This is a genomic window from Kosakonia sp. MH5 (assembly GCF_009935945.1).
GTDB classification, from domain to species: Bacteria; Pseudomonadota; Gammaproteobacteria; order Enterobacterales; family Enterobacteriaceae; genus Kosakonia; species Kosakonia radicincitans.
In genome coordinates this window covers 1-54,726 of the sequence record NZ_QODH01000016.1, presented here as the reverse complement: position 1 = coordinate 54,726, position 54,726 = coordinate 1, and the positions used below count along the sequence as shown (strand labels likewise).

Sequence of the window (54,726 nt, the reverse complement as noted above, 5' to 3'; positions counted from 1 at the left end):
CACATAACTTGATCACCTATAAGTTTGCACTTGATTGCCCAACGGGTGCCATCGTTCTGTCGGATATAATGTACGTAGGCAATGCCTGATTCGACTTTATCCAACTGCATGATCTTATGGTCACGGCCAAACATCGCAGCAGAAGCAGCCTTGCAAACCTGACCTACCGTGACTTCAGAAGCCTGTACCGGCACAGTAAACATCAGTGGAACAAGAAGTAAGAGTTTCTTCATACGGATCAATCCATTTTGTTTATTTTCAGGAATAACGCTAAATGTATATTTCGGCAGCCTAAAGCGTTTCTTGACGCTAATTTAGCTTTGCGATGACAGGACTGCTTAACTTAGTCCCTAGCGTAATCTCAAACTCTGCCTGACTATCAGATTTGCTCTGACCTGCTCCCCGTTGAACAACACAGATTGTTCCACACCTGGACACAGAAGGAGTTCATGCTCGGCAAGGTCTGTAGTGAGCGAGGAGCTGACATCTGCCACCTCAAAAAGACCGCAAATATTCAAAAATTTAATGGTTGATTTTGCTGGGATACTTCTCTCATTAATGAAGGGCACATAGAGATTTATATGGCGAGCCTCTTTCTGGCACTAGACTGGCAAGTTTCTCGCCCTAGTAGTCAATGCTTCAATTTCGTTTATGCTGTTCTGAAGCCTTTCCAGTTCAGTCTTCTCAATGCCGTCCCATAGCTTCAAATGACGCTGATATAAGGACCACTTAAGTGAGTGAAAACCATTCCAGGCTAACCCCATCCAGGACGCGTAATTGGCATTAAGAATATTGCCGGTGATATACATTTTACCTGCATTAACAGCACTGGAAGTTCCGTAACCCAAGGCAAGCATCATCCTGAAGCGTGGATTTAGCCGCATTGGCATGGTATCCATTAAGGTCTCTCCAAAAGCTCCTTTACCCAGCGATACCTGTTTCGCTACATAGAAAACCCGCATCAAAATTTCCATTATGGTCATCGGAATACTCGTCACGATAAACTGACGGAAGTCATACCCGTTGACGTACATGTACTCGATTTGTTTTCCAAAATTAGAACTCCCTACAGGGATGCCTTCAAGCATACGAAGTAGCCCCATAAAGGGGGCCGGTAGACCCATGCCACGGTTTCCGTTTGCGGAGGGGGCATTTACATCCGATGCAAGGTGTCCAAACATTCTGGCAATGAGTCTGAAAATATTGGTTTCGTCCGTTACGCCTTTCTTAGAGGGATAAACCACTATTTGACCATCCTGAACCACCGTACACGTCCCGTTCAGCATATCCTTTATGCCGAAAATAATGCCCAGTATGGGATCATGCGACAAAGCACGTAAGCGATGATTTATTGGCGACAAAACGCTACCGCTTGCGTCCACTAAATCACTGGTAACCGAACTGTCTGGTGCCCCTATTCGGAACATGTCGGATAGTTTTTTACTGACATCCTCCGGTAATATGGCATTAAAGGCTTTCTGCACCTGTTTATTGAAAATACCATCAACTTCTGCTGTATAGCTCACGGTAGGCTTTGGCGGGGCTCTGACGCATAGTAAATCCAGCATGGATGCTATGATCCCGCAACTGCAGGCAATAGCATAATCCCAGGCGTCAAGCGCGTAGCGGTCATTAAACTCTTTAATGTGATTCTGGATCCGGGCATCTACAACAGCCAGATCATCTGTGGCAAGTATGTTGGCCAGACCGATGTCACCTGAGACACGCTGAGAAGCTTCGCTATGGATAGTCTGCAAGGTAGTAGAATGTATGGCGGCATCAGAGGGGGTCATTTCTCGCAAATGAAGCTCTTTGAGCGCCTTATGCTCAGATTCATCAAGTTCAGAACCGCTAATGAGCCCAGACAGTTGCACCTTAAGGCTCTCTATATCACTGTTTATTGTTTCGTGAACGCTCGAGATGTCCTGGCCACGAAGCTGAATATAGCGGATGGCCCTGAGTTCATCATCATATTGAGACTGACTCATGCATTTACCTCACCGCGACTAGGCTACCTTTGGGGGCTTTTTTAGAAAGCATATCGATCGTCGCCTTGATGCCAGCAATTTCTGCCTTAAAATACTCAGCGTTCGACATTAATCTTTCCTGAACATCGTAGAGCTTTTGAATGGCCTGACTCAGTGCGGCTGTTAGTTTCGCATTTTTTCTGTGTTTGAATACCGCGTACCCGCCAATTCCTAAGATTGCTACAGGCGCGGCCAGAACCCCGATTCCTGCCACCATGCCACCGCCGACGATAGAGCCTGCGGTCGCAAGTCCGGAGGTTATACCTGCTGCTGAAACGCCCGTTGTTCCAAGAGTATAAAGAGCACCAAAGGAAGCCGCAGCGCCGACGCCTGAACCCGCTAATGCTGCAACGCCCTCAGTAATCCCCGGGAACTTATTTTCAAGCGCCTGAAGAGCACCCTTTACTTCATTCATTGCCTTCTGGCGAATTTTTTCGAGCTCTTCAGATTCAGTAGCGTCCACAATAGGCCTCACATTTAAAAATTGCTGTGTATTTGGTGAAAAATGCACCATAAAAGTGATGCAGGAATCATGACTTACTATTGGCGTACTTTCCAGTTCACGATTGTGAGTTCTAATGAGTTTTGTTGATAGTGAATGCATACGCCTTCAAGTGTTTACCCGAAAAAAACTACTTCGAAAACAGACAGTGCTAAAAATCAGCAGATGATTGAACAGACAGGGTTGGACATGAATGTTCTTTTTTGCCAAACATTTCACCAATCAGGCTACCGATTACATAATACTCGTCCCCGTCGGATATGATATAGGGTCCACCTGAGCATCCTTGCCTGTTGTTATGTGAAATTACAAAGCGAGATGTGTAATGCTGGCCACGGTGATTTTCACAATCTTCGGTAAAAATACTTTGAATTTTGCCAAAGACTGTTGAAAGTACAGTCTGATCCAGTGGATATCCCACACCGAATGTATGCATATTCTCTTTGGGATTACGCGCTTTAAAATACTGGGATACAGGCTGTTTGATATCAGCTGGTAACTTCATCTCAGCACTATCTACAAACGGATAATTGTCTTTAAAGTTGTTACTGTCATTACAGTTATTAAGAATGAAATCGACAGGAACGGGCACAGTATTCACTGGTCCGAGATGATTATGGAATATGACATAAAGTTTTTGGGTATTGCTACTGGGGTACTCCTTTCCAAGAGCATCAGTAACAACATGGGCTGCGGTGAGGACTTTTAGCTGTCCCTTATCATTGAAACCAAATGCAGTTGCTTCGAGATTTTTACTAAAGCTAGGATCTTTACTCACATAGATTTTGCAGACGTAGTTTTCAAGCATTTTGCTTCCTTATCAAGATTCAGATACCCAACAAGTCATACGGCTGAAGATGTTAATACAACGAAATCCAGTGACAAAAATTTCTGGATTTACCTCACACAGATTGTGGTTTGTCTGTTCTGCTTGGCGCTGTAAGTATCCCTGCAAAACTAATCATCAACCTTTAGAGAGTCTCTGGCAACCCCAACTTCCGCTTTTGGCACACAGCTGTCGGCCCGTTACGGAGATAAGTTGAAGATTAGTCGCGATGCACCCTCAACAGCGAGGGTCGCCTCGGAGATTGTTAGGTTGATTGCGCCAATTGCCGCTGCAAGACCTGCAGGCTAGTTCCCGCCCCTGCCCATGCTGCAGCAGAGCCGATCACATATAGGTTTTGCTTGGCGCGTGAGACGGCTACATTGATTATGTTTGGCGGGCTTGCCGCCCACTGACGCGCCCTTTGTTGGCTAGCTTTCGGTGCACCCAGCAACAGGATGACCGTGTCCGCCTCTCGACCCTGGAACGTGTGGATCGTGCCTATACGATCGCGGCTCCACTCATCTAATTTTACGCCGAACGCCCGCAGCAGATCAGTCTCAATGTCGAGACGCCGACGCATGTTCTGCTCCACGATCTTGAATGGTGTGATGATAAAGACGTCCGGATTTGTAATGCCCGATGCAGCCAAATCTTTGAGCAACTGCACAACCGTGTCGCCCTCGTCAGGGCACCACTTTGTCTCGGCATCGCCATTGACGTCGATCCAGCGAGATCGCCTCAACACCGAGCCGATAGGTCCAGGCCTTTTGGGCCCGACAGCATGGACCATCTGCCCGGCATAGGCGATGGAGTTAGAGACATCGAACATTGGGTTCTGACAGCGCCTGTGAACGAGGAGTGGTAGCCCGACTTCTCGATCACCTACGTCCATGACGAAGGTGGATTTGAAGCGCGATGCCTGATCAGCAAGGGTCTGCGTAGATGCTGCGGGAGCAGACCATTCGATTTGGTCAATGTCGAAGAACTTGCAGATTTCGGCATTCAGCTTTTCAGGAAGTGAAACCACAGGTGGGATTTGCAACGGATCGCCTACCACGATGGAGCGCTTTGCCCGCATGATAGCTCCAACTGCTGCCTGAGGAACGGCCTGGCCCGCTTCATCGACCAGAAGCCAGCCAATACTCTCTGGTGGCAGATCCCCGAACATCGTCCGAACAGAGGCGAACGTCGTGGACACAGTCGGCACAACCATGAAAAGGCTCGACCAAAGATCGGGGAGAAGTTCACGGTGAGCGGGGGATTTGAAGGCACCAGCCACCATGCCCGACATCAATAGCCCAAGATTGTGTTGCAAGCGGCTGGCCGAAGCATCGATGAACGTTTTATGCACAGTCAGGGCAGCGGCGAAAAGATCCTCCCGCAGGCGATGAACCTCATCGGGAAGCCATGGCGCAGTCAGGTGGATAGCCTCGTGCTCGCGCTCGAAGAATCTCTCATCAACGACCCTGTCTCCCATGCGGTTTCGTGCCTGTGCCTCGGTTGCCTTCAATTTCGAGACAGCCTGACATTTGCTGGAAATTTCCTGGTCGAGTTGTTGCAACTGGGACTGAGCATTGCTCCACTCAGTCCTTGCAATCTCCAGGGCATCGTCCGTATCCTTCGCCCGTAAGACTGATTGCTGCAAGGTTGCCGAGAGCTTCTGCAGTGTCGATCTCCACGATTTCCAGCTCGCAGTCCCGAACAAGCGGGAGAAGAACCCAGGACGGCCAGCAAGATGGCTATCGAGCAAGGTCTTGTCCTGCTCGATCTGCGACTTTGCCTTCTCATGCTCCCGATGGCAGGATTCAGCAATCTGGTGTGCCTGTTCGACGGCTTCAGTCAGACTCGGACGACGCTGTTCCACCCTTTGAAGTTCGGTGGTCGCTCCCTTGAGCTCCTGTATATCCCGTCGCATCTCTTCGATGCTGGCGATTTCGGCGTCTACCGTCTCCTTGAGTTTAAGGAATGCGGTTCGCGCTTTCCGCCAGGCCGCAGCAGCGTCCGCTTCGTTGGTGCTGGGCCGCTCATTGACGACCACGCTGGGTATCACGCGATCAATGATTGCGCCAGTTCGTTCGTCCTTGATCTCACGGATAACGTTTATGCCGCGAGCTGCTTTCAGGTAGGTAAGGAAACCGCCGTCCTCATTCCACCAGAAACCTTGCTGGAACGCGCCTCGGTTGCTGCTCTTACCGAGTGCAGCGGCGATCAATCCCCAGGTTTCGATAGGATCGGAGAGGGTGTCTCCCTCGGCTTCGAAATAGCCAGCGCGTTTAGGGTTCGCGATCAGGTCGCTGATGGACCGGAAGTAGGCGATCTGTTCATGGCGACCATTGGCTTCCTTGAGGGGAAGTTCTTTGCTGACGTTTTCGACCGCTTTATTATTGGAGGACGCTACGACGATCTCATGGCCCTTCAAGGATGCATGTAACCTGTAGAAGTGCAGGAAGGCATTGGAGCCGAATGCCAGCTTCTCGCCTGTTGTGGAAAAGGCATCCTGAGGCTTGTCGAAGCCGGACATCGCCGTAGCCCGATCGAGAATGCAACCAACGACGATATCCCGCAGAAGAGTGGTCTTTCCGGTACCCGGTGGCCCATTGACGCCGATGATACCTGGAGCATCATTCAGCTCAGAACGCGCCGCATTCACGGCTGCCTGTTGAAGCAGCACCAATGGATGGCCGCCTTTCGAAGGCCAACGAGCCTGCGGCATGAGCGACGGTGCGACGAACGGCTCAACTGCGGAAATGGGCGATAGCAGGTCGATTTTCTGGTCAGGCCTGCCAATTCCCATGTAGCGGCGCAAACCGGTTCCAGCTTTGCCCGTCTCAAGCAATTTGGTCGCTTCACCGAGATCTTCTAGATAGAAGGAATTCAGTAACGAAGGTTCAGGCGGCGCCTTTGCCTTGAAATGATGAAACACATTAATCGCGAATGTGGGTGGCTCAACCAAATGCTCGGGTACACCGAACTGAGATACAAGCCATTTGTAAGCGTTAAGAACGACATCCAAATCGATCGGTATGGGTTCTCCATCCTCGTTGTGGCGGCGAACCATTCGATCCAGATGCTCGATAATGCGCGGCTCAACATTAGGCCAATTCCCTAAGCTCCCAAGCTTCAGATCGAGAGCCGGCTTGAGTGCCCAGGCAAAACTGGAAACGGCGATGCCTTTGTCCTCAAGCACATAACCTTCCTTGTCGATCAGGATCGAGCCGATGGCCGCTTTCTTGCCGTCCGGGCGTGAACGCTCCTCATCCTCGCCAAAAACCTTGACCAGTTCGTCCGTCGCCTTGTCGAGAGCGATAGCGCCGAGGACAACCTCGAAATAAAGCTTATGGTTGGGCTTGCTACGGGCATTTGGTCCCCACGGAACGCCTCGCTCCAATAGAGCAATCCTGGAGCGGTCGCCGGTTGCCATATCTTCTGGGCGCTTATAGCCTTGAGGCGACAGCGCCTCGAGGGCTGTCCATGCTGCCAGTATCGCGCGCGTATCATTCGCCTTACCTGATGGAGAGAAAGACGGGAGCGGACCCAGGTCGATTTTGTCGTTGCCGAATGGCTGTCGCATGGCAGAGTCTGGGCTAGTCTTCGGTTGCAGTTGCAATACCGCTGCAGGCGCATCGCGGGGCACAACCTGGAAAGATTGCGTGGACGGTGAATCGGGATGACGCGCTGATGGACTGGAACCTGACATGGAGACCACGCTGTGACCGCTAAGTGCGATTAGGGCTTGCTCGATTTTAGTGGTCAACGCTCGTGCCTTGGCCGTATTGCGGAAGGATAGCTCGTTTAACAGCCGTTCAAGTTCACTAGCATTGTTGCGCGACCGCTCGAAGATTACTTCCAGATCGAAGATCGATTTTTGTGCATACAGCCTTGTCGTCATTTATTTTTGCTGCTCCATATCCCATCAGTTGAGTGATTTTATGCTAATTAGCTTGACTCCAAAAACTGTTAACTTCTGCTCTTGGCACTTATGGGGCTGAAATTTAAAGCCTCATTCAGCGCAGTACTAAAGTAGGAACTGTCATTAGTTATCCGTCACACCGCTAAACGCATTCCTTTCATACCTCCCTCAATCATACTTCCGCGATCAGCAGCCATAACGAAGTCAGCCCACCATTGCATCATTGGGCGACGTTGCTCAAGATAATCACTGCGATTGTAAGCGCGACGTACTTCATTTTTGTCCACATGGGCCAGCGCGGCTTCAATAACATCAGGTGGGAAGCCTTGTTCATTAAGGGCTGTACTGGCGATAGATCGCAGACCGTGTGAAACGAGCACTCCACCAAAACCTGCACGTTTTAGTGATGCGTTAACGGTTTGGCTATTCATGGGCTGGTTGGGCTTGATACGGCTAGTGAATATAAATTCTCGATTTCCACTTAACGGTTTCATCATCTCCAGTATCGCAATTGCTTCATCTGACAATGGAACAGTATGGTCGCGGTTCATTTTCATGCGTGCAGCAGGAATCTTCCACTCTCGCGCTTCTATGTCTACCTCTTCCCAGCGAGCTTCAGCCGCTTCGGCAGGGCGGGTAATAGTAAGAAGTTGCCACATGAAAAGGCAGCGTGTGGAAAGGCTAATGCTGGCTGTTCGCATTGTCTGCATCAGTTGAGGTAGCTGATCCGGTCGAATGCTGGGCATGTTCTTTTTCTGAGGCTTCTCGAAGGCTTTACCGATATTAACGCTGGGAACAGCATCAATCAGCCCTGTGTTTTGGGCATAGATCATGACCTCATTAATGCGTTGGCACAGGCGACGAACGGTTTCCAGTGCTCCTCTGGCCTGAACCGGTTGGACGGCCTGAACCAGTGTGTGAGCTTTAATATCTGTAACGCTAACGTCGCCAATTGCAGGAAAGACATCTCTTTCAAGAGAGCGCCAGATATCGGCGGCATAGTCCTCGGTTACGCTGGTTTTCTTCACATTCCACCATCGTTCAGCTACGAGTTGGAAAGTATTGGTTTTAGCTTCCAGCGAACTGCGAAGTTGTTCTTGCTGATGTTCCTGAGGGTCGATTTGTTTCGCCAGAAGAGAACGAGACTCTGCGCGATAGTTTCTGGCATCGGCAAGAGTAACTGACGGGTAGGGGCCTATGCTCTTCTTCGCACGCTTCTTGGTGACAGGGCGAATGTAGCGAAACTGCCAGATTTTACTCCCGCTGGATTTGATCAGTAGCTCAAGGCCATCGCCATCATAGAGAACGTAGTCCGCTTCCTTGGGTTTAGCAGATTCGATTTCTTTAACGGATAGAGGTTTGGTTTGTCTTGCCATTGCCGGGTTTCCATAGTTTTAGGCACCTCAAAAACAATAAAGCTTTATGAGGTGCCTAACAAGGTGCCTAAAAGGTTCGGATTTAATTAGTTGGCATCAGACTTCGCGGGACAAATCGAAGGTACAAAAAAGCCCGCAGGGCTTGCGCCGTGCGGGCTTTCAGGACTTCATCGGATGACTCTGGTAATCACCGATGGAGAATTTTGGTGGAGCTGGCGGGAGTTGAACCCGCGTCCGAAATTCCTACATCCTCGGTACTACATGCTTAGTCCAGTCTTTACATTCGCTTGCCAGCTGCGGACGGACACGCCACTAACAAACTAGCCTGATTAGATTTAACGCTTCAACCCCAGGCAGGGCATCCACGCGATCTCTTTTGGGTTTGACCTCTCTTGATCCCCGTCCTAAGAGCGGAGGCTAGGGAGAGAGGGCTCTCAGCAGGTTATTAAGCTGCTAAAGCGTAGTTTTCGTCGTTTGCGACTATTTTTTGCGGCTTTTTACGAGGCCAACCGCCCCTCGGCATGCACCTTGGGTTTCGCAAATCCCGTCGAATCCAGAATCAGCCCCAAAAGTGTTCGCTGAGTATAACAGATTTATGACGCAGCATACCAGTCCATATCGCGGCAAACGGCCTGATAATGCGAGTTGAGGATATTCTGAGCGGCATTTGTTCTATCGAAGCGTTATTCGAGGAAAAAATTTAGTGGGATAAACAAGAGAAGCCGGAAAGCCGTGTTGCCCTCTCCCGGTGTGAGAGGGCTGTGCGGGTTAGCGCCCGGCGTTTTTCATGATGCGGGCTTTATCCAGCTGCCATTCGCGCTCTTTCAGATCGGAGCGTTTATCGTGCTGTTTTTTACCCTTCGCTACGCCAATTTTCACTTTGCACCAGGCGTTTTTCCAGTACAGCGACAGCGCGACGACGGTGTAGCCTTCACGATTGATGCGGCCGTAGAGGGAATCCAGTTCGCGCTGATTCAGCAGTAACTTACGGGTACGTGTGGGGTCGCACACATAGTGGCTGGAGGCAACGGTTAATGGCGTAAAGTTTGCGCCAAACAGAAACGCCTCGCCGTCTTTCAGAATAACGTAGCTGTCGCCAATGTTAGCTTTACCTGCGCGTAAGGATTTTACTTCCCAGCCTTGCAGTGACAGCCCGGCCTCAAATTCTTCTTCGATAAAGTATTCATGGCGGGCGCGCTTATTCAGCGCAATGGTGGCTGAACCTGGTTTATGTGCTTTTTTCTTCGTCATAATGTCGTGAAGCCATCCGGTAATCTGATATCTGAAACTGACCTCATTGCGTCCTGTGAGGTTTAACGCGTTATCTTAGCATGAGTTCCGGCTTAGCGTTTTCCTTTCATCCGACGGAAATGGTATTATTTGACGATTGTGTGAACGCGGAAAACCTTATGCCTCAGATTAGCCGTACTGCGCTGGTGCCTTACAGCGCGGAACAGATGTATCAGTTAGTGAACGATGTGAAATCTTATCCTAAGTTTTTGCCTGGCTGCACCGGCAGCCGGGTGCTGGAAGCCGGGCCGACGCAGATGACGGCGGCGGTCGATGTTTCCAAAGCCGGGATCAGCAAAACGTTTACCACGCGCAATACGCTGGCTGCTAACCAAAGCATTTTGATGCATCTGGTCGATGGACCTTTTAAATCATTGATGGGCGGCTGGAAATTTACGCCGCTCAGTGCCGATGCCTGTCGCATTGAGTTTCAGCTTGATTTTGAATTTACCAATAAGCTGATTGAGCTGGCCTTTGGTCGCATCTTTAAAGAGCTGGCGGCCAATATGGTGCAGGCGTTTACTCTTCGCGCGAAAGAGGTTTACCGTGTCGGGTAAAATTGCCGTCGAAGTGGCTTATGCACTGCCGGAAAAGCAGTATCTGCAACGGGTGACGCTGGAAGAGGGCGCGACCGTTGAGCAGGCGATTCGCCAGTCAGGCCTGCTGGAGTTGCGCAGCGATATCGATCTGAAGGTCAATAAAGTGGGCATCTACAGCCGTCCGGCAAAACTGCATGATGTGGTACATGAGGGAGACCGCGTGGAGATTTACCGTCCACTGATTGCCGATCCGAAAGAGCTGCGTCGCCAGCGGGCAGAAAAAGCGGCGAACAAGCCGTAATGCGCTATTAGCGGAAACAAAAAAGGTGCTCACTGAGCACCTTTTTGCGTTTCTGCGATCTTAGCTTTTGGTCAGAGCAGGTTTGTTATCCATATTGGTTAACACACCATTGCTGTTGAAGGTCAGCGTCAGGGTCTGCTGTGTGACATCTTCGTGGCCCGGCTGCTGGCGGAACACATAGAACCAGGTGTTGGTGCCAAATGGGTCTTTCATCATTGGCGTACCCAGTGCATAAGCAACCTGCTGTTGCGTCATACCTACGCGGATTTTGGAAACATCGTTTGGTGTCAGGTAGTTCCCCTGATTGATATCAGGGCGGTAAACCACGCGTTCTAAGGTAGAGCAACCAGCGGTCAACATCAGGAGAACCGCTGCGGCAGCAGTCAGCATTTTACAGCGCATAGTGATTTGATTCCTTTTCGGGCCCGAACAATACGTGGCTCATATGTAATATGCCGATGATAATAGACCTTTAGCCAGTTTAAAACCTCTGCGGGCTGGTCTGTTGTCGATTTTATCGAGAACTCAGACCGTCATATTACCGAAAAGTTTACGCAGCCAGCAGCTCTTTGGCGTTTGCCAGCGCATTGCGCGTCACCTCGCTGCCGCCGAGCAGGCGGGCCAGCTCCTGCAGACGGGCGCGTTTATCCAGCGGTTGCATATGTGTTTCGGTCATCGCGCCGTCGGTCTCTTTGCTGACAAAAAAGTGATGATGACCACAACCGGCAACCTGCGGCAGGTGCGTAACGCACATTACCTGAGTCGATTCGCCCAGTTGACGCAGCAGCTTGCCGACCACGGCCGCCGTTGGCCCGCTGATACCGACATCCACTTCATCGAAGATCAGCGCCGGGGTTTCCATCTTCCGCGCGGTTATCACCTGAATCGCCAGTGCAATGCGTGACAGCTCGCCGCCGGAGGCAACTTTAGCGATCGGTTGCAGCGGCTGCCCGGGGTTAGTGGTGACGCGAAATTCAATACGATCTGCGCCTTCTGCCGTCAGCGAGCGATCGTCAAAATCGACATCAATGACAAACACGCCATGCGGCATGGAAAGTGCGTGCATGCTCTCGGTGATCAGTTCGCTCAGTTCCTGAGCATATTTCACACGTTGGGTATGCAGTGCCTGCGCGCTGGACAGCGCCAGTTGGTGGTGCTGCGTTACCGCCAGCGCCAGCGTCTCCTGGGAGTCGGCCTGATCGTCCAGTAACTGCTGTTCATCGAGTAGAGACTGGTGGAACTGCGGCAGTTCTTCCGGGGCGATATGGTGCTTACGCGCCAGCGAGATCTGCCGGGAGATGCGCTGTTCCAGTTCGTACAGACGATTGGGATCGAGATCTAAGCGGTCGCAGTAATGGCGCAGCTCATCGCTGGCTTCACTGATTTGAATAGCCGCTTCTTCCAGTATATCCAGCACGCCGGAAAGGCGCGAATCCATACCTGCCAGCTCCGTTAAAAGCTGGCGGGCGGTATAGAGTTGGCTTTGCAGGTTGACCTCTTCGCCATCGGCCAGCACGTTCAGCGCGTGCTGGCTGGTGGAAAGCAGCTGGCCGCTGTTGGCGAGACGTTTGTATTCTTCGTCGATCTGCTCAAATTCACCCGGTTGCGGGTGGAATTCATTCAGTTCTTTCAGTTGGTAGTGCAGTAGTTCGGCACGGGCGGCGCGTTCCTGGCTTTGCTGCTGATGCTGAGCCAGTTCGCGGCAGCTCTGGTGCCAGGTGCGGTAATGTTCAGCCATTTGCTGAGTGAGCGCATACTCACCGGCATAGCCATCGAGCAGGCTCTTCTGGTGTTCTGATTTGGTTAACAGCTGGTGCGCGTGCTGACCATGGATCTGTATGAGTAGTTGGCCAAGTTCGCGGAGTTGAGAAAGCGGTACCGCCGTTCCGTTGATAAAACCACGGGAGCGCCCGTCGCTGCTGATGACGCGGCGAAGTAAACACTCACGTCCATCTTCCAGTTGATTCTCTTCCAGCCAGCGCTGCGCAGCGGGTGTGTCTTTCAGTGCAAAGCGGGCACACAGGTCGGCGCGCGGAGCACCTGCGCGCACCATGTCGGCTTCAGCACGACCGCCGAGGCACAGCCCAAGCGCGTCAATGGCAATGGATTTACCCGCCCCGGTTTCGCCGGTAATAGCCGTCATCCCGCTGTGAAAATCGATCTCAAGCTCACGAACGATAGCAAAATTACTGATGGTCAGTTGTGCCAACATGGTTGCTTTCCTGTATGAAAAACCATAACTGTGTTTTCATACAGTATAAACTGGTTTTATATACAGTAAAGTCCTGACGGTGAATTTCAGAACAATTTTTTCGACCAGCCAAGTTTTGAGCTTAATGTATTGAAATAACTGTAATCTTTAGGGTGAACCAGATTCAGGTAATAGTCGCTGCGGCGGATCAGCACATCTTCGCCATCCTGGATCGGCAGCGCAATTTGGCTGTCACAACTGATCTCCAGGTCGCTGCGACGGTTGGAAAAGCGCAAGCGAATGGTACTGCTGCTGTTAATCACCAGCGGACGGGCCGACAAGGTATGCGGGAACATGGGCACCAGCGTAATTGCATCCAGCGACGGCGTCAGAATTGGCCCGCCGGCAGAGAGTGAATAAGCGGTCGATCCAGTGGGTGTGGAGATGATCAGCCCATCGGAACGCTGAGAGAACGCGAAGATTTCATCGATATATACTTCGAATTCAATCATATGGGCAACTTTTCCCGGGTGTAGCACCACTTCGTTGATAGCGGTGCTGATCCGTTTTTGGCACTCTGGCAGGGAACTCTGCTGGCAGACCTGTACTTCCAGCAAGAAGCGTTTTTCGGCGATATAATGCCCTTCCAGTACATCGGCCAACTGCTGTTGGGCGTTGTCTGGATCGAGATCGGTAAGAAAACCGAGATTACCGCGGTTGATGCCGATCACCTGAATATCATAGCGCGCCAGCGTACGCGCCGCGCCCAGCATATTGCCGTCACCGCCGACCACCACAGCCAGGTCGGCCTGCTGACCAATGTCCGCCAGTGTGCCGGTCCTCACATTCGTGAGCTGCAATTCCTGGGCAATCTGTTGTTCGACAATGACGTCATAACCTTTTTCGTGAAGCCAGCGGTAGAGCATTTCATGTGTGGTCAGCGCGGTAGGGTGCCGTGGATGCCCGACAATACCAATACACTTGAAATGGAGGGTCATGTTCTGGTGGTCCTTGTGGCGAATGAATGATGACAATCTGTCACGTTCCCTTGAATCCCGGAAACTGATCCCCATAATAAGCCAGGTTAGCGAGATGAATGCAAAAAAACGCGGAGAAATTCATGAGTAGTAAAGAACAGAAAACGCCTGACGGGCAAGCCCCGGAAGAAATTATCATGGAACAGCACGACGAAGTTGAGGCAGTTGTTGAGTCTGACGATTCTGCTGAGCAGGTGGATCCGCGCGATGAGAAAATTGCGAACCTTGAAGCGCAGTTAACCGAAGCGCAAAATCGCGAGCGTGAAACTGTTCTGCGCATGAAAGCGGAAATGGAAAACCTGCGTCGCCGCACCGAACAGGACGTTGAAAAAGCGCATAAGTTCGCGCTGGAAAAATTCATCAACGAACTGCTGCCGGTAGTGGATAGCCTGGATCGCGCGCTCGAAGTCGCAGACAGGAACAACGCCGAAATGGCGCCGATGGTTGAAGGTATCGAACTGACGCTGAAATCGATGCTGGATGTAGTGAAGAAATTCGGCGTTGAAGTGGTTGCTGATACCGATGTTCCGCTGGATCCGAACGTCCATCAGGCGATTGCGATGGTGGAATCCGACGAGATCGCCGCTGGCAACGTGCTGGGCGTGATGCAGAAAGGGTATACCTTAAACGGTCGTACTATTCGCGCGGCCATGGTTACCGTCGCCAAAGCTAAGGGTTAATCCCGTCTGAAACCCTCTCCGCCCGGAGAGGGTTTTTCATTTTATTCGGCCACGCTTTCGCGCAGCGTTTTCACCGGGATCACTTTTACCTGCTTAATCATGTTGTCCTGCACATCGAGAATATCGATGTCGTACTGCTCAATGCGTACGCGCGTGCCAACGGCCGGGATCTCTTCCAGCTCTTCCAGCAGCATGCCGTTAATGGTGCGGGCTTCATCTTCCGGCAAGTGCCAGTTAAAGGCTTTATTCAGTTCGCGCACGCTGGCGCTGCCATCGATTATCACCGAGCCGTCGTTTTGCGGCGTGGCTTCGTCGGCCAGCGCAGGCGACATAGAGGTGGTGAAATCGCCGACAATCTCTTCAAGAATATCTTCTACCGTCACCAGCCCCTGAATATCGCCATACTCATCGACCACCAGCCCGACTTTCTTTTTATTGCGCTGGAATTTCACCAGCTGAACGCTGAGCGGCGTCCCTTCAGGCACATAGTAGATTTCATCGGCAGCGCGCAGCATCACCTCTTTGGTGAACTCGTTCTTTTCGGTCATCAGGCGATAGGCTTCGCGCACGCGCAACATGCTGATGGCGTCATCCAGCGAATCGCGGTACAGCACAATGCGCCCGTGCGGCGAGTGAGTGAGCTGGCGAACAATCGCTTTCCAGTCATCGTTAATATCGATCCCGACAATTTCGTTGCGCGGCACCATGATGTCATCAACGCTCACCTTTTCCAGATCGAGAATCGACAGCAGCATGTCCTGGTTACGGCGCGAGATTTGTGAGCGCGATTCGTTAACAATAGTGCGTAATTCATCTTTGCTGAGCGCACCGCTGACCACCACATCGGCTTTGATGCCAACCATGCGCATCAGCACGCGGGTGACGCCGTTAAGCAGCCACACCAGCGGCAGCATAATCACCTGCAATGGCGCCAGCAGAAAGCTGCTGGGAAAGGCGACTTTTTCCGGGTAGAGCGCGGCAATGGTTTTCGGCAATACTTCGGCGAACACCAGCACCACAAATGTTAGCACGCCGGTGGCAATCGCTACACCTGCGTTACCGTACAGGCGCATCCCGACGATAGTACCTATCGCCGAGGCAAGAATATTGACGAGGTTGTTGCCGATCAGCACCAGGCTAATCAGGCGATCGGGCTTGCGCAGCAGCTTTTCGACGCGCCTGGCCGCGCGGTTACCCTGCTTGGCCAGGTGACGCAGGCGATAGCGGTTCAGCGTCATCATCCCGGTTTCAGAACCGGAGAAATAGGCTGAGACCACGACCATGATAATCAGGGTAATGATCAGCGTCGTGGTAGAGATGTGTTCCAGGGGGAACTCCTTTTGGCGTTAACTCACAAACTGTTGCAGGATACGGCTGCCAAAGTAGGCCAGCGTTAAAATACCCGCGCCCGCAACGTTGAACCAGACAACCCGGCGACCGCGCCAGCCTTCATGGTAATGGCCCCACAGCAGGACGATATAGACAAACCAGGCAATAATAGAGAGCACGGCTTTGTCGATATTTTCCATGCTAAACAGGTTCTTCATATAGAACAGGCCGGTACAGAGCGTCAGCGTCAGCAGTACTACGCCGACCTGGGTGATGTGGAACATCTTGCGCTCAATGACCATTAATGGCGGCATTTCGCTACTGAAAGCCAGCCGTTTGTTCTTCAACTGATAGTCGATCCAGGCCAGTTGCAGGGCATACATCGCTGCAATAATCAGTGTGGCATAAGAGAAGAGCGACAGGCCGATATGCACCAGCATGCCGGGCGTCGCTTCCAGGTGAGTGATGTACTCATTCGGCACGAAAATCGCGAAGGCGAGGTTGATCAGCGCGAAGGTATATACAATCGGCAGCAGCAGCCAGCCGCGGTTTTTCGAGGCGACAATGGTCATCACCGTACAGATCATCAGACTGACCAGCGAACCGACATTCAGCAAGCTGAGGTTTTGCCCGCCGTCGTCCGGAAACAGCCGTTCTTTCAGCCCGAAACCGTGAAAAATAAGCGCGATCACCGCCGAAAGAATAGCCATTTTCCGCCAGCCGCTGTTTTTCTGCAGCAAACCGGGGATGATCAGCGCGATACTGATTGAGTAGGCAACAAGAGCGATCAGAGCAAAAACGGGCATAGGGATGTCGGCAGTTGACTGAAGAAGAAAGAAAAGCAGTATAACGTCAGGCGACGTTGGCTCCAACAGTTGCATCACATACAGGAGCAATGTCTTCATGTTATACTCCGGCAAATTTCTGTAATGCGTCGCCCTGGCGGCCAACCGTATCACCTCAGGCGAGAGACAATGTTTGATAATTTAACCGATCGTTTGTCGCGCACGCTGCGCAATATCAGTGGCCGTGGACGCCTCACTGAAGACAACATCAAAGATACCCTGCGCGAAGTGCGCATGGCGCTGCTGGAAGCGGATGTTGCGCTGCCGGTAGTGCGTGACTTTATCAACCGCGTAAAAGAGAAAGCGGTTGGTCATGAAGTTAACAAAAGCCTGACGCCGGGTCAGGAATTCGTCAAAATCGTCCGTAACGAACTGGTTGCGGCGATGGGTGAAGAGAACCAGAGCCTGAACCTCGCCGCGCAGCCGCCGGCGGTAGTGCTGATGGCTGGCCTGCAAGGTGCTGGTAAAACTACCAGCGTCGGTAAGCTCGGTAAGTTCCTGCGCGAAAAGCACAAGAAGAAAGTGCTGGTCGTTTCGGCGGACGTTTATCGCCCGGCGGCGATCAAACAGCTGGAAACGCTGGCGCAGCAGGTTGAAGTCGATTTCTTCCCGTCTGACGTCGCGCAAAAGCCGGTCGATATCGTTAACGCGGCGCTGAAAGAAGCGAAGCTGAAATTCTACGACGTGCTGCTGGTGGATACCGCCGGTCGTCTGCACGTTGATGAAGCGATGATGGACGAAATCAAACAGGTTCATGCCGCGATTAACCCGGTGGAAACGCTGTTTGTTGTCGATGCTATGACCGGTCAGGATGCGGCGAACACGGCGAAAGCCTTTAATGAAGCGCTGCCGCTTACCGGCGTAGTGCTGACCAAAGTGGACGGCGACGCCCGCGGCGGTGCGGCGCTGTCGATTCGACACATCACCGGCAAACCGATTAAGTTCCTCGGCGTCGGCGAGAAAACCGAAGCGCTGGAGCCGTTCCATCCGGATCGTATTGCCTCGCGCATTCTCGGTATGGGCGACGTGCTGTCGCTGATTGAAGATATCGAGAGCAAGGTTGACCGTGCGCAGGCTGAGAAGCTGGCGAACAAGCTGAAAAAAGGCGACGGCTTCGATCTGACCGATTTCCTTGAACAACTGCGCCAGATGAAAAACATGGGCGGTATGGCAAGTCTGATGGGCAAGCTGCCGGGCATGGGGCAGATCCCGGACAACGTCAAAGCGCAAATGGATGACAAAGTGCTGGTGCGGATGGAAGCGATCATTAACTCGATGACGCTGAAAGAGCGCGCCAATCCGGACATTATCAAAGGCTCCCGTAAACGCCGTATCGCAGCAGGCTGCGGTATGCAGGTGCAGGATGTGAACCGTCTGCTTAAACAATTCGACGACATGCAGCGCATGATGAAGAAAATGAAGAAGGGCGGGATGGCGAAGATGATGCGCGGGATGAAGGGGATGATGCCGCCAGGCTTCCCTGGGCGCTAATAAACGGCCTGGCTTTTTTGCTATTTTATTTTGGTGCCGGGGGTTGCTCGTCATCCTCACGTACTGCGTGTAAAACAAGGATATAAGGCTATCTTGTTTGCCATTTTAGCTCCGGGGTGTGCCCGACAAAACACGAACGTGTTTTGAACGCCCTTTAGGGCGGCCCCGGAGGGCGAGCGGAGCGAGTAAATGCTCACGTACTCCGTGTACGCTCCGCTTTCTGCGCACACGCCGGAACTAAACTGGTTGCACCGATATATGCCTTATTCTCCTTGTTTACTTTATCCTGATTGCAATTTCCCCAAAAATCAGTAAAATTTTCGGGCTTTTAATATGACGCCGGGCTCCGTTCCTCGATGGGGCCTGGTGTTTTATTCACACAAGAGGATGTTATGGTAACTATTCGTTTAGCACGTCACGGCGCTAAAAAGCGTCCGTTCTACCAGGTTGTTGTGACTGACAGCCGTAATGCACGCAACGGTCGCTTCATTGAGCGCGTTGGCTTCTTCAACCCGATCGCTTCCGAGAAAGAAGAAGGCACCCGCCTGGATCTGGATCGTATTCAGCATTGGGTTGGCCAGGGCGCTACCGTTTCCGATCGCGTTTCCGCGCTGATCAAAGAAGCACAGAAAGCAGCTTAATCTGTCACGGTGGTCATGATGAGCAAGCAACAAACCGCAGCGGTCCTTGCTGAGCCAATTATTGTCGGCAAACTGGGGTCTTCTTACGGAATTCGTGGTTGGCTCAGAGTGTTTTCCTCCACCGAAGACGCCGAAAGCATTTTTGACTATCAGCCCTGGTTTATCCAGAAGGCGGGTCAGTGGCAGAGCATTGAGCTGGAAAGCTGGCGCTACCACAATCAGGACATCGTCATCAAACTGAAAGGTATTGATGACAGAGATGCAGCGAATTTGCTGACGAATTGCGAAATCGTCGTAGATTCCTCGCAGTTGCCGGAACTGGAAGAGGGTGACTACTACTGGAAAGACCTGATGGGCTGCCAGGTAGTGACTACTGAAGGTTACAGCCTCGGTAAAGTCGTCGATATGATGGAAACCGGGTCTAATGACGTTCTCGTCATCAAGGCAAACCTGAAAGATGCATTTGGTATCAAGGAGCGGTTGGTTCCGTTCCTCGATGGGCAGGTTATCAAGAAAGTCGATCTCACTACTCAAACCATTGAAGTAGATTGGGATCCTGGTTTTTAAACCTCCGGATATACGGTAAAAGACGGCGCTATGTGGATTGGCATAATTAGCCTGTTTCCTGAAATGTTCCGCGCGATTACCGACTACGGGGTAACTGGCCGGGCAGTAAAAAATGGCCTGCTGAGTATCCAGAGCTGGAGTCCGCGTGATTTCGCTCATGACCGGCACCGTACCGTGGACGATCGTCCTTACGGCGGCGGACCGGGGATGTTAATGATGGTGAACCCGTTGCGGGACGCCATTCATGCAGCAAAAGCCGCGGCGGGTGAAGGCGCCAAAGTGATTTATCTGTCGCCTCAGGGACGCAAGCTTGATCAAGCGGGCGTTAGCGAGCTGGCTACCAATCAGAAGTTGATTCTGGTGTGTGGTCGCTATGAAGGGATAGATGAGCGCGTAATTCAAACCGAGATTGACGAAGAATGGTCTATCGGCGATTACGTTCTCAGTGGTGGTGAGTTACCAGCAATGACGCTGATTGACTCGGTTTCCCGGTTTATTCCGGGGGTACTGGGGCACGAAGCATCGGCAACGGAAGATTCCTTTGCTGATGGGTTGCTGGATTGTCCACACTACACCCGACCTGAAGTGTTAGAAGGGATGGAAGTACCGGCGGTATTACTGTCGGGGAACCATGCTGAGATACGTCGCTGGCGTTTGAAGCAGTCGCTGGGCCGTACCTGGCTTAGAAGACCTGAACTTCTGGAAAACCTGGCTCTGACTGAAGAGCAAGCAAGGTTGCTGGCGGAGTTCCAACGAGAGCACGCGCAACAGCAACACAAACATGATGGGCTGGTGTAATACACCCCCGAATATCAGTTTACCCAGGATAAGAGATTAAATTATGAGCAACATTATTAAGCAACTTGAACAAGAGCAGATGAAGCAGGACGTACCTTCCTTCCGTCCGGGTGATACCGTGGAAGTGAAAGTATGGGTTGTTGAAGGTTCCAAAAAACGTCTGCAGGCATTCGAGGGCGTGGTTATCGCTATTCGTAACCGCGGTCTGCACTCTGCATTCACTGTTCGTAAAATTTCCAACGGCGAAGGCGTTGAGCGTGTCTTCCAGACTCACTCTCCGGTAGTTGACAGCATTGCTGTTAAACGTCGTGGTGCTGTACGTAAAGCTAAACTGTACTACCTGCGTGAGCGTACCGGTAAGTCTGCTCGTATTAAAGAGCGTCTTAACTGATAAAACGCGCGCGCAACATCCAAAGCGTGTTATAGAACAAGGGGTTAGCGTAATGCTAACCCCTTTTTTATTGGCGATGGCGGCAGAATGGCGGCAGCGGATCGCCGTGGCGACAGGCAAAAAAAAGCCTGCTGGCGCAGGCTGAGGAAAAGCAATTATCGCGTTGAATGGGGAGAGGCTTCTGTCACCGGCGGTCGGACAATGTAGCGCGCCAGCGACTCGTGGGTGACAAATGTGCAGCCACACTGGATGTTCTGACACTGATGGTAGCGCTCTTTGGTTTCGGAACTCAGGTAGCGGCTTGAGCGCGCATGCGCCGCTTGCTGGCATACCGGGCAATGCATCATGGTGGGTTCTCCCTCGTTAACATGCTGCAATAATAAACTCATAGCTTGCAAATGCAAACTTTAAATCGCATTTGCTATTTATTCTGCACATCATATTGTCCCTCCTCGATTTTGACCTCCAAATCAAGCTTGCTGACAAACCCATTGTTATCCAGGCTGTGCGTCACTTTTTTAATCGTCCATGCCGTATCGTCAATGACCGTCTTAAAGCCAGAGACCCGCACCGGCGTTTCCGGGGTGATGTCGGTACGTCCCCGCGCCAGCGTGAGGGAAAAGGTGGCCGTATTACGTTGAATGTAATGCCACAGCCCATCAGCTGCCCTTTTCGCTTCCTCTTTGCTGGCATAGACGGTCGACATGCCATAGACGTTATCGGCACTCCCGGCAACGTAAACCGGCTTTTCGCTTTGCTCTGCCGTAGGTGTCACCGCCTGGGGATGCTCTGTACTGGCAGGGGGTTGCGCAGTGGTTTTACGTTGTAACTGCACTTTTTGCGTCTGATTTTTTGGCTTTTTGGTATCAAGCCAGCGCGCCGTCACGCCGGTGTAACTTGAGCGGTCGGCAATATTAAAACTGTGTTTATCACCGTCGCTGCGCTGAATGACAACCTGCGGGAACGCTTCGCCCTTTGCATTCAATCCCCGTCCTGGTTTAATCAGCATCAGTTTGTTCCATTTCACCGTCAGTTCGGCACCGTTACGCACCGCCAGGCGGTGCAGGAAACTGGCGTCCGATTCCATCGACTGGTCGATATGCGCAATCTTAATCCTCTTCAGTGATTCGGCAACGCTGGCTTCCAGCCCGCAGCGTTTAGCAATCTCCTCAACAATGGCGCCCAGCGTGGTGTCATGCCACGACTGCTCATGTTCTTTGTTGAGTTTGCCGTTGAAATCCGCACTGCGTCCGATCACCGTCACCTTATCCGGCGCACCATCATGCTTAACCTGATCGATAACAAACTCACCCAGCCCGACCAGCGCATAGCCCTTTTCGCCGATAAATACGCGGATTTTCGTGTCGCGCTGCGGCAACTGAATATCGCCATCGGCGTCACTCAGCACCAGTGTCAGCGTATCAGCGGTGAAACCACGGTTATCTTCGATAGTCAGGCTGATAAGCCGGGGGGCAATATTTTCGGTGATATCTTTACCGTCCAGCATCAGTAAATAAGCAGGGCTGCTGACCTGCGCCAGCCCATTGGTCAGCGCATCGATCATAGGTCGATCCCCAGCGTTTTTCTTGCCCTGGAATAGAGCTCTTCGCCCTGCTGGCGAATATCGCCGAACATGGCGGCCAGCGACTCATCCACCCGCTTTAAGCTCAGTGTGAAGGAAATTTTGCGGGGCGAACCGTCGCTGTAGTACTCGGAGCCGTTGTCCTTCAGGCTTTCGATAGCAAACATGCCGTAAATGGTTCCCGTTCCGTCAATCAGCGGCCACGCTTTCCCCTGTTCGGCCATTGTGCGCACGACATCCAGCGACTGCAGGCCGCCGGTCAGCTCCGGATAGAGGTCACCGCCAAGAACGATGGTCTCTTCGCCCGGGCCAAGGTACTGAAATGCCGCGCGTTTACCGACGCGGCTATTGGAGGCCCAGTTATATCCGGCCGTGCGGTTCATGGTGGTATAGGGCAGTGTCTGCCGCATAAATACAAAAAGTCCCAGCGCCAGCATCATGGTGCATAACCTCCTAACGCGTTGAATTGCGAGAGCGCATTGTCGCGCTTATTGTTTTCGTACTGTTCGAGCAGCTCCATCAGGTGGCGGCTGTTATCGCTGCCCGGTGAAACATCGCCCTGTAGCGTTACGTTGATATCCGTTCTGCTCTGGTCAACGTAGGAACCACCGCCAGCCGGTTTCGCTGCCTGATAATTGTTAAAGCCAGGCATTGCACTGGTTGGCTGAATGTAGCTCTGGCTGCCGCTGGCATCTGTCGGCGGTTTCGGTACCTCGAGCACCGGTTTTTTGTCGATAATCCCGAGTTTTTCCAGTACCCAATTCAGGCCGCTGCCCAATATTTTTACGCTCTCAATCACCAGCGCGATGGAGCCAGAGAGCATCTGGCCGAAATAGAAACCCGCTTTTGCGCACTGGTTCAGCGTTTCCTGGCTGGCCTGAACGGGGGTAATCAGATCGCTGAAGAGTTGTTTGATGTTCTGCAAGCCGTTGCCGATGAGATCAAACAGCGGTTGTAGCGGCGCAAACAGTCCGGCGAGCGGAGCGAACGCGGCGCCAATCCCGGCCATTACACCGCTAAAGAAAGCGCTGATTGGCTGCCACCAGGTGTAAATGGCCAGCGCGGCGGCGGCAACAATGGCAATCACGCCGACAATCGGCAGCGTGAGCGAACCAAGCACCGCCATAATCCCGCCGCAGACGGTAGTAAAGACGCTGCCAAAAGTGGTCGCAATGGTGATCAGCGTGCTGATACCCGTAAAGACCGGCGCGATAACGCCCGCGACGGTGCCAATCGCCCCGGCAACGCCGACCACGACAGTGGCAATCATGCCGAAGGTTTGCACCAGCCCCTGGTTGTTCTGCACCCACTGTTGCAACTGCCCCAGATAAACCGTTGCCGTTTGCACCAGCTGGCGCAGGGAGGATTCTTGCGTACTGAAAATATCCACGCTCAGCGACTGATAAGCACTTTGCAGTGCCTGTAAATCGGTACCGAGATTGCCCGCCTGCGCGCTTACCGCACTTGCCGGGTTACTTACTTCACTTTCAGACTGCGCCGGCGCGCTATTTTTCAGCGATTGCTCATAGCCCGGCTGCAGGAGTTTTTTGCCGATGTTGAAGCCAGAAGTGGCGACGGCCATTCCGGTTTTGCCCACCGCGGAGACTTTCCCGGCGATGCCCTGAATCGTTTGCTGGCCCGCCTGGATTTTTTCCGCGCGTTTTTGCCGGGTCTTCTGTTTCAGCGCCTGCTGCTGCGTGACAAGCTGCGCGCGATGATCGCTGATCTGGCTTTGCAGTTGCAGTTTCGCCGCCGCCGGTGCATTCGGCTCAATGCCTGCGCGCAGCAGCGTTAAACGGTGGTCGATCACCGCTCCGCGTGCCGTTTCGTGCTGTTGCGAAAGCGCGGTTGCACGCTCCTGCGTGAAGTTTAGAATGCTGGCGTGGCTGCGCGTCGGCGGGCCTTGCTCCGTCAGCTTTTGCGCGCGCAACTGCACGGTTTGCAGGCGCAGGCTGAGTGCCGAAAGGGATTTTTCGGCCTGCGTTAAACCCTCAACCTGGGCAAGCTGGCTGTACAACCCGCGCAGATTTTTCTCCGTCTCTTTGATACCCGCAGCAAGCGAAACATTCGCCGTTTGCAGGTTTTTAAACGGGCGCGTCGCCTGGTCAACAGCCGTGAGCAGTGCGTCAATATTTGTGCTGTTACTCATGTGTGTTTCCGCTTCGCTGAAGCGCCTTTTCGCGCCATGTGATGAGTTCGCTCAGACTCAGGGGGTAGAGTTCTGATGGCGGCCAGTGAAAAATCACCGCGATATCCGCCATCAAATCGTCAACCGACAGGTTGGCCGGAAAACTTACTGTACCGAAACCGGCGACAAAAAACCGACCACCTTGCCTGCCAGCGCGACCATATCCGCCAGATCCAGCGCCGCCACTTCCTGTTCGGTCAGGGAAGGCGAGGTGATACGCGGCAGCACTTTAATCAGCGCATCCACTTCAGCATTCGCCACTGCCGCCAGGCTCAAACCGCGCAGGGTGCCGGCATTCGGTTTCATCAGGGTAACGGCGTTGATAAGCTGTTCGCCGCGTTTGATCGGCGTTTCCAGGGTAACGACGTTATCAGTTTCGTTGCTCATAAAATCCTCGTGATTGCGTTAGCGAAGGGAAGTCCCGGCCAGACTGGCTGACCGGGCAGGGGTTACAGGCCGATATTGCGGCGGTGCTGTTCGAGACGATCGACGCCGTTCACTTTTTCGATCATGTTGATGGTGTCGATTTCCACCAGTTCCTTGCCATCCATCGTCAGTTTGAAATAAGTACAGACGACAGAGATTTTGGACTCGGTATCTTCGCCCGGCTTGTTCTCGCCGGTGTCGATCTCTTTCTGACGACCGCGCATCACCACTTCAACGGCGACCGTTTCACCGGTGTCATCGCGCTGGTAGGAACCAGCAAAGCGGATCGGCACCGCATCGGCGCTGGTTGCGCCATACAGTTCCCAGATAGCCTCATCCGGGAAGCCGCCCAGCGACCACTCCATTGCCATGGCGTCGTCATCAAGACCCATATCAATCGGCGCGATACCGTTCATGCCTGCGCCACGGTAGTTCTCCAGCTTGCGGGTCAGTTTCGGCAGCGTGATGGATTTTGCGATCCCCTGATAGCTGTAGCCATTGAGGAACACGTTCATATATTTCAGTTTTCGCGGCATTGCCATTTATCAGGCTCCTTAATTGCTGTTGACCGAGGAGACCAGATTCGCCAGATATTTATCGGTGATGCGCTGGCGTAAGGTCAGGTTTTCCAGTGGCGGCACCGGCGTATAGTCGTAATCGATATACAGTTTCCCGGCTTTCAGGGTCTCGGCGTCATTGGCGCTCTCGTCGAACCAGCAGGTGGCATCAACGATGTAACCGTTGCTTTTCAGTTCGCGGAACTTGGCGTTGATACCGTCGATGATGTCGCGGATAAGCGTCGCGGTGATCGGTTTGTCGACCGCCCACATATGCGCATCTGCCATGGTGTCGGCGATAACCTGCGCGGTGCGGGTGTAGTTTTCAAACAGAAACAGCGGATCGTCGGAGCAGGTACGGTTGCCCCAGAAGCGGAAGCCATCTTTGCGAATCAGCGTCGTCACACCCGCTTCGTTCAGCAGGTCGGCATCGGTACCGGATTCCTGCAAATCCCAGAAGACCGGGGTGCTGATGCCGGTGACGCCATTCACGCCAACGTTGGACAGCGTTTTGTGCCAGCCGACAGACTGGTCGATATACGCACGCAGGCCAAGTGCGCGGGCGGTAGCGTAGGCAGTTGCCGTCGCGTTCGCCACCGTATCCCAGGCGAGAAAATCCGGCCAAATCACCATCAGCTCGCGCTGGCTGAAGTTCTCGCGATACTTAATCGCATCGGAAATGGTTTTGCAGCCCCAGGCGCTGACATAACCGAAGGCGCGCAGCTTCTGGCAGACTGGCGCCAGTGCGGTGGCGACTTCCTGCGTGTCATAACCCGGCACGCCCAGAATACGCGGTTTCACGCCGGTGACGGCTTCGGCGGTCAGCAGCGCTTTCAGGCCGGTGTATTTACCGTTTTCATCGGTGGTGCCGATGATGTTGGAAATCGTCTGCGCCTGCGCATCATCGCCGCTGCCTTCAGCGACGCGCACAACGACGATAACCGGTTTCGCCTGGTCGGCAATGGCTTGCAGCGAAGAGGCCAGCGTACCTTTGGTACCCGCTTTGGCGATGGCGCTTTGCACGCTGGTGACAAGCACCGGTTCATTCAGTGGAAAGGTTGCCGCATCGGCATCGCTGGCAGTACATACCATGCCGACAATGGCGGTTGAGACAGTGGAAATGACGCGCGTGCCGTCGTTGATTTCGACGACCTGAACGCCATGATGATAGTCACTCATCCGTTTAACTCCGTGGTGTTGGGGTGAGTGCTATTCTCCAGGCCGCAGCGGCGCAGCGCTATTTATCGGGGTTGGGGCGAGGATGAAACAACAGCGGGCGATAAAAAAAACGGGCCGTAGCCCGTTGAATTATGCTGGTTGAGTGGGCCAGGTGATATTGGGCGCACTGGAGAGGTCAATGGCGTTTATGGCATCGATATAATCCAGAACCTGGTCGAGCCGGTTTTTTTCTTCGTCATTCAACGTCCTGCCCGCCTGCAACTTAAGCTGGATAACGCTGATTGATGACATCGCCGTATCGATATGTTGTTGACGAAGTGCCTGCGCATCCTGAACCGCGGCTACGTGTTGTGCTTCGGCGTCCGTAATCCATGCGCTTCCGTCCCACTTGTCATAGGGCGTTGCGGGCTCAATGGCAACAAATCCGTCTTTAAGCGGGCCGATATAATCCACTGTTGAGGCGCTAAGATCGGCCGTGGAATAGACGGTTTTTCCCCGATGATCTTCTTTCTGCTCCCACTCACTCCCCGTAAAGACAGCCACACATCCCTCAGCAACGGCACCGGGAGTAATGTCTGTTGAACCGGCGGGAAGACCAACGCCGATCGCTAAAAACTCTTCGCTGGAACCCGTAAATTCGCCGGTTTGCGCAGAAAAGCTGTAAGCCGTGATGTTTCCTGCTGTGGTGGCGATTTTTGCTTTATCCAATACTGCTGATGTCATTATGCAGCCCTCACAATGTAGTTAAAGGCGATGTTGCGCGGACGGTTTTCTGCTGCGGTAGGGACGGAAAGTGATGCGCTAAACGCCACACCATACCCACCAGCTTGCTGTGCAACAGAACCGCCGCCATGCGTAAATCCACTTGAACCATATAAAGCCCCTTTAGCATCCTGCTCGTACCCGTAGGGGGCAACCATAGGCATACTGCCGGTAATATTGCGTATAGCATCGCTCTGTGCGCTAAGTAAGGTTCTGCTTGCATCAACCCCGCGTCCATCATCCCAGCCGCGAATAAATTCCCCTCGCAAATCAGGTAATACAAGGTTTGGATACGCCACAGCCAGCTTCGGGTATTGCGCTGCGGTGAATGCCGCGCCGTTACATTTCAGCCAGCCTGCCGGCGGTGTCGCCGATGACCAGGGAATGGGCACACCAATCGGCAGAGCTGAACCGTCACCCAGGTTCAGCGTTGATATTGCTGCTTTAACAAAAGCGGTGGTGGCCAGTTGCGTATCGTTTGCCGTTTGCGCTGCAGTGGGGGCTTTGGGTGTTCCGGTCAGTGTGGGGCTGGCAATCGGCGCATACTGAGTATGCGGGTTGCTGGCTGCAATATGCTGGTTCAGCAGATTATCGGCCCAGGCTTTTACCTCGATAACCTTGTCATCGACATATTTGCGTGTCGCCAGTACCACTGACGGATCAATTTTTAGCGTGATGGCTGCGGTAGAGGAAACAATCAGCGCCATACGAATCGTCTGCGTGCGCCCGCTACCTTCGCCTAACAGCGGTTTGTAGGTTTCCGGGCAGTTGGCGACAGCAATCAGTACGCCATCGTCGTCAAAAAGACCCAGCTCGCGGATCCAGTATCCCCCTTCGTTTTCCGGGATCACCTGCTCAGCGATAATTTGATTGGCGTCCTCGGTATCAACAGTCAGTGTATTTACTGCGCCGATGCGTTTCTGATTAATCAACTGGGTTTGTGCCGGGTCTGGCGTGGGCAGGCTGCCGTTGCCATCGCCAACGGCCATTTGCGTAATATGGATTTGGGTGCCCAGCGCGGTGGCGTTCGCCAGCTTCGCCACGCCCTGATTGGTCAGGATGGCAAAATATTTTACAGTCATGCGTTCACTCTCAGGTTATCGATTGAGTAAACGGTATTGTCCGGGGTACATTGGGGCGAGGCCTATCAGTTAGGGTTGGTTGCCGGGCGATACAACTCTTAGGAGAATGACCTGCTGGCGATTGCGCCTTATCAGGCCTGTGGGGCGTTCAGGTCGGGGAAGCGCAGCGCCAACTCGACAAAAAACGGGCCGCGGCCCGTTGGTATTATTGCGGCTGTTCAGGCCAGCTGATATCAGGTGCGCTTGTGGTATCGACAGCCTGCACGCCCTTGATGTACTCCAGCCATCTCACCAGGCTGGCTTTGTCGTCGTCGCTGATAATGCCGAGTTGTAGCTCGGTCTGCCACACGCTGATACTCTCTTTCCCCTCTTTCAACCGCTGCGTTTTGTTCTGTTCAGCTTCCGCTATCAGCGCGGTTTTTTGCGCGCTTTCATCGGTTACCCAAGCGCTGCCATTCCAGACGTCATAAGGCGTAGCCGGAACAAGCGTGGTGACATTCGCCGGGTAATCGCCCAGTTCGGTTATCTGTTTCCGTTCGCCGCTGTTGGTGTCATATACCGTTTCACCACGTGAGTCGTGAATGTATTCCCAGGTCTGCCCGGTAGCGTTGCGGCAGATGGCAAATCCCGCTTTCGCCGAAAGAGGCGCATCAAGCGCTGCGTTTGCCGGAATACCGACACCCACGGCGAGATATTCAACGGATGTAGAGAGGTATTCGCGGCTGGTCGCGTCATAGTTGTAAACGGTCACTTCCCCGGCACGGGTGGCTAAGCGGTTTTCATCCAGAATTGCGGTCAACATTATTGAGCCCTCACGATGTAGTTAAATGCAATGTTATGTGGACGGGTTTCCGCACCACCTGTGTTTTCCATGTAGATATAGGTATGGCAGCGGTTACCTGTTTGCCCGGTGAGATCCACTTTTTCACTGTTTTCATCGGTAAAGGCGACAATTTTCCCGGTGAGCGTGCCGTATTCATTAATAAATCGGTGGTTATGCGATCTCAACTCATCAGCCTGCGCTGAAAGCAGTGCTCGCCCGGCGTCCAGCCCGCGCCCATCATCCAGCCCGCGAATAAACTCGCCGCGCAGATCCGGCAGAACACCGGCCGGGTAGGCGGCTGCCAGCCGTGGAAACTGGGTTTTATCAAAGGACGCGCCGTTGCATTTAAACCAGCCGCCAGGCGACGGGCGAACCCACCGGTAAAATGCCGTCGTAGTCAGCAATAACATCGCGCACATATTTGGTGTTGGCGATCTGCTGTCCGTAGTTGCCAATATGCGTATCCGGCACCGTCGGCGTGCCGATAAACACCGGGCTGGCCAGCGGTGCGTACTGCGCATGCGGGTTAGCGGCTTTCACATGGTTGTTCATCAGGTCGTCGGCATACTGCCGCGTCGCCAGTACCACCGACGGGTCGATTTTCAACGTGACGGCAGCCGTTGATGAGACGGTGAGCACCATCCGAATGGTCTGCGTGCGTCCGCTCCCTTCCTGCATTTGCGATTTATACGTTTCCGGGCAGTTGGCGACCGCAATCAACACGCTTTCGTCATCATAGAGGCCAATTTCGCGGATCCAGAAACCGCCTTCGGTTTCCGGAATAAACTGCTCGGCAATAATCTGGCTGCTGTTATTAGGATCTACCGACAGTCGGTTCAGCGGCGCAATACGCTGCTGGTTAATCAGTTTTGTCTGCGTTGGGTCTGGCATCGGTAGTACGCCGTTGGCATCGCCAACCGCCATCTGCGTGAGATTAAGTTTTGTGCCGAGCGATGCGGCGTTTGCCAGCCTCGCAGCGTCCTGATTTGTCAGAATGGCAAAATATTTGGCAGTCATGCGTTAACTCTCAGGTTGTTTGGTGAAGAATGAACGGTGACGCTATTTTCCGTTCAGCCACAGGCGAACACCATTGATCGGCGTTGGTTGCCTGCTGACACAACGAGGGGGAATAAAAAAGCCGGACAAGCAATACGTTATCCGGCAAAACATGAGCCTCAGGCCGCGCGAACAATGTAGTTAAAGGCAATGTTGCGTGGACGGGCTTCCCCTGCAGTAGGTATCGTTGAAGGGATCGCAAATTTCAACGCATGTACCACGCGGTCCTGACCAGATGAACCGGAGGCATAGAAAGGCCCTGTCGCTGAATACAGGCTTGTTGCAAATACGCCTTTAGCAGTAGCTGCGCCAGCGGGACCACCGTAGATATCATCCACTGACCCGGTCATAGGCCTTATAGCATCCCCTTGGCTGCTCAGCAGCACGCGCCCTGTATCCACGCCGCGTCCATTATCCCAGCCGCGGATAAACTCGCCGCGCAGATCGGGCAAGTTCCCGGAGGTAAATACAGCCGCCAGTGCCGGGTAGAGGGTTTTGTTAAATGTGGCACCATTACACAGCAGCCAGCCGATCGGCGGTGTAGCAGAGGGATAAGGCACTGGTATACCTGGCGGTACGTAGGTGGCCATGTCTGCAACCTTGACATATTGCGCATGCGGATTGCCCGCTGCGACGTGTTGGCTCATCAGGTTGTCTGCATAGGTGCGCACCTCAATCGCTTTATCGTCAACATACTTACGCGTCGCCAGCACCACTGCCGGGTCGATTTTTAGCGTCACCGCGGCGGTTGATGAAACAGTGATCACCATGCGAATCGTCTGCGTGCGGCCGCTCCCTTCCTGCATCAATGGCTTGTAAGTTTCCGGGCAGTTGGCAACAGCAATCAGTACGCCTTCATCGTCGTAGAGACCGAGTTCGCGGATCCAGTAACCCCCTTCGTTTTCGGGGATTATCTGTTCGGCGATAATCTGGCTGGTGTTGGTGGGATCGATCGACAGGGCATTCAGCGGCGCAATTCGCTTTTGATTCACCAGCCGGGTTTGCGTTGCGTCGGGCGTCGGCAGTACGCCATTACCGTCGCCGATGGCGATTTGCGTCAGATTGAGCGAGGTGCCGATAGCGGTGGCATTCGCCAGCCTTGCGGCGCCCTGATTGGTCAGAATGGCAAAATATTTGGCAGTCATGCATATGCTCTCTGGTTGTTGGATAGTGAATGAACGGCGGAGCTATTTTCCGTTCAGCCACAGGCAGACGCTAATCAGCGGCGTTGTCGGTCCGCTGATACAACGAGGGAGATAAAACAAAACGGGCCGTAGCCCGTTTCAGCAGTGTGGCGGGTTATGAAATATAAACATCATCGATAAGATGGATGGCAGAAGCGGGGTAATACTCGCCGCCGACCACAATCTCTTCCGGCATGTAAGGATAAACCGTTAGCTCTTCACCGAGGTAACAACTGGCACCAACATAAAACTCGCCGCTGGTGCTCAGGCTAATGTTCAGTTCCGACAGATGGCGGCTCGCCGGTTTGGCATCATTGATAAGCCGCTCCAGCTCCTGGTACATCTGCTCGGTAATGCCATTCTCCTGCACGCCAATCACCAGCCGGAACGTGCCGGGTTCGGCATTCTCCTGCCACCATTCGCGTAGCTCAATCAGGTAGCCGAGTGGTTCAACAACGCGTCGTAATGAGCTAATGGTTCCCTTGTGTTGATGAACAAAAAAAGCAGAGGCGATAATTTTACGTTTGGTGGCCTCGGGCCAGCTGTAATCCCAGCGATCGACGGAGAGCGCCCACGCCAGGTAAGGCAGCAGCTCTGCCGGGCAGGTCAGCGGATCCCATAATGTGCGCAGCGGCACCGGTACGCGTTCGATTTGTGCCGCTGCCTCTGCCGTTGCCACCTCCAGAACTGAGGAGCCAACGGGCAACAGGCGGTCATCACTCATCGGTGCCTCCTGTATTAATGCTCCAGGCTGTGCAGTACGAAGCCTGGTTTTTCTCCAGCACCAGATCGCTTTGCGGCGAGCTCAGCTCCACGCGTTGTACACCTTCAACGTGCAGCGCAGCGTAAATGGCCGACTGGCGGATATCGCGGCCCAGTCGGCGCTGTGCGGAGATATAGGTCTTGAGTTGCTGTTCGGCGGCCTGACGAATCGGTTCCGATTCCGGCCCCGGGTAAAAATAGAGTGTGGCGTCAATCTGGTAGGGCACAATTTCCGCGCTTTGTACCGTTACGCGGTCGCCAACCGGGCGGACATCTTCTGCGTTCAGCGCCTTTTCAACGATGGCGATCAGTTCGTCGCTGGCACTGCCGTCGCCTTCGCGTGAGAGCACAGAGATGGTGATATACGCCGGGTTCGGGCTGATCACGGAGATATCGGCAACGCGACCATCGGCGCTGCGGCCGTGATATTCATAAGCGCCTTCCGGCCCGGCCACACTTAAGCCTTCAAAGGCCTGCTGCGCACGCAGTCGCAGGTCTTTATCTGATTCCATCACTGCGGCAGTCGGCGGGATGGTGCTGTCATCGGCAGGGGTGATCACCAGTCGCGCGGTATTGCTGTTAGCGGCAATCACATCAAGATCGTTACCGGCGGCGTACGCCAGCATCACCGCGCGGGCGGCTTCATTGACGCGCTGGCGCCACAGCACTTCGCGATAAGCGTTCTCTTCAAGAAACTTGGTCAGCGGCTCGGACTCCAGCGCCAGCGTACGGGCGATGGCCTCCTGCTCGTCGGCAGGAAACAGGGAAATGAGTGTCGCCTTGCGTTCGGCAAGAAGACCCTCGTAATCAAGTTCCTCAACCACATTGGGCGCGGGCAACTGGCTCAGATCGATAATCGGCATGGTTTTAACTCACTGGAAGGGTTAACGAAAGGGATTCGCCGGTACTGGCGAGCTGGCCGGTCAGATTGACAATCATCGTGCCGTCGAACTGACGTTCGGTTGTCACTGCGCTCAGCGTGATGCGCGGTTCCCATTTCAGCAGCGCCATATAGCAGGCGGCCTGAATCTGCAGCGCCAGCGCCGGGGTTTGTGGCTGGTCGATCATCTCAAACAGCAGTGAGCCGTAATCACGGCGCATGACCCGTGAGCCAACAGGCGTGCGCAGAATATCGCTGATGCTCTGGCGGATATGTTCGGTGTCGGTCAGGCGCTGGCCGGTGGTGCGGTCAAAACCGCTGTATTGCACTGTCATAGAGGCGCTCCTGTTGTACCGCCGCTGTCGCCGGGGTGTTGATGGGTATGCAGTACTTTGCCGTTAGAGGACAACGAACCGCCGCTGTGCGAGATATTGCCGCTCATCGTGCCGCCTTTTTGCACCTCCAGCGTGCTGGTAATGAGCTTGTTGGTACAGACTACTTCCGGGGTATCAAGCGTGATGCGGGTGGAGGCGACAACCTTCACTTCCGGCACACTGACGGTTACGGATTGGGAGGCGGTGATATCGGCGGTTTTAATGCCGCTGACTTTCAACGCGCTGTTTTGTGGTTCGTATTCGAACACCGCGCCATCGGGGAAGGCGACATGCCAGGCGTCCGCCGAAACGGAAGGCGCCGGGTTGTCGTCAGAAAAAATGCCCGGTAGCACAAAGGCGGTGTCGAGCTCGCCGCCGACCGCCAGCAGTAAAACCTGCTCGCCGACCGAGGGCGCCCACCACGTACGTGAATGTCCGGCGCGGTGGGTTAACCACTGCAACCACTGAGTGACGATGCCGCCTGTCTGCACTCGACAACGCCCGGAAGTCAGGTCGATGTCGACGATAATCCCGGTACGGATCATATTGCGCAGCGCGCGGGCCATTTCCTGGAGCGAGAGTTGTGTGTTCATAGCGGAAATGATGCTATGCGGCCCCGGCTTTGAAAAACGGACAAGGCTGTCCGGCTTTTGGCACAACGCGGGGCGCATTTGCGGGCGTTATGAAGCCCAGCGGCTCACCAGTTCGCCGTTGATATAGAGCTCAACCGGGCGGGTAACCAGCGCCGGCGGCAGCGGCTCCGGCAACGTCTCGGCGTGCAGCGCGCCATCCACTTCCGTCACTTTGGTGCGCTCGGTCAGTTGCAGGATAATCAGCAGATCCTGGGTGCCATCGCTGTTGGTCGTCAGCGACCAGCTAAAGCAGCCGCGCTGACCCGCTTCGACGGTGAGAATATCCGGCTGGTTGTCGCGCAGCCAGGCCATGATCGGCACAAAAATCGTATCGATATCGCCGGAAAAAGCGCTGACTTCGACGTTGAGGTTGAACTGTTTTTCAAACGACAGCGAAGGGGCAAACGTGGCGGTATTGCTGCCTTTGTCCACCCACAGCCGCAGCGTATCGGGGGTGTCGTGCAGCGCCGGGACAGCATCAGTCAGGGCTTTGCGCAGCGTGTCGGGTTTTAGCATTTATCTCATCCTGGCAGTGTTTAACGGTTTCGACTTGTAGCGCGCAGCTTTCCAGTGCGCGCTCAAGCTGACGGATATCGGCGCTTAAATCGCCGTTAGTTTGTGGATCGCTGCCCGGCATCGGACACAGGCTGACCTGCGGGCAGCGGTTGTAAACAGTGACCGGCAGAGGGGCAGGCGGGGCGCTGGTGCACCCGGCGCACAGCATCAGGCAACTGAGTGTTATACCAGCGGCGGAAGGCGTCATTTTCATGGAGTAACCTTGTGATGGTTTGTTCGCGGCGCACGGCCTGTTCGCTGGCGGCATTGAGCTGCTGACGCAGCGCCACCTGCGCCTGCTCGTTGTTGGCCGCCAGCGCATCAGCGGCGGCGCGCTGTGCTTTCAGTTGCGCGATGGTGTTGTTCTGCTCGCGCGTAAGCTGGGTGGATTGCGAAAGCGCGCTGCGCAGCACGTGGTTTTGCTGCACCAGCCATATTACGCCCAGCACTGCGAGCAGCAGGGCAATCAGCCGGGCGGTCATTTCACCCCCTTCAGGCACCAGGCGCGTTCGCGTTCGCGGCGGTTTTCCAGCCCGCGATTGCGATCGCCGTTGATAAACACCCAGCGCGGCAGCTGATTGCAGGCCTGTTGCCACTGTTTGTGGTTGATAAACCACACCAGCGTCGAACGGCAGGCGGCAGCGGTGCCGACGTTAAAGGCAAAACTGACTACCGCGTCATAGACCTGTGATGGCATGGCAACCGGCGCGCAGGCTGCCAGCCGTCGCTCAACGTGCAGTACATCGGCGACCAGATTCACCGCCGCCTCTTTTTCGCTGATATCCCGCGTTGGCGCGACGCCAGCGGTGTGGCCAATGCCGGATGTCCAGACGCCAGCGCTGCACTGGTATGGACGCAGACGACAGCCTTCCAGATCGGCAATCAGCGCCAGCCCCGGCTGCGAGGTGTGCAGTAAATGGAAATCCGGTACCAGCACCGCCAGTGCCAGCACCGCCGCAGCGCTGCAACGTTTAACGGGTAAGCCCATTCATCACCTCCTGGCTCATGGCGCAGGATTTCAGGAACAGATAGCTTTTGCGGCGGTAATACCAGTTCACGGCGACGGTGACGGCAACGCCCAGCGCGCCGAACCAGGCCGCGAAATCCTGCGGCGTCATCGCGCCGAAAAAGGTCAGCGCGACGCTTATCCAGTAGGCCAGCGACGAGGTGACTTTTTCGATAGTCAGGCCCATAGATTCACCGTTTCTGTCTGCGTCGGCGCCTGTGCTTCCGGCAGGTTTACCGGAGTGCCGTAAGGCAGAATCACGCCCAGATCGGCAAGGCCTGGATTGGCTGCCAGCACCGTTTCAACCACACCCTGGGTGTAGCCGTAATAGCGCAGGCAAAGGAGATCGAGCGTATCGCCCTGTTGTGTGATTACATTCATCGTTTCGCGTCTCTTACCGTCGGGAAGGATTTTTCCCACCGTTAAGTCTCCAGACCGGAGCAGGCGGACGCTATCTGTCGCCGCTGGCTGTACGCTGACACAACAGGGCGAAAGCAATGTGAAGTGGGGAGGGGCGGCCTGAAACAGTGCAGGTATGATCTGGCGCGCAGGCCGCCGTAACCGGCGGGTTTCCGGCGGCTATTCTGCCTGGTAAAAGATGTCTCTTTCCTGCGCAGTCGCGCTTTCGCTTTCCGCCATATCGGCAATCAGCCACAGTGCCATTTCCAGCTCTTCCTTTTTGCAATGGTGGAGCAGAGACAACTCGGCAATAAACCTTACGCACGCCCATTTCCGCTGGGCGCGTTCATTCCGTTCAGACACCATGAATCCCCTCATGAGTTCTTTACTGTATATTTGTACAGTATCATAGGCCGTTTATTGATGGGAAGCGAAAATTATTTCACTGCATCACTATGTTGCTGAAAGAGAAAACCATTATTCTGCTTCGCCCACGCTTTTGGTGCGGTTTGTCTCGTCAATTCCGGGTTATCGGGCGGTGGATCACTACAGCGGCTGGTGGGCCAGCGCGTACAGTTATTGACAGAACTCCAAGAGGGCGCAGGCGCGCCCTGAAGGTCAACCCCCGTTCGCTTCGGCACAATTTTCCATTTTTTCAGCCGCGTCAGCACCGGCGAACCGGCACCGACCTGGGTGTCATACACTCCGCGAATACGTACCGTGGTTTCGCCGTACTGGTTAAATTCGTCATCCGGCGCATACAGCGTGCGCACCTGCAAATCATCGCGACGAACAAACGGCCCGCCCTGAGCATTGACGTAGCCTGCCCAGTCCCCGGCATCGGCGGCATCGTGAACCAGTGCGAATTCCACGCTTAAGCCGCGAGCTGTTTTGCCATCGGCCATTTTTCTCAGCTCGCGATACACCGTCACCGGCGCGCCGCCAACAAACTGAAACTGGCGTATCCGCCAGCGTGCCGCCCAGGCGGAAACGGCGCAGGCCGTCTCCTGCAACGGTGCGCCGCTCTCATTATCGCGCTCACCTTCCAGCGCATACCCGTCAATATTCTTGGCGATATACTTCGCCACATAACCGGTGGCGCTGCCTTTTTGCGCATCGATCGCCTCGGCGTGAAAGCGGGCGCGTTTCGCCTTATCGCTGCGCAGCTCGTGGTGATCTTCTTCGCGGGCATAGTCGCCGAGAATTTCGCGCACGCGGCTGACATCCTGCGGCTGCATAAACAGCAGCAGATGCCAGTGCGGCGTGCCATCGTGATGCGGCTCAGCCACACGAATGCCGAAAATACGCAGCCCGTTACGATGCAGCCTGGCGCGGATCCTTGCCCACAGCCGGGTGAAATAGCCCTGCGTTTGCGCCGGGCTGGCACCGTTCCACTTATGATTTCGATAACCGGCGCGGGTGGTGGCGTGCCAGGCTGAAGGCGCGGTCAGGGTATAAAACTCGCCGACATAACCCAGCGACTGACAAATCGTTTCAAAGCCGCGAATGCGCGTCATCAGCTCGCAGCGGCGAATCGCCGGGTTGGCGACCGAGCCGTCATGCTTATCAATCAGGCTGATACGGTTTCCTTCCTCATCTTCCAGCTCCATGCTGTTGAGAAACTCGCGGTTACGGCGTTTCTGCTCGCGCCAGGCGCTGACGCAATCGTCGCTGGCATAGGGCCGTTTTTTCTTGCTGACGTTACCGAGTGCAATTTGCAAATGTTCGCGCCACTGGGCGGCGATGCGACGCAGATGGCCGCGCCACCAGACCTCACTGAACAGGCGGATCACCGCCGGGGCAATCTCATCAGCGCAGGCAACTTTACGGGTGACACGCTGCCAGTGCGGCGGCGTGACGTTAAATTGCAGCGCAATCATTCCGGCGTGCAGATACCAGCGGTGCAGGGTTTTCAGCTCTGCCGCTTCCGCGCTGTCGATGTTTGCCAGTTCGCCGCGAATAAAATGCGCGATGTCGGTCGCCAGCCGGTCAATCGCGCTTTTCGCCAGATCCGGTAGTTGGTTATAGCGGGCCAGCAGCGCCACCAGACGGCTCGCCAGATCCTGCTGGATGGTGGTATCAAAATGGCCATTGAACACGGCTCTGGAGAGGCGCGGGCTAAGCGGTTTGTGTTGGTAGCGCTGCGTCACCGCGTTTAGCCGTGGGATAGCGCGGTGAAAAAAGTGGCAGAGAAAGGCGTTGGCCCGCGCCGTACCGTGCGCCTGTTCCAGCACATCGATACGGCGGGTGATCGGAAAGCGGATGCACTCCGGTTGCAGCGCCAGCGCGTGGCGCGCCTGCTGCACCGCCGCAAAATGCTGGTTGCGACGGTGCAGTTCCGCGTGGGTGAGATACGGGCTGGCGATCGCTGAACGCGGCGCGTTCCACGGATAAGCCCACGAGACCGCCAATTAGCGCCTCCGGTAATGTTTATCTTTCAGTTCGGCGAGCTGCTGGCAACTGACACAGCAGGTCACGCCGGGCAACGCCATCCGCCGGGCCTGGGGAATCGGCGCATCGCAGCATTCGCAGGTAAGGCGTGAGGGCAACAGCAGGCGGTTACGCGCCTGGCGGATATAGCGCTCGCGATCGTCCAGCTCACGCTGCTGAACGAGATCCATTTCATCGGCCATCAGTGCAGCTCCTGTGCCTGGGTATCGATATGGCTGGCTTCCTGGCGCAGCAGTTCGGCGACGTCGCACCACTCAAGACGCCGGGTGGCGATAAACGCGGCCAGCGCCTCCAGCCGCCCGGAAATAATGCCGGCACAGCGCAGGCGTTCGTTGTTGCGGGCTTCTGCCAGCAGCAGCGCGATCTCTTCATGGCTGCGTACTGGATGGGGGGTAACATTTTTACGCATGGTATTTCTCCTGAAATTCGGGCAAAGGGAGGCCCGACGGGTTGACGTCATAGGTATGAAAAAGGGGTTACAGCGGCATGGTGAGCCGTTTCGGAAACAGGCTTACTACCACGCGGAAATGGTTCATCGCGGCAATCAGCGCCCGCTTCTCCTCAAGCGTCAGCGCATCCGGATGAAGCGCCTGACGCGCCGTGGGTACTCTGGCGAGAAAGAAGATCGCCGCCAGCGCCCGGCTGTTCTCTTCAAAGTGTTCATCCCGCTTGTCACGCAGCTCGTCGATAAAGCGCGCCACCTCGCGCCAGCTATCGCCCCAGAAGCGGCCGCGGATTTCCGCGATATGGTTCAGCCCGCTCAGGCGTTCTCCGGCGTTGAGCGGAAGCGTTGCGGTGGGTGAAGTGATCGCCATATTGCCTCCTGTTTGATTCTGAGTTTGCAAAAGCAAATTCAGCTAAACGAGGTGCCGGAACGACGGTCGAGATAACGACAGTCGATCGCCTGCTGGGTTAATTTGTCGCGCCAGGCCTGCACGTTGATCAGCGTGCGGCTGCGTTTACCGGCGTTTTCCGCGCTCGAATAGTCGCGGGTTGGTGCTTTCAGCAGAATGCCTTCGTCGAGCCATTGCCAGACCAGACGCTCGCTAATACCGCGCATGGCAGCGAAATCCCGCACCGTCATGGCATCGGACATCGCCGAGCGGATCAGGGTTTGTAATGTCGGGAGCAGGGCGGAGACCAGCTCATCCATCTGCCCATGGGTGAAATTCCTGGATTGCATTTGAGAGCCAGATAACGGATGCGACGGCGTTGATTTTGCATCTGACATATCGCATTATCTCCTGTTGTTTGAAATGTACTGCACTGCTGTGCATTTTGGTCGATGCACAGCAATATAAATCGCAAATGCGATTGTGTAAATCGCTTTTTTGATGTTGGTGAACATGAGTGATAACAAAATGAGTGTTCAGGATGTGATCGAGCGTATTGCTGCGTCCTATTCTGTCTCCAGCCAGAAAGCGCTTGCCGAAGCACTGGATGTCCCGGCGAACAATATCAGTAGCTGGATCCAGCGCGACAGCGTGCCCTATAAGGCAGTGGTCAAATGCGCGCTGGATACCGGCGCAGATTTGCACTGGCTGGTAAACGGTGAATTTGCAAATGCAAAATCAGCGGATAAGCCGCTGCCGAAAGGCAAGGCACTGTACGATGAGATTTTATCGACCGGCGGGCGGCCGGTGCTGCGCCGCATCCTCGATGCGTATGGTTTCCAGATGCAAAAAGATCTCGGCGACCTGCTTGATATCTCCTCCGGAACTATCAGCACCTGGGTGCGGCGTGAGTTTTTTCCCGGCGATGTGGTGGTGACCTGCGCGCTGGATACCGGCGTCTCGCTGAACTGGCTGGCGACCGGGAAAGGTGAAATGTACCCGGCTCCGGCTCCTGCGGCGTCAAATGATGCTGTGCTGAGCATTCCGAAATTCCGGCTGGAATCCGGCGAGCTGAAAGAAGTGGGCGTCTGGGCGCTGGATCGCAGCCTTGCGCCGTCATCGACGGAAGGGCTGAATTTTATCGAGGGGCTGAATGCGGCCTGGCTGGTGGATACCTCGGCGCAGAAAATTGGTAACGGGCGCTGGTTTATCAGTATCGACGATGCGCTGGATGTGTTTGATGTGGTGCGGCTGCCGGGCGGCAAAGTACGTCTGACGAATAATGCGGTCGATTTCGAATGCGGCGTGACAGAGATTGCGCCGTTCGGCGTGGTGGTTTTTACGCTGGAAAAACATGTGTAAGCGGCAATGACGGTCAGCAAACAGAAAAACGGCAAGTGGCTGTGCGAACTGTACCCGCAGGGGCGGGAAGGGCGGCGTATTCGTCGGCAGTTTAATACCAAAGGCGAGGCCGAAGCGTTTGAATCCTGGACGAAACAGGAGGCGCAGGAGAAGCCGTGGCTGGGCGAAAAAGAGGATCGCCGACGTTTAAGCGAGCTGATTGCGCTGTGGTTCAAGTTGCATGGCCAGTCGCTGGCGGCGGGCAAGTCGCGGATGGCGAAGCTGGAGATTGTCTGTCGCGGGCTGGGCGATCCGGTCGCCTCGCGTCTGACCGCCAAAGCCTGGGCGCACTATCGCGACCAGCGTCTGAGCGGAGAAATCGATAACGGTTACACGGCGGACAAAGCAAAGTGGAAGGTGAAGCCAGTCACGGTCAACCGCGAGCAGCAATATCTGAGCGCGGTGTTTAACGAACTGCGGCGGCTGGGGGAATGGTCGCTGCCGAACCCGATTGAAAACGTGCGCATTTTTCGCGAAAAAGAGCGGGAAATGACCTGGCTGACGCAGCCGCAAATCATCACCCTGCTGGCGGCCTGCGAACGCTACGGGCATGCCGATTTAACGCGAGTGGTGAAAATTTGCCTCGCCACCGGCGCGCGCTGGCGCGAGGCGGAAAACCTCAATCGCGCGCAGCTTGTGGCGAATAAAATCACCTTTATCAAAACCAAAGGCGGGCGCAACCGGACGGTGCCTATTCCGCCGTGGCTTTTTGACGAGCTGTCGCCGCTGCAAGGGCAGATGTTTCAGCCGTGCTATGGGGAATTCAGCAAAATGCTGGCCACCACCGATATCGCGCTGGCCGAAGGGCAGAAAACCCACGTTCTGCGCCACACTTTCGCTGCGCATTTCATGACCAATGGCGGCAATATCCTTGTGCTGCAACGCATTCTTGGTCATGCCAATATCCGTGAAACCATGCGTTACGCCCACTTTGCGCCCGATCATCTTGAAGATGCGGTGATGCTCAACCCGCTGTCGCAACTTAATGGCGGCAAAATGGCGGCGGAGGTTGCATAACGCTGCAATTCGCTGCATGAAAAAAGGTTTTATGCGCTGATAAGCAAGGATGAATCGTTGAATGCTGTGAGTGGAAGAAAAAGCGTCTTAACTAACTTTTTTGCTGCGTTTACCTTTTCTTTTTCGAAATAATTTAACCTGCCGGTGATGATTAATTTACAATGCCGCCTCGATCGGGAGGAGATGCGGTGAAGAACGTTTTTCATCAATGGGCAGCAAAACGCTCAGCCACATGGCTGGCGCTGTTTGCGATCCTGCTGATCGTCGTCGCCCCGCTGATTTCCGTCTCCCTGCAACAAGATCCAATGAGTGCCATGCCGGGTATGCATCACGAGATGAGCATGCCGATGCATCATGAGATGTCATCTCAGCCGGAAACGCCCCCACAAACTTCCCTGCCTGTGGATCACGCTGAAGCCTGCGGTTACTGCGTCTTGCTGGCGCATGTGCCTGGCCTGATCCTGCTGGTTGCGCTGCTGCTGATGGGGCGTGCATTGCGCATTCGCCTGAAGCCTGCTCGCCCGCTGGTCAGACAGTGGCACTTCTTCCCCTGGCTGTACCCTGATACTCGCGCGCCGCCGCTTTTCTGCTTTTCCTGACATTTATAAAAGGCCGTTCGCCCCTGCGTAACGGCATGCTTTGACTATTCCTGAGGAAAAGTATGACTTCCTGCACCCCGCGTGCGGCGTGGCTGAATTTGCTGCGGCGCCTGCACTTTTATATTGGCCTGTTTGTCGGGCCTTTTATCTTCATCGCGGCCCTGAGCGGCACGCTGTATGTGGCGACGCCACAACTCGAAAATCTCCTCTACAGCGATGCGCTGTATGGTGTGTCCTCTGGGACTCGCCAGCCGCTTGCTGAGCAGATTGCTGTTGCTGAGCAGGTGACCGGCGGCCATCTGCGTCTGCATGCTGTGCGGCCAGGCCTTGCCGACAACGCCACGACGCGCGTGATGTTTGCCGATCCGCAACTTGGCGTGTCGGAAAACCGCGCCACCTTTATCGATCCCGTAACGTTACAGGTGAAGGGCGATATGACGGTGTACGGTACCAGCGGTATTTTGCCGCTGCGCCAGTGGATCGACTATTTTCACCGCTCGCTGCTGCTGGGCGATGCAGGCCGTCTCTACAGTGAGCTTGCCGCTTCATGGATGTGGGTGGCGGCGCTGGGCGGTATTGCGCTGTGGTTTTTCATGCGTCCGAAACGGCGGATAAATAACGCGGTGCAAAACCATCGCCGCCTGCATGTGGTGCTCGGCTGGAGCCTGCTGGCCGGTATGCTGCTGTTTTCCGCCACCGGCCTGACGTGGTCGCAGTGGGCGGGCGGCAATGTCGATAGCCTGCGGGCGGCTTTTGGCTGGATGACGCCGCAGGTCAACACGCAGCTTGATGGCGCAGAGATGGCGACCGATCCCCATGCGGAACATCATCTGCATCATGCGGGTATGAACATGCCGGAAATGGCGCTGGATTTGGTGCAATTCGATGATGTGTTGCAGGTTGCCCGGCGGGCCGGAATTGCTGCCAGCAAGCTGGAGATCCGTCCGCCGCGCAGCATGGATAAAGCGTGGACGGTGACAGAAATCGATCGCGGCTGGCCAACGAAGGTTGATGCGGTAGCGATTAATGGCAGCACACTGGCGGTGGTTGATCGCACGCGGTTTGCCGACTTCCCGCTGATGGCGAAACTGACGCGCTGGGGCGTCGATTTTCATATGGGTGTGTTGTTCGGTCTTGCGAACCAGTTATTACTGATCCTCTTTGGCGCAGCACTGTGCGTGATGATCGTGGTTGGCTATCGCTTGTGGTGGATTCGCCGACCGGCAGGCGCTGCGGTTAATCCGGCTGCAACCTTGCTTTCTTGCTGGCTGAGTTTAAGCCGGGCAGGTCGCGTTAGCACGCTGGTTATTGCGCTGCTGCTGGGGCTCATGTTGCCGGTGATGGGCGGCAGTCTGCTGCTGTTTATACTGATTGATGCACTGCGCTGGAAACGTGCCGTGCAGCGTTCAGCCAGCGCGCAGGCATAAGCAAAAGGCGCTGAGTGTAAATATATAATTACACTAAGCGCCGTAATCAGGCGGAATAAATTGCCAATGTAAAGAAATCGGTACGTTTTGTGGATTGAAATCTTTACCGTATGTGGTATGGTTACGCCATCCTCTGCGGAGGAACCCTTATCGCAAAACGAGTCATACAGGATCGCCATCATGCAAAAAGACGCGCTGAACAACGTACATATCACCGACGAACAGGTTTTAATTACCCCGGAACAATTGAAAGCGGCTTTCCCGCTGACCATTGAGCAGGAAGCGCAAATCGCGCAGTCCCGCCAGACCATCTCCAACATCATTGCCGGAAAAGATCCGCGTCTGCTGGTGGTGTGTGGCCCTTGCTCGATTCACGATCCTGAAGCCGCGATTGAATATGCTCGTCGATTTAAAGCCCTTGCCGCAGAGGTCAGCGATAGCCTCTATCTGGTGATGCGCGTCTATTTTGAAAAACCCCGTACCACCGTTGGCTGGAAGGGGCTGATTAACGATCCGCACATGGATGGCTCGTTTGATGTGGAAGCCGGCCTGAAGATTGCGCGTCGTCTGCTGGTGGAACTGGTGAGTATGGGCCTGCCGCTGGCGACCGAAGCGCTGGATCCGAACAGCCCGCAGTTCCTCGGCGACTTGTTTAGCTGGTCGGCAATTGGTGCGCGTACCACAGAATCCCAGACGCACCGTGAAATGGCGTCCGGCCTGTCGATGCCGGTCGGTTTCAAAAACGGCACCGACGGTAGCCTGGCTACGGCAATCAATGCCATGCGAGCAGCGGCAATGCCACACCGCTTTGTCGGCATCAACCAGGCCGGTCAGGTTTGCCTGCTGCAAACCCTGGGTAATCCGGATGGGCATGTGATCCTGCGCGGCGGCAAAGCGCCAAACTACAGCCCGGCGGATGTTGCGCAGTGTGAAAAAGAGATGGAACAGGCGGGACTGAAACCGTCGCTGATGGTAGATTGCAGCCATGGTAATTCCAACAAAGATTACCGTCGCCAGCCTGCCGTTGCCGAATCTGTGGTGGCACAGATCAAAGATGGCAACCGTTCGATTACCGGTCTGATGATTGAAAGCAATATTCATGAAGGCAATCAATCTTCTGAGCAGCCGCGCAGCGCCATGAAGTATGGCGTTTCCGTGACGGATGCCTGCATTAGCTGGGAATCGACCGAAGCGCTGCTGCGTGAGATCGATAAAGATCTGCGCAATAGTCTGGCGGCGCGTTTCGCTTAAGAGGTTGTTATGGTTGCTGAATTGACCGCGCTGCGCGATCAAATTGATGAAGTGGATAAGGCGCTGCTGGGGCTGCTGGCGCGCCGTCTGGAGCTGGTGGCCGAAGTTGGTGAAGTAAAAAGCAAATATGGTTTGCCGATCTACGTGCCGGAACGTGAAGCCTCAATGCTGGCTTCTCGCCGCAAAGAGGCCGAATTGCTCGGCGTTCCGCCGGATCTGATTGAAGATGTGCTGCGCCGCGTGATGCGCGAATCCTACTCCAGCGAAAATGACAAAGGTTTTAAAACCCTGTGTCCTGAAATGCGGCCGGTGGTGATTGTTGGCGGCGCGGGTCAGATGGGGCAACTGTTTGCCAAAATGTTGACGCTGTCGGGTTATCAGGTGCGCATTCTGGAGAAAGAGGACTGGGCACAGGCGGGTGAGCTGCTGGCCGATGCCGGTATGGTGATTGTCAGTGTGCCGATCCACGTGACCGAACAGGTGATAGGCCAACTGCCGCCGCTGCCGGATGACTGTATTCTGGTCGATCTGGCGTCGGTGAAAAGTGGTCCGTTGCAGGCGATGTTGTCGGCGCATAAAGGCCCGGTGCTGGGTCTGCACCCTATGTTTGGCCCGGACAGCGGCAGCCTTGCCAAGCAGGTGGTGGTCTGGTGCGACGGACGTCAGCCTGAGGCGTACCAATGGTTCCTCGAACAGATTCAGGTCTGGGGCGCGCGTCTGCATCGCATCAGCGCTGTCGAACACGACCAGAATATGGCGTTTATTCAGGCGCTGCGCCACTTCGCGACGTTCGCTTACGGGTTGCATCTGGCCGAAGAGAATGTGCAGCTTGAGCAGTTGCTGGCACTCTCATCGCCGATTTATCGTCTGGAGCTGGCAATGGTTGGGCGCCTGTTCGCCCAGGATCCGCAGCTTTACGCAGACATTATTATGTCGTCGTCGAACAATCTGGCGCTGATCAAGCGTTACTACCAGCGCTTTGGCGAAGCCATCGGGTTGCTGGAGCAGGGCGACAAACAGGCCTTTATCGACAGCTTCCGCAAAGTGGAGCACTGGTTTGGCGATTACGCTCAGCGTTTTCAGAACGAAAGCCGCGTATTGCTGCGCCAGGCGAACGACAGCCGCCAGTAAAAGAAAAGCCGTTTATACTGAAAAGCCAGTGGTTACCGCTGGCTTTTTTCATTTAAGGGATGCGCAATGGCGGAGTTACAGAAGCTGTTTGATTACACCGGCCATCTGCCGGAGTGCCCGACCTGGAGCGAAGCTGAACAGGCGCTTTACTGGGCGGATATTCTGGAAAGTGAAATTCATCGTTACTATCTGGCATCTGGCGAACATCGGGTGCTCTCCTTCCCGGAAGAGGTCGGCTGTTTTGCGTTGCGCGAGAAGGGCGGATTTATCGTGGCAATGCGTAACGCCATCTGGCTGACGGATGCGCACGGCCTGCTGCGACAGAAAGTGTGCGACAACCCATCGAACCCGCAACTGGCGCGCTTTAACGATGGCGGCACCGATCAGCGGGGGCGCTTTTACGCCGGGACGTTCTGGGGGCCGGGCGATTACAACGGTGCTTTGTTGCTGCGTGTGGATAACGATCTGACGCCGAAAGTGGTGCAGTGCGATATTCACGGTGCGAATGGTCTGGCGTTCAGCCAGGATCAGCAATGGATGTTTACCTCCGACACGCCCAACGGTGTGATTTATCGTACGCCGCTGGATGCGCAGGGCGAACCGGGGCGTCGGGAAGTGTTCCGCCGGTTTACTGCCGGAGAGGGGATCCCGGATGGTGCAGCGGTGGATGTGGAAGGCTGCTACTGGAGTGCGATGTTCGACGGCTGGCGCGTGGCGCGCTTCTCACCGCAGGGCGAACAGCTTGCGGAGTACCGTTTACCGGTACGTTGCCCGACAATGGTCTGCTTTGGCGGTGATGACATGAAAACGCTGTTTATCACTACCACACGGGAAAATATGGAAGAAGAAGAGCTGGCGCGTTATCCGCTTTCTGGCGCTATCTTCACCCTGCCGGTGAATGTGGCAGGGATGAAGAAACCGCTGTTTAGAGAGTGTTAAACCGGATCGACCGGCACAACGTTTTCGCTGGGATAGCAGCCAAGCACTTTCAGCGAACGGGTGATATCGCCCAGTTCGCGCAGCGCTTTTTGCATTTCTGCTGAGTGGAGATTGGCCTGCACATCAAGGTAGAACATCTCTTCCCACGGATTGCCATGAATCGGACGCGACTCCAGTTTGGTCATGATCAGGTTGTGATTGCGCAGCACCAGCAGCGCTTCAACCAGCGCACCAGCCTGTTGGCCTGTCGCCATCAGTAGCGTGGTTTTCGCCGGAACCTGCTCTGATACATCAATGGCTTTACGCGCCAGCACGATAAAGCGGGTGATGTTCTGTGTCTGGTTCGCCAGATTCCGCTCCAGCACCTGTAAACCGTACAGTGCGCCGCCCGCTTCGCTGCCCAGCGCAGCAACGTGCGGTGAGCTCGCCTGCGCCACTTTCTCCATCGCAGCCGAGGTGCTTTCGCAATATTCGATTTTCCACTGCGGGTAGCGGTTCAGGAACTGGCTGCACTGCTGGAAAGGTTGCGGGTGGCTGTAAACCGTCTGGATCTGCTCAAGATCTGTCGAGCCGGAAACCAACACACAGTGATCGATAGGCACAGTCAGTTCACCAACAATCGACAAGCTGGTGTGCTGAAGTAAATCGTACACGTCGTTGATAGCACCAGAGCTGGTATTTTCCAGCGGCACCACGGCGTAATCCGCCTGGCCGGTTTCGACCTGGTTAAAAATATCGTGAAACTTCAGGCAACCGCTCTCGATAAATTGCTCAAAATGGCGGGCGGCGTACTGACGCGCCGCGAGGTGCGAATAAGAGCCTTTCGGCCCCAGAAAAGCGATGCGCGCTGAGTGCGGATTGATCTTGTTGAGGTGCTGCTGGAGCAGAGCTTGCTGAGTCAGGACGGAATCTTCAATGATCAGCTGGAACAGGCGGGTGATGTAATGTGCATCGAGGTGATGCGCTTTGCCCAGTTGGATCAGGCGCTCCAGTAAATCCCGCTCGCGGTCGATATCGCGCACCGGGCGGTGTGAGTCGAGCTTGGCTTTGCCGACTTCAACGGAGAGCTGGCGGCGCTCGGCTAGCAGGGTCAGCAACTGCTCATCCAGTGCACTGATCTTTACGCGTAAATCCAGTAAGGGGTTTTCAGCCGTCATGTTGTTGCCTTTTATTATTAAAAAAAAAGCCTCCCGGAGTGGGAGGCCTTATTGTTCGTCTTCGCATTCTTTATCACAAAACGAATCGCCTCCCTATTTGGGGAAGGTAAAAAAGAATGCGAAGAAGAACGGTACAAGTTTCATGTAAATTTCCTTTGAGCGACCGAAGTACAGTACCCGCACTGTTTTCGCTCTGTCAATAAAAAACGCGCCCGCAGGCGCGTTGGATATGGACTCAATGTAGAGACTACTCTTCTTCTTCCTCAACGAAGCTTGTGTCTTTCACCGATGTTGCGGCGCGACGTGCTTCACCTTTGTGTTGCACTTTATTGAGCTGCCGTTCCAGCTTGTTAATCAATTCGTTGATAGCGGTGTACATATCTTCATGCCGCGCGCTGGCCACCAGATGTCCATTCGGTGTGTTGATCGTGGCATCAGCGATAAAGCCCTGCGGCTCTTTGGAGAGAATGATATGTGGATTAATCAGATGTGTTTGCCATTTATCCAGTTTGGCGAGACGGTCTGCGACATGCTGGCGGATTGCCGGAGTAATTTCCATTTGTTTACTGGTAATGTTCATTGTCATAAATTTTACCTCTTGTCTTTCCGTCTTGGTGATTTCAGCATACCGTGCTTAATGTCAAAAAGCGTGATTTAAATCACATTATTTTGTCGGTTTTTGTCAAAGGAAAGGTTTTGTGAGGCAGGACAGGAAGAGGGGAAAATTACCTTGTGGAACTCTCCATTAGCGGTCATAGTTGATTGGATGAATTGCGGCTAAACCGCTTCAGCTATTGGTGAAATGAATAAAAAAACGGCAGCCACTGGCTGCCGTTTTGTGTTTCAGAGACTTATGTATTGCTGCTGTTGGCCGCGATAATTTTCGCAACCTTGTCTGCCTGCGCGTTCATTTGCATCTCGCGGTAGGCTTTTTCCATTTTCGGCAGCGCATCACGTGTCGCCTGCGTATCCGGATAATCACGCAGCATGCCTTCTACGCGGTTGACAACCGCAACCCAGGCACCGCGATCGGTGTAGTAGTTCACCACCGACAGCTCATATTTCGACAGACGATCTTTCAGGAACACCAGACGCTTGGTGGCATCGGTAACGTACTGGCTCTGCGGATAGCCGCGTACCAGTTTGCTGAAGTCATTGAACGCCTCACGCGCATGAGCCGGGTCACGATCGCTGCGATCCACGCCGAAGAACCCTTGCAGAGCACTGTCGTCCAGCGCCATGTTGGTCAGCCCACGCATATACATCACATAATCGATGTTCGGATGGGTTGGGTTCAGACGAATAAAACGGTCAATCGCGGCTTGCGCCAGCGGTAAATCGGCGTTTTTGTAGTAGGCGTAGATCAGATCCAACTGCACTTGCTGTGAGTACGGACCAAACGGATAACGATTATCCAGTGCTTCCAGTTGCGTTATTGCCGCCTTCCAGTTACCGTCTTGCAGTTTTTGCTGGGCAGTCGCGTAGATTTCATTTGGTGGATTATCAGGCACCTCTTCCTTTGAACCGGAGCAACCCGCCAAAGCCAGACTCAACGTGGCGGCTGCCACCAGATATTTCAAGCGCGTCATGACGTTTAGACTTTCCTCAGAATGTTTATGCGGGAGATTCTTTATTCCTGCTCCCGACTAAGACCAGCTACAATAGCACACTATATTAAACGGCGAAGCCGTAAAACCCAACGTTAACGAAGAAGCTGTATATGGCACAACGAGTACAACTCACCGCAACGGTGTCCGAAAACCAACTCGGTCAACGCTTAGATCAGGCTTTGGCCGAATTGTTCCCGGATTATTCACGTTCGCGAATAAAAGAATGGATCCTCGACCAGCACGTGCAGGTCAACGGCAGTATTTGCGACAAACCGAAAGAGAAAGTGTTGGGTGGAGAACGCATCACTATTGATGTGGAAATTGAAGAAGAAGCGCGCTTCGAACCGCAGGATATCCCACTGAACATCGTCTATGAAGATGATGACATTATCGTGATCAATAAACCGCGCGACCTCGTCGTTCACCCGGGTGCAGGTAACCCGGACGGTACGGTGCTGAATGCATTGCTGCACTATTATCCGCCGATTGCCGATGTTCCGCGCGCGGGGATCGTGCACCGTCTGGACAAAGATACCACCGGCTTGATGGTGGTAGCGAAAACGATCCCGGCGCAAACACGGCTGGTCGAGTCGCTGCAACTGCGCGAAATCACGCGTGAATATGAAGCGGTAGCGATTGGGCATATGACGTCAGGTGGTACGGTTGAAGAACCCATCAGTCGCCACCCGACCAAGCGTACTCATATGTCGGTGCACCCGATGGGTAAACCGGCGGTAACGCACTACCGCATTATGGAGCACTTCCGTGTGCACACGCGTCTGCGCCTGCGTCTGGAAACCGGCCGCACCCACCAGATCCGCGTGCATATGGCGCATATCACTCATCCGCTGGTTGGCGATCAGCTTTATGGTGGCCGTCCGCGTCCGCCGAAAGGCGCTTCCGACGAATTTATCGATGTGCTGCGCAAGTTTGATCGTCAGGCTCTGCACGCTACGATGCTGCGTCTTTACCACCCCATCAGCGGCATTGAGATGGAGTGGCACGCGCCTATTCCGCAGGACATGGTGGATTTGATTGCTGCCATGCGCGCGGATTTTGAAACCCATAAGGATGATGTCGCCTGGTTATGACCAAACTGATCCTCCCTGAGTGGCCGCAGCCGAAAGGCGTGGCGTCATGCAGTTCAACCCGTATCGGTGGTGTGAGCTTGTCACCTTATCACTCGCTAAACCTCGGCGCCCACTGTGGCGACGATGCGGAGCATGTGGAAGAGAATCGCAAACGAATGTTTGCCGGGGGAGGGCTGCCTTCAAAACCGGTATGGCTTGAGCAGGTACACGGTACCGACGTACTGCTGCTCGATGGTGGGCCTTATACCTCTAAACGGGCGGATGCGTCATACAGCAACACGCCCGGTGCGGTTTGCGCGGTGATGACCGCCGACTGCCTGCCGGTGCTGTTTTGCAATCGTGATGGAACCGAAGTCGCTGCTGCTCATGCCGGTTGGCGCGGGTTGTGTGCGGGCGTGCTGGAAAAGACGGTTGCCTGTTTTACCGACCAGCCGGAAAACCTGCTCGCCTGGTTAGGCCCAGCGATTGGGCCGCAGGCGTTTGAAGTCGGCGCAGAAGTGCGTGAGGCATTTATGGCGCATGATGTCGAGGCCGATCGGGCTTTTCGTCCGCACGGTGAGAAATATTTCGCTGATATCTACCAGCTCGCGCGCCAGCGTCTGGCGTCGGTGGGCGTCCAGCAAGTATTCGGTGGTGAGCACTGCACCTTCAGTCAAAAGGATGATTTTTTCTCATACCGCCGGGACAAGATAACCGGCCGTATGGCAAGTTTTATTTGGCTGATATAACCTAAAGAATCAAGACGATCCAGTTCGCATATGCTTTCTTTTGCATAATTCAGGTCACTCACCTTGAATAATTGAGGGATGACCTCATTTAATCTCCAGTAGCAATTTTGACCTGTTATGGGAGGAGTTATGCGTCTGGATCGTCTTACCAATAAATTCCAGCTTGCTCTTGCCGATGCCCAGTCTCTCGCACTGGGGCACGACAACCAATTTATCGAACCCCTTCATTTAATGAGCGCCCTGCTGAAGCAGGAAGGCGGTTCGGTTTTTCCTTTATTAACCTCTGCCGGCGTTAATGCTGGCTCGCTACGTACAGCCGTTGAAGAGGCATTGAGCCGTTTACCGCAGGTGGAAGGCACCGGCGGCGATGTGCAGCCTTCTCAGGATTTAGTACGTGTGCTCAATCTTTGCGACAAGCTGGCGCAAAAACGGGGTGACAACTTTATTTCGTCAGAACTTTTTGTTCTGGCGGCGCTGGAGTCTCGCGGTACGCTGACCGATTTACTGAAATCGGCGGGCGCAACTACGGCGAATGTGACTCAGGCCATTGAACAAATGCGTGGGGGTGAAAACGTGAACGATCAAGGGGCTGAAGACCAACGTCAGGCCTTGAAGAAATTCACCGTCGATCTGACCGAGCGTGCCGAACAAGGCAAGCTCGATCCGGTTATCGGCCGTGACGAAGAGATCCGCCGTACCATTCAGGTACTGCAACGCCGGACTAAAAACAACCCGGTGCTGATTGGTGAGCCGGGGGTGGGTAAAACCGCTATCGTTGAAGGACTGGCGCAGCGCATTGTTAATGGTGAAGTGCCGGAAGGGCTGAAAGGTCGGCGCGTTCTGGCGCTGGACATGGGCGCGCTGGTGGCCGGGGCGAAATACCGCGGTGAGTTTGAAGAGCGCCTGAAAGGTGTGCTGAACGATCTCTCTAAACAGGAAGGCAATGTCATTCTGTTTATCGACGAACTGCATACCATGGTTGGCGCCGGGAAAGCCGATGGTGCGATGGATGCGGGTAATATGCTGAAGCCAGCACTGGCGCGTGGCGAACTGCATTGCGTTGGTGCCACCACGCTGGATGAGTATCGTCAGTATATAGAGAAAGATGCTGCGCTGGAGCGTCGTTTCCAGAAAGTGTTTGTTGCTGAGCCGACAGTGGAAGACACCATTGCGATTCTGCGTGGCCTGAAAGAACGTTATGAGCTGCACCACCATGTGCAGATTACCGACCCGGCGATCGTCGCGGCGGCAACGTTGTCGCATCGCTATATTTCCGATCGTCAGTTGCCGGATAAGGCTATCGACCTGATCGATGAAGCTGCATCCAGCATTCGTATGCAGATTGACTCTAAACCGGAAGAGCTTGACCGTCTTGATCGCCGTATTATCCAGCTCAAGCTGGAACAGCGCGCGCTGATGAAAGAGTCTGACGAAGCGAGTAAAAAACGCCTCGAAATGCTTAACGAAGAGCTGGAAGATAAAGAGCGTCAGTATTCGGCATTAGAAGAAGAGTGGAAAGCTGAGAAAGCTTCTCTCTCCGGCACCCAGACCATTAAGGCTGAACTGGAACAGGCGAAAATCGCGATGGAACAGGCGCGGCGTAATGGCGATCTTGGACGGATGTCGGAGTTGCAGTACGGGAAAATACCCGAACTGGAAAAACAGCTGGAAGCGGCAACCCAGGCTGAAGGCAAAACGATGCGTCTGTTGCGTAATCGCGTGACGGATATTGAGATCGCCGAAGTGCTGGCGCGCTGGACCGGTATTCCGGTGTCGCGGATGATGGAAGGCGAACGTGAAAAACTGTTGCGCATGGAGCATGACCTGCATCATCGCGTGATTGGTCAGGACGAAGCGGTAGAAGCGGTATCGAACGCCATTCGCCGTAGCCGTGCGGGTCTGTCAGATCCGAATCGCCCGATCGGTTCGTTCCTGTTCCTTGGGCCAACCGGGGTAGGGAAAACCGAGCTGTGTAAATCGCTGGCGAACTTTATGTTCGATAGCGACGATGCAATGGTGCGTATCGACATGTCTGAGTTTATGGAAAAACACTCCGTTTCTCGGCTGGTGGGTGCACCTCCGGGATATGTCGGTTATGAAGAAGGTGGCTATCTGACAGAAGCGGTTCGTCGTCGCCCCTATTCCGTCATCCTGCTAGATGAAGTGGAAAAAGCGCATCCGGATGTATTCAACATCTTGTTGCAGGTGCTTGACGATGGTCGTCTGACGGATGGACAGGGCAGGACGGTGGATTTCCGTAATACTGTCGTGATCATGACTTCGAACCTCGGTTCCGATCTGATTCAGGAACGTTTCGGCGATCTGGATTATGGTCATATGAAGGAATTGGTTATGGGAGTGGTAAGTCAAAGCTTCCGTCCGGAGTTTATCAACCGTATTGATGAAGTGGTTGTCTTCCATCCGCTGGGTGAGAAACATATTGCTGCTATTGCGCAGATCCAGTTGCAGCGTTTGTACAAACGTCTGGAAGAGCGTGGCTATGCGGTGACTATCTCTGACGAAGCCCTGAAGCTATTGAGCGCGAATGGTTACGATCCGGTGTATGGTGCGCGTCCGTTGAAACGTGCTATCCAACAGCAGATCGAAAACCCGCTGGCGCAGCAGATATTGTCTGGTGAGCTTATTCCAGGCAAAACGGTGCAGCTTGTCGTAAAAGACGATCGTATTGTGGCAGTGCAGTAAGTCACAAAATAAAGAAAACGGGCCCTCAGGGGCTCGTTTTTGTATAAAAACCAGGCAAAAATTACCTTTCAGAGGTCGGTTTGCCTGGAAAGTAATCAAACGATAATTTTTTTGAATTTTATACTTGTCAGCCAGAATTATCTCCCTATAATGCGCCTCCACTGACACGGCACAACGGCATACACACCGGCCTGTCAGGT

62 protein-coding genes, 1 other RNA gene, 1 pseudogene and 1 other annotated feature (1 of these 65 only partly in view) are annotated in these 54,726 nt (G+C 54.4%); of the genes and pseudogenes, 18 read left to right on the top strand and 46 right to left on the bottom strand.

The annotated features are described in order from the left end of the window. From DK872_RS25425 to smpB, 8 genes are all read right to left on the bottom strand, one after another. Positions 1 to 233: the 5' portion of a hypothetical protein gene (locus DK872_RS25425; protein WP_108701900.1), read on the bottom strand. 157 nt of this gene lie to the left of the window's left edge; the window shows 233 of its 390 coding nt (coding positions 1-233); the start codon lies at positions 231 to 233; its stop codon lies off the left edge, out of view. A gap of 369 nt (positions 234 to 602) precedes the next feature. Continuing rightward, positions 603 to 1,988, bottom strand: coding sequence for a hypothetical protein (locus tag DK872_RS25420; protein WP_161518950.1), 1,386 nt, complete (start codon positions 1,986 to 1,988; stop codon positions 603 to 605). A gap of 4 nt (positions 1,989 to 1,992) precedes the next feature. Beyond that, positions 1,993 to 2,631: a hypothetical protein gene (locus DK872_RS25415; protein WP_237656254.1), complete on the bottom strand. Its 639-nt coding sequence runs from the start codon at positions 2,629 to 2,631 to the stop codon at positions 1,993 to 1,995. Positions 2,632 to 2,680: 49 nt separating this feature from the next. Then, positions 2,681 to 3,337: a trypsin-like serine protease gene (locus DK872_RS25410; RefSeq protein WP_161518949.1), complete on the bottom strand. Its 657-nt coding sequence runs from the start codon at positions 3,335 to 3,337 to the stop codon at positions 2,681 to 2,683. A gap of 283 nt (positions 3,338 to 3,620) precedes the next feature. Further along, positions 3,621 to 7,244: an ATP-binding protein gene (locus tag DK872_RS25405; RefSeq protein WP_161518948.1), complete on the bottom strand. Its 3,624-nt coding sequence runs from the start codon at positions 7,242 to 7,244 to the stop codon at positions 3,621 to 3,623. Between the two features lie 155 nt (positions 7,245 to 7,399). Further along, on the bottom strand, positions 7,400 to 8,641 hold the full coding sequence (locus DK872_RS25400) for an integrase (protein WP_161518947.1): 1,242 nt from the start codon (positions 8,639 to 8,641) through the stop codon (positions 7,400 to 7,402). Between the two features lie 204 nt (positions 8,642 to 8,845). Continuing rightward, positions 8,846 to 9,208, bottom strand: a transfer-messenger RNA (tmRNA) gene (gene ssrA / locus DK872_RS25395). 201 nt (positions 9,209 to 9,409) lie between these two features. After that, complete coding sequence (gene smpB / locus DK872_RS25390; RefSeq protein WP_007370697.1) at positions 9,410 to 9,892, bottom strand: SsrA-binding protein SmpB; 483 nt, start codon at positions 9,890 to 9,892, stop codon at positions 9,410 to 9,412. Positions 9,893 to 10,050: 158 nt separating this feature from the next. On the opposite strand from smpB, the gene DK872_RS25385 reads away from it, so the two are divergent. Together DK872_RS25385 and DK872_RS25380 are read left to right on the top strand one after the other, a co-directional pair. After that, positions 10,051 to 10,488: a type II toxin-antitoxin system RatA family toxin gene (locus DK872_RS25385; RefSeq protein WP_035888475.1), complete on the top strand. Its 438-nt coding sequence runs from the start codon at positions 10,051 to 10,053 to the stop codon at positions 10,486 to 10,488. Beyond that, entirely contained in the window at positions 10,478 to 10,771 is a 294-nt protein-coding gene (locus tag DK872_RS25380; RefSeq protein ID WP_007370699.1) for an RnfH family protein, read from the top strand. The genes DK872_RS25385 and DK872_RS25380 overlap by 11 nt, the downstream gene beginning before the upstream one ends. A gap of 60 nt (positions 10,772 to 10,831) precedes the next feature. On the opposite strand, the gene bamE is transcribed toward DK872_RS25380, so the two are convergent. The 3 genes from bamE to nadK all read right to left on the bottom strand — a co-directional run bounded on the left by bamE (position 10,832) and on the right by nadK (position 13,960). Beyond that, positions 10,832 to 11,173, bottom strand: a complete 342-nt coding sequence (gene bamE / locus DK872_RS25375) for an outer membrane protein assembly factor BamE (protein WP_007370700.1) — start codon at positions 11,171 to 11,173, stop codon at positions 10,832 to 10,834. Positions 11,174 to 11,321: 148 nt separating this feature from the next. Beyond that, positions 11,322 to 12,983 carry a DNA repair protein RecN gene (gene recN, locus DK872_RS25370; RefSeq protein WP_161518946.1) on the bottom strand — a complete coding sequence of 554 codons (1,662 nt, stop codon included), beginning with the start codon at positions 12,981 to 12,983 and terminating at the stop codon, positions 11,322 to 11,324. Positions 12,984 to 13,069: 86 nt separating this feature from the next. Further along, a complete protein-coding gene (nadK, locus tag DK872_RS25365) occupies positions 13,070 to 13,960 on the bottom strand; it encodes an NAD(+) kinase (RefSeq protein WP_035888376.1) in 891 nt (296 codons plus the stop codon). A gap of 122 nt (positions 13,961 to 14,082) precedes the next feature. Between nadK and grpE the strand changes: the two genes are divergently transcribed. Next, the gene (gene grpE, locus DK872_RS25360; protein ID WP_007370704.1) at positions 14,083 to 14,679 is read left to right on the top strand and encodes a nucleotide exchange factor GrpE; all 597 of its coding nucleotides are present in this window, start codon (positions 14,083 to 14,085) and stop codon (positions 14,677 to 14,679) included. A gap of 41 nt (positions 14,680 to 14,720) precedes the next feature. Here grpE and DK872_RS25355 read toward each other — a convergent pair whose 3' ends face one another. Beyond that, a complete protein-coding gene (locus tag DK872_RS25355) occupies positions 14,721 to 16,007 on the bottom strand; it encodes an HlyC/CorC family transporter (RefSeq protein ID WP_035888378.1) in 1,287 nt (428 codons plus the stop codon). An 18-nt stretch (positions 16,008 to 16,025) separates the two neighbouring features. Beyond that, positions 16,026 to 16,814 carry an inner membrane protein YpjD gene (locus tag DK872_RS25350; protein ID WP_007370706.1) on the bottom strand — a complete coding sequence of 263 codons (789 nt, stop codon included), beginning with the start codon at positions 16,812 to 16,814 and terminating at the stop codon, positions 16,026 to 16,028. A gap of 168 nt (positions 16,815 to 16,982) precedes the next feature. Between DK872_RS25350 and ffh the strand changes: the two genes are divergently transcribed. The 5 genes from ffh (at position 16,983) to rplS (ending at position 20,741) form a co-directional block, all read left to right on the top strand. Beyond that, a complete protein-coding gene (gene ffh, locus DK872_RS25345) occupies positions 16,983 to 18,344 on the top strand; it encodes a signal recognition particle protein (protein WP_035888381.1) in 1,362 nt (453 codons plus the stop codon). 392 nt (positions 18,345 to 18,736) lie between these two features. After that, on the top strand, positions 18,737 to 18,985 hold the full coding sequence (rpsP, locus tag DK872_RS25340; RefSeq protein ID WP_007370708.1) for a 30S ribosomal protein S16: 249 nt from the start codon (positions 18,737 to 18,739) through the stop codon (positions 18,983 to 18,985). Between the two features lie 18 nt (positions 18,986 to 19,003). Then, positions 19,004 to 19,552 carry a ribosome maturation factor RimM gene (gene rimM, locus DK872_RS25335; RefSeq protein ID WP_071921214.1) on the top strand — a complete coding sequence of 183 codons (549 nt, stop codon included), beginning with the start codon at positions 19,004 to 19,006 and terminating at the stop codon, positions 19,550 to 19,552. Between the two features lie 30 nt (positions 19,553 to 19,582). Further along, complete coding sequence (gene trmD, locus DK872_RS25330; RefSeq protein ID WP_007370710.1) at positions 19,583 to 20,350, top strand: tRNA (guanosine(37)-N1)-methyltransferase TrmD; 768 nt, start codon at positions 19,583 to 19,585, stop codon at positions 20,348 to 20,350. 43 nt (positions 20,351 to 20,393) lie between these two features. Continuing rightward, positions 20,394 to 20,741 carry a 50S ribosomal protein L19 gene (rplS, locus tag DK872_RS25325; RefSeq protein WP_002914145.1) on the top strand — a complete coding sequence of 116 codons (348 nt, stop codon included), beginning with the start codon at positions 20,394 to 20,396 and terminating at the stop codon, positions 20,739 to 20,741. 155 nt (positions 20,742 to 20,896) lie between these two features. On the opposite strand, the gene DK872_RS25320 is transcribed toward rplS, so the two are convergent. The 29 genes and pseudogenes from DK872_RS25320 to DK872_RS25185 all read right to left on the bottom strand — a co-directional run bounded on the left by DK872_RS25320 (position 20,897) and on the right by DK872_RS25185 (position 39,870). Next, complete coding sequence (locus tag DK872_RS25320) at positions 20,897 to 21,088, bottom strand: ogr/Delta-like zinc finger family protein (RefSeq protein ID WP_071531981.1); 192 nt, start codon at positions 21,086 to 21,088, stop codon at positions 20,897 to 20,899. 74 nt (positions 21,089 to 21,162) lie between these two features. After that, positions 21,163 to 22,305 (bottom strand): contractile injection system protein, VgrG/Pvc8 family, encoded by a 1,143-nt coding sequence (locus tag DK872_RS25315; protein WP_035888382.1) that lies wholly within the window; start codon positions 22,303 to 22,305, stop codon positions 21,163 to 21,165. Next, positions 22,302 to 22,763, bottom strand: coding sequence for a phage tail protein (locus DK872_RS25310; protein ID WP_035888383.1), 462 nt, complete (start codon positions 22,761 to 22,763; stop codon positions 22,302 to 22,304). The genes DK872_RS25315 and DK872_RS25310 overlap by 4 nt, the downstream gene beginning before the upstream one ends. Next, complete coding sequence (locus DK872_RS25305; protein WP_035888385.1) at positions 22,760 to 24,472, bottom strand: phage tail tape measure protein; 1,713 nt, start codon at positions 24,470 to 24,472, stop codon at positions 22,760 to 22,762. The genes DK872_RS25310 and DK872_RS25305 overlap by 4 nt, the downstream gene beginning before the upstream one ends. After that, on the bottom strand, positions 24,465 to 24,584 hold the full coding sequence (locus tag DK872_RS25300; protein ID WP_061493592.1) for a GpE family phage tail protein: 120 nt from the start codon (positions 24,582 to 24,584) through the stop codon (positions 24,465 to 24,467). Before DK872_RS25300 ends, DK872_RS25305 begins: the two co-directional genes overlap by 8 nt. 32 nt (positions 24,585 to 24,616) lie before the next feature. After that, positions 24,617 to 24,898, bottom strand: a complete 282-nt coding sequence (locus tag DK872_RS25295) for a phage tail assembly protein (RefSeq protein WP_035888387.1) — start codon at positions 24,896 to 24,898, stop codon at positions 24,617 to 24,619. Positions 24,899 to 24,960: 62 nt separating this feature from the next. After that, positions 24,961 to 25,479: a phage major tail tube protein gene (locus DK872_RS25290; protein WP_007370716.1), complete on the bottom strand. Its 519-nt coding sequence runs from the start codon at positions 25,477 to 25,479 to the stop codon at positions 24,961 to 24,963. Between the two features lie 12 nt (positions 25,480 to 25,491). Next, complete coding sequence (locus tag DK872_RS25285) at positions 25,492 to 26,673, bottom strand: phage tail sheath protein (RefSeq protein ID WP_007370717.1); 1,182 nt, start codon at positions 26,671 to 26,673, stop codon at positions 25,492 to 25,494. 129 nt (positions 26,674 to 26,802) lie between these two features. Continuing rightward, a complete protein-coding gene (locus tag DK872_RS25280) occupies positions 26,803 to 27,396 on the bottom strand; it encodes a tail fiber assembly protein (protein ID WP_071921212.1) in 594 nt (197 codons plus the stop codon). Continuing rightward, positions 27,396 to 28,517 (bottom strand): phage tail protein, encoded by a 1,122-nt coding sequence (locus DK872_RS25275; protein ID WP_071921211.1) that lies wholly within the window; start codon positions 28,515 to 28,517, stop codon positions 27,396 to 27,398. Before DK872_RS25275 ends, DK872_RS25280 begins: the two co-directional genes overlap by 1 nt. A gap of 205 nt (positions 28,518 to 28,722) precedes the next feature. After that, entirely contained in the window at positions 28,723 to 29,319 is a 597-nt protein-coding gene (locus tag DK872_RS25270; RefSeq protein ID WP_071921210.1) for a tail fiber assembly protein, read from the bottom strand. After that, positions 29,319 to 30,357, bottom strand: a pseudogene (locus DK872_RS25265) (phage tail protein). The gene DK872_RS25270 and the pseudogene DK872_RS25265 overlap by 1 nt, the downstream one beginning before the upstream one ends. 158 nt (positions 30,358 to 30,515) lie before the next feature. Next, positions 30,516 to 31,541 (bottom strand): phage tail protein, encoded by a 1,026-nt coding sequence (locus DK872_RS25260; protein ID WP_071921209.1) that lies wholly within the window; start codon positions 31,539 to 31,541, stop codon positions 30,516 to 30,518. A 154-nt stretch (positions 31,542 to 31,695) separates the two neighbouring features. After that, positions 31,696 to 32,304, bottom strand: a complete 609-nt coding sequence (locus DK872_RS25255) for a phage tail protein I (protein ID WP_007370724.1) — start codon at positions 32,302 to 32,304, stop codon at positions 31,696 to 31,698. Beyond that, positions 32,297 to 33,205 carry a baseplate assembly protein gene (locus DK872_RS25250; RefSeq protein ID WP_007370725.1) on the bottom strand — a complete coding sequence of 303 codons (909 nt, stop codon included), beginning with the start codon at positions 33,203 to 33,205 and terminating at the stop codon, positions 32,297 to 32,299. The genes DK872_RS25255 and DK872_RS25250 overlap by 8 nt, the downstream gene beginning before the upstream one ends. A gap of 4 nt (positions 33,206 to 33,209) precedes the next feature. Further along, on the bottom strand, positions 33,210 to 33,557 hold the full coding sequence (locus DK872_RS25245) for a GPW/gp25 family protein (protein WP_007370726.1): 348 nt from the start codon (positions 33,555 to 33,557) through the stop codon (positions 33,210 to 33,212). Continuing rightward, positions 33,554 to 34,189 (bottom strand): phage baseplate assembly protein V, encoded by a 636-nt coding sequence (locus DK872_RS25240; protein WP_035888404.1) that lies wholly within the window; start codon positions 34,187 to 34,189, stop codon positions 33,554 to 33,556. The genes DK872_RS25245 and DK872_RS25240 overlap by 4 nt, the downstream gene beginning before the upstream one ends. An 87-nt stretch (positions 34,190 to 34,276) precedes the next feature. Next, positions 34,277 to 34,744: a phage tail protein gene (locus DK872_RS25235; RefSeq protein WP_035888407.1), complete on the bottom strand. Its 468-nt coding sequence runs from the start codon at positions 34,742 to 34,744 to the stop codon at positions 34,277 to 34,279. After that, positions 34,707 to 34,952, bottom strand: coding sequence for an Rz1-like lysis system protein LysC (gene lysC / locus DK872_RS27690; protein WP_233218433.1), 246 nt, complete (start codon positions 34,950 to 34,952; stop codon positions 34,707 to 34,709). Before lysC ends, DK872_RS25235 begins: the two co-directional genes overlap by 38 nt. After that, complete coding sequence (lysB, locus tag DK872_RS25230; protein ID WP_161518945.1) at positions 34,840 to 35,265, bottom strand: Rz-like lysis system protein LysB; 426 nt, start codon at positions 35,263 to 35,265, stop codon at positions 34,840 to 34,842. Before lysB ends, lysC begins: the two co-directional genes overlap by 113 nt. Continuing rightward, complete coding sequence (locus DK872_RS25225; protein WP_007370732.1) at positions 35,262 to 35,771, bottom strand: lysozyme; 510 nt, start codon at positions 35,769 to 35,771, stop codon at positions 35,262 to 35,264. Before DK872_RS25225 ends, lysB begins: the two co-directional genes overlap by 4 nt. Further along, a complete protein-coding gene (locus DK872_RS25220) occupies positions 35,755 to 35,976 on the bottom strand; it encodes an HP1 family phage holin (RefSeq protein ID WP_035888412.1) in 222 nt (73 codons plus the stop codon). Before DK872_RS25220 ends, DK872_RS25225 begins: the two co-directional genes overlap by 17 nt. Beyond that, positions 35,967 to 36,170 carry a tail protein X gene (locus DK872_RS25215; protein WP_035888416.1) on the bottom strand — a complete coding sequence of 68 codons (204 nt, stop codon included), beginning with the start codon at positions 36,168 to 36,170 and terminating at the stop codon, positions 35,967 to 35,969. Before DK872_RS25215 ends, DK872_RS25220 begins: the two co-directional genes overlap by 10 nt. A 198-nt stretch (positions 36,171 to 36,368) precedes the next feature. After that, positions 36,369 to 36,554, bottom strand: a complete 186-nt coding sequence (locus tag DK872_RS25210; RefSeq protein ID WP_035888419.1) for a hypothetical protein — start codon at positions 36,552 to 36,554, stop codon at positions 36,369 to 36,371. A 71-nt stretch (positions 36,555 to 36,625) separates the two neighbouring features. After that, entirely contained in the window at positions 36,626 to 38,599 is a 1,974-nt protein-coding gene (locus DK872_RS25205; protein WP_007370736.1) for a replication endonuclease, read from the bottom strand. Next, entirely contained in the window at positions 38,600 to 38,821 is a 222-nt protein-coding gene (locus DK872_RS25200) for a TraR/DksA family transcriptional regulator (protein ID WP_007370737.1), read from the bottom strand. Next, complete coding sequence (locus DK872_RS25195; RefSeq protein ID WP_007370738.1) at positions 38,821 to 39,048, bottom strand: DUF2732 family protein; 228 nt, start codon at positions 39,046 to 39,048, stop codon at positions 38,821 to 38,823. Before DK872_RS25195 ends, DK872_RS25200 begins: the two co-directional genes overlap by 1 nt. A gap of 67 nt (positions 39,049 to 39,115) precedes the next feature. Continuing rightward, the gene (locus DK872_RS25190) at positions 39,116 to 39,454 is read right to left on the bottom strand and encodes a DUF5347 family protein (RefSeq protein ID WP_035888424.1); all 339 of its coding nucleotides are present in this window, start codon (positions 39,452 to 39,454) and stop codon (positions 39,116 to 39,118) included. Between the two features lie 38 nt (positions 39,455 to 39,492). Further along, entirely contained in the window at positions 39,493 to 39,870 is a 378-nt protein-coding gene (locus DK872_RS25185; RefSeq protein WP_007370740.1) for a hypothetical protein, read from the bottom strand. Positions 39,871 to 39,985: 115 nt separating this feature from the next. On the opposite strand from DK872_RS25185, the gene DK872_RS25180 reads away from it, so the two are divergent. The 7 genes from DK872_RS25180 (at position 39,986) to DK872_RS25150 (ending at position 47,237) form a co-directional block, all read left to right on the top strand. Continuing rightward, a complete protein-coding gene (locus DK872_RS25180) occupies positions 39,986 to 40,834 on the top strand; it encodes a phage repressor protein CI (RefSeq protein ID WP_161518944.1) in 849 nt (282 codons plus the stop codon). Positions 40,835 to 40,840: 6 nt separating this feature from the next. Continuing rightward, positions 40,841 to 41,890, top strand: coding sequence for a site-specific integrase (locus DK872_RS25175; RefSeq protein ID WP_149288445.1), 1,050 nt, complete (start codon positions 40,841 to 40,843; stop codon positions 41,888 to 41,890). Positions 41,891 to 42,078: 188 nt separating this feature from the next. Then, a complete protein-coding gene (locus tag DK872_RS25170; RefSeq protein WP_035888430.1) occupies positions 42,079 to 42,489 on the top strand; it encodes a DUF2946 domain-containing protein in 411 nt (136 codons plus the stop codon). Positions 42,490 to 42,551: 62 nt separating this feature from the next. Next, positions 42,552 to 43,916, top strand: coding sequence for a PepSY domain-containing protein (locus DK872_RS25165; protein WP_161518943.1), 1,365 nt, complete (start codon positions 42,552 to 42,554; stop codon positions 43,914 to 43,916). 180 nt (positions 43,917 to 44,096) lie between these two features. Then, positions 44,097 to 45,167, top strand: a complete 1,071-nt coding sequence (gene aroF / locus DK872_RS25160) for a 3-deoxy-7-phosphoheptulonate synthase AroF (RefSeq protein ID WP_161518942.1) — start codon at positions 44,097 to 44,099, stop codon at positions 45,165 to 45,167. Between the two features lie 9 nt (positions 45,168 to 45,176). Next, entirely contained in the window at positions 45,177 to 46,298 is a 1,122-nt protein-coding gene (tyrA, locus tag DK872_RS25155) for a bifunctional chorismate mutase/prephenate dehydrogenase (RefSeq protein WP_007370747.1), read from the top strand. 66 nt (positions 46,299 to 46,364) lie between these two features. Beyond that, positions 46,365 to 47,237: an SMP-30/gluconolactonase/LRE family protein gene (locus DK872_RS25150; RefSeq protein WP_161518941.1), complete on the top strand. Its 873-nt coding sequence runs from the start codon at positions 46,365 to 46,367 to the stop codon at positions 47,235 to 47,237. Here the strand turns inward: DK872_RS25150 and pheA are convergent. From pheA to bamD, 4 genes are all read right to left on the bottom strand, one after another. Next, on the bottom strand, positions 47,234 to 48,394 hold the full coding sequence (pheA, locus tag DK872_RS25145) for a bifunctional chorismate mutase/prephenate dehydratase (protein WP_007370749.1): 1,161 nt from the start codon (positions 48,392 to 48,394) through the stop codon (positions 47,234 to 47,236). The genes DK872_RS25150 and pheA overlap by 4 nt on opposite strands. 19 nt (positions 48,395 to 48,413) lie before the next feature. Continuing rightward, positions 48,414 to 48,539: a sequence feature (Phe leader region), on the bottom strand. Continuing rightward, entirely contained in the window at positions 48,488 to 48,538 is a 51-nt protein-coding gene (gene pheL, locus DK872_RS27410; RefSeq protein ID WP_194138581.1) for a pheA operon leader peptide PheL, read from the bottom strand. Its footprint overlaps the feature before it by 51 nt. A 102-nt stretch (positions 48,540 to 48,641) precedes the next feature. After that, entirely contained in the window at positions 48,642 to 48,980 is a 339-nt protein-coding gene (gene raiA, locus DK872_RS25140) for a ribosome-associated translation inhibitor RaiA (protein WP_007370750.1), read from the bottom strand. Positions 48,981 to 49,245: 265 nt separating this feature from the next. After that, positions 49,246 to 49,983, bottom strand: a complete 738-nt coding sequence (gene bamD / locus DK872_RS25135; RefSeq protein WP_007370751.1) for an outer membrane protein assembly factor BamD — start codon at positions 49,981 to 49,983, stop codon at positions 49,246 to 49,248. 131 nt (positions 49,984 to 50,114) lie between these two features. On the opposite strand from bamD, the gene rluD reads away from it, so the two are divergent. The 3 genes from rluD (at position 50,115) to clpB (ending at position 54,526) form a co-directional block, all read left to right on the top strand. Next, a complete protein-coding gene (gene rluD, locus DK872_RS25130; RefSeq protein ID WP_007370752.1) occupies positions 50,115 to 51,095 on the top strand; it encodes a 23S rRNA pseudouridine(1911/1915/1917) synthase RluD in 981 nt (326 codons plus the stop codon). Beyond that, on the top strand, positions 51,092 to 51,823 hold the full coding sequence (gene yfiH, locus DK872_RS25125) for a purine nucleoside phosphorylase YfiH (protein ID WP_035888442.1): 732 nt from the start codon (positions 51,092 to 51,094) through the stop codon (positions 51,821 to 51,823). The genes rluD and yfiH overlap by 4 nt, the downstream gene beginning before the upstream one ends. Before the next feature lie 129 nt (positions 51,824 to 51,952). Then, positions 51,953 to 54,526, top strand: coding sequence for an ATP-dependent chaperone ClpB (gene clpB, locus DK872_RS25120; protein WP_071921201.1), 2,574 nt, complete (start codon positions 51,953 to 51,955; stop codon positions 54,524 to 54,526). Positions 54,527 to 54,726 lie beyond the last annotated feature (200 nt).

Excerpts from the sequence above, each read along its gene's own strand:
- DK872_RS25215 (WP_035888416.1), bottom strand. The coding sequence starts at position 36,170 with ATGAATGTAATCACACAACAGGGCGATACGCTCGATCTCCTTTGCCTG.
- trmD (WP_007370710.1), top strand. The coding sequence starts at position 19,583 with ATGTGGATTGGCATAATTAGCCTGTTTCCTGAAATGTTCCGCGCGATT.
- DK872_RS25195 (WP_007370738.1), bottom strand. The coding sequence starts at position 39,048 with ATGCGTAAAAATGTTACCCCCCATCCAGTACGCAGCCATGAAGAGATC.
- rplS (WP_002914145.1), top strand. The coding sequence starts at position 20,394 with ATGAGCAACATTATTAAGCAACTTGAACAAGAGCAGATGAAGCAGGAC.
- bamE (WP_007370700.1), bottom strand. The coding sequence starts at position 11,173 with ATGCGCTGTAAAATGCTGACTGCTGCCGCAGCGGTTCTCCTGATGTTG.
- DK872_RS25280 (WP_071921212.1), bottom strand. The coding sequence starts at position 27,396 with ATGACATCAGCAGTATTGGATAAAGCAAAAATCGCCACCACAGCAGGA.
- DK872_RS25275 (WP_071921211.1), bottom strand. The coding sequence starts at position 28,517 with ATGACTGTAAAATATTTTGCCATCCTGACCAATCAGGGCGTGGCGAAG.
- DK872_RS25385 (WP_035888475.1), top strand. The coding sequence starts at position 10,051 with ATGCCTCAGATTAGCCGTACTGCGCTGGTGCCTTACAGCGCGGAACAG.
- DK872_RS25315 (WP_035888382.1), bottom strand. The coding sequence starts at position 22,305 with ATGATCGATGCGCTGACCAATGGGCTGGCGCAGGTCAGCAGCCCTGCT.
- DK872_RS25270 (WP_071921210.1), bottom strand. The coding sequence starts at position 29,319 with ATGTTGACCGCAATTCTGGATGAAAACCGCTTAGCCACCCGTGCCGGG.
- grpE (WP_007370704.1), top strand. The coding sequence starts at position 14,083 with ATGAGTAGTAAAGAACAGAAAACGCCTGACGGGCAAGCCCCGGAAGAA.
- DK872_RS25320 (WP_071531981.1), bottom strand. The coding sequence starts at position 21,088 with ATGATGCATTGCCCGGTATGCCAGCAAGCGGCGCATGCGCGCTCAAGC.
- DK872_RS25245 (WP_007370726.1), bottom strand. The coding sequence starts at position 33,557 with ATGACAGTGCAATACAGCGGTTTTGACCGCACCACCGGCCAGCGCCTG.
- lysC (WP_233218433.1), bottom strand. The coding sequence starts at position 34,952 with ATGCTGTGCGCCGGGTGCACCAGCGCCCCGCCTGCCCCTCTGCCGGTC.
- DK872_RS25165 (WP_161518943.1), top strand. The coding sequence starts at position 42,552 with ATGACTTCCTGCACCCCGCGTGCGGCGTGGCTGAATTTGCTGCGGCGC.
- DK872_RS25250 (WP_007370725.1), bottom strand. The coding sequence starts at position 33,205 with ATGCCGATTATCGATCTGAGCCAGTTGCCCGCGCCCAATGTGGTTGAG.
- DK872_RS25410 (WP_161518949.1), bottom strand. The coding sequence starts at position 3,337 with ATGCTTGAAAACTACGTCTGCAAAATCTATGTGAGTAAAGATCCTAGC.
- DK872_RS25235 (WP_035888407.1), bottom strand. The coding sequence starts at position 34,744 with ATGCTAAAACCCGACACGCTGCGCAAAGCCCTGACTGATGCTGTCCCG.
- DK872_RS25225 (WP_007370732.1), bottom strand. The coding sequence starts at position 35,771 with ATGGGCTTACCCGTTAAACGTTGCAGCGCTGCGGCGGTGCTGGCACTG.
- recN (WP_161518946.1), bottom strand. The coding sequence starts at position 12,983 with ATGTTGGCACAACTGACCATCAGTAATTTTGCTATCGTTCGTGAGCTT.
- DK872_RS25210 (WP_035888419.1), bottom strand. The coding sequence starts at position 36,554 with ATGGTGTCTGAACGGAATGAACGCGCCCAGCGGAAATGGGCGTGCGTA.
- bamD (WP_007370751.1), bottom strand. The coding sequence starts at position 49,983 with ATGACGCGCTTGAAATATCTGGTGGCAGCCGCCACGTTGAGTCTGGCT.
- DK872_RS25240 (WP_035888404.1), bottom strand. The coding sequence starts at position 34,189 with ATGAACACACAACTCTCGCTCCAGGAAATGGCCCGCGCGCTGCGCAAT.
- aroF (WP_161518942.1), top strand. The coding sequence starts at position 44,097 with ATGCAAAAAGACGCGCTGAACAACGTACATATCACCGACGAACAGGTT.
- DK872_RS25310 (WP_035888383.1), bottom strand. The coding sequence starts at position 22,763 with ATGATGCTGGCGCTGGGACTTTTTGTATTTATGCGGCAGACACTGCCC.
- raiA (WP_007370750.1), bottom strand. The coding sequence starts at position 48,980 with ATGACAATGAACATTACCAGTAAACAAATGGAAATTACTCCGGCAATC.
- DK872_RS25420 (WP_161518950.1), bottom strand. The coding sequence starts at position 1,988 with ATGAGTCAGTCTCAATATGATGATGAACTCAGGGCCATCCGCTATATT.
- rpsP (WP_007370708.1), top strand. The coding sequence starts at position 18,737 with ATGGTAACTATTCGTTTAGCACGTCACGGCGCTAAAAAGCGTCCGTTC.
- rluD (WP_007370752.1), top strand. The coding sequence starts at position 50,115 with ATGGCACAACGAGTACAACTCACCGCAACGGTGTCCGAAAACCAACTC.
- ffh (WP_035888381.1), top strand. The coding sequence starts at position 16,983 with ATGTTTGATAATTTAACCGATCGTTTGTCGCGCACGCTGCGCAATATC.
- DK872_RS25290 (WP_007370716.1), bottom strand. The coding sequence starts at position 25,479 with ATGGCAATGCCGCGAAAACTGAAATATATGAACGTGTTCCTCAATGGC.
- lysB (WP_161518945.1), bottom strand. The coding sequence starts at position 35,265 with ATGACCGCCCGGCTGATTGCCCTGCTGCTCGCAGTGCTGGGCGTAATA.
- DK872_RS25285 (WP_007370717.1), bottom strand. The coding sequence starts at position 26,673 with ATGAGTGACTATCATCATGGCGTTCAGGTCGTCGAAATCAACGACGGC.
- DK872_RS25185 (WP_007370740.1), bottom strand. The coding sequence starts at position 39,870 with ATGTCAGATGCAAAATCAACGCCGTCGCATCCGTTATCTGGCTCTCAA.
- DK872_RS25150 (WP_161518941.1), top strand. The coding sequence starts at position 46,365 with ATGGCGGAGTTACAGAAGCTGTTTGATTACACCGGCCATCTGCCGGAG.
- DK872_RS25400 (WP_161518947.1), bottom strand. The coding sequence starts at position 8,641 with ATGGCAAGACAAACCAAACCTCTATCCGTTAAAGAAATCGAATCTGCT.
- nadK (WP_035888376.1), bottom strand. The coding sequence starts at position 13,960 with ATGACCCTCCATTTCAAGTGTATTGGTATTGTCGGGCATCCACGGCAC.
- DK872_RS25405 (WP_161518948.1), bottom strand. The coding sequence starts at position 7,244 with ATGACGACAAGGCTGTATGCACAAAAATCGATCTTCGATCTGGAAGTA.
- clpB (WP_071921201.1), top strand. The coding sequence starts at position 51,953 with ATGCGTCTGGATCGTCTTACCAATAAATTCCAGCTTGCTCTTGCCGAT.
- yfiH (WP_035888442.1), top strand. The coding sequence starts at position 51,092 with ATGACCAAACTGATCCTCCCTGAGTGGCCGCAGCCGAAAGGCGTGGCG.
- rimM (WP_071921214.1), top strand. The coding sequence starts at position 19,004 with ATGAGCAAGCAACAAACCGCAGCGGTCCTTGCTGAGCCAATTATTGTC.
- DK872_RS25350 (WP_007370706.1), bottom strand. The coding sequence starts at position 16,814 with ATGCCCGTTTTTGCTCTGATCGCTCTTGTTGCCTACTCAATCAGTATC.
- DK872_RS25255 (WP_007370724.1), bottom strand. The coding sequence starts at position 32,304 with ATGAGTGATGACCGCCTGTTGCCCGTTGGCTCCTCAGTTCTGGAGGTG.
- DK872_RS25295 (WP_035888387.1), bottom strand. The coding sequence starts at position 24,898 with ATGAGCAACGAAACTGATAACGTCGTTACCCTGGAAACGCCGATCAAA.
- DK872_RS25175 (WP_149288445.1), top strand. The coding sequence starts at position 40,841 with ATGACGGTCAGCAAACAGAAAAACGGCAAGTGGCTGTGCGAACTGTAC.
- DK872_RS25200 (WP_007370737.1), bottom strand. The coding sequence starts at position 38,821 with ATGGCCGATGAAATGGATCTCGTTCAGCAGCGTGAGCTGGACGATCGC.
- DK872_RS25220 (WP_035888412.1), bottom strand. The coding sequence starts at position 35,976 with ATGGGCCTGACTATCGAAAAAGTCACCTCGTCGCTGGCCTACTGGATA.
- smpB (WP_007370697.1), bottom strand. The coding sequence starts at position 9,892 with ATGACGAAGAAAAAAGCACATAAACCAGGTTCAGCCACCATTGCGCTG.
- DK872_RS25180 (WP_161518944.1), top strand. The coding sequence starts at position 39,986 with ATGAGTGATAACAAAATGAGTGTTCAGGATGTGATCGAGCGTATTGCT.
- DK872_RS25260 (WP_071921209.1), bottom strand. The coding sequence starts at position 31,541 with ATGACTGCCAAATATTTTGCCATTCTGACCAATCAGGGCGCCGCAAGG.
- DK872_RS25300 (WP_061493592.1), bottom strand. The coding sequence starts at position 24,584 with ATGGCGGATATCGCGGTGATTTTTCACTGGCCGCCATCAGAACTCTAC.
- DK872_RS25415 (WP_237656254.1), bottom strand. The coding sequence starts at position 2,631 with ATGCATTCACTATCAACAAAACTCATTAGAACTCACAATCGTGAACTG.
- pheA (WP_007370749.1), bottom strand. The coding sequence starts at position 48,394 with ATGACGGCTGAAAACCCCTTACTGGATTTACGCGTAAAGATCAGTGCA.
- DK872_RS25190 (WP_035888424.1), bottom strand. The coding sequence starts at position 39,454 with ATGGCGATCACTTCACCCACCGCAACGCTTCCGCTCAACGCCGGAGAA.
- tyrA (WP_007370747.1), top strand. The coding sequence starts at position 45,177 with ATGGTTGCTGAATTGACCGCGCTGCGCGATCAAATTGATGAAGTGGAT.
- DK872_RS25305 (WP_035888385.1), bottom strand. The coding sequence starts at position 24,472 with ATGAGTAACAGCACAAATATTGACGCACTGCTCACGGCTGTTGACCAG.